Origin of the sequence: Pannonibacter phragmitetus, assembly GCF_050510895.1 — a bacterium.
Lineage (GTDB): Bacteria > Pseudomonadota > Alphaproteobacteria > Rhizobiales > Stappiaceae > Pannonibacter > Pannonibacter phragmitetus_B.
The window spans coordinates 846374-901996 of record NZ_JBNINT010000001.1 but is presented as its reverse complement, the minus strand read 5'-3'; the positions used below and the strand labels follow the sequence as shown (position 1 = coordinate 901996).

Here is a 55623-nt window from a genome sequence, read left to right as displayed (position 1 = left end):
GCAGCCTTGCGTTCCGGCGTGTCCAGATTGGCGGTGCTGATCTCGCGCTCCCAGACTGCCTCGAACAAGGGCTGCGCCTTGGCGGCCTCCTCATGGAACCCGGCAATTCCGCGTGCCTTGATCAGGTCGTCCGGGTCCTGCCCGTCCGGCAGGAAGCAGAACTGGAAGGAATGGCCGCTGCGCAGCACCGGCAAGATCCGGTCAATCGCCCGGTGCGCCGCGGAAATGCCCGCCGCATCACCGTCAAAGCAAACGACGGGCTCAGCCGCCAGCTTCCACAGCCGCAGCACCTGATCCTCGGTGAAAGCCGTGCCAAGGGTCGCCACCACATGGCGCAGGCCCGCCTGCCACAGGGCGATGGCATCGAGGTAGCCCTCCACGACAAAGGCCTGCCCGCTCTTGAACGCAGGCTCGCGCGCCCGGTGGGCGTTGAACAGCATGACGCCCTTGTGGAAGAGCGGCGTTTCCGGCGAGTTGAGATATTTCGGCTGGCCATCGGGGTCGAGAGTACGCCCGCCGAAAGCGACGACACGGCCACGCTCATCATGGATCGGGATCATCAGCCGCCCGCGGAAGCGGTCATAGGAGGGGCGGCCATCGTCCGGCTTGATCACCAGACCGGCCTCCACCATCACCGCCTCCTCGACACCCTTGTCCGTCAGATAGTGTTTCAGGCTGTCGCGGGTATCGGGCGCGAAGCCAAAGCGGAACTCGTTCAGGGTCTCGGCACTGAGCTGACGGCGCTGCACATAAGCGCGGGCCGTCTGACCGCGCGGGCCACAAAACTCCATCTGGAAAAACTGCGCCGCCATTTCGCAGACTTCCGCAAGACCGGCCTTCTTGCGCTCCTGCCGGGCAATCTTCGGATCAGCAACGGGAAGCGCAACGCCGGCCTGCTCCGCCAGCCGCTCCACCGCTTCGGGAAAACTCAGGCCCTCCGTATCCGTCAGAAAGCGGAAGTGATCGCCCGATGCGCCGCAGCCGAAGCACTTGTAGCGCCCGCGCCGGTCATCGACGTGAAAGCTGGGCGATTTTTCCTGATGAAAGGGGCAGCAAGCCCAGAAGTCTCCCCGCCCCGGCTGCGTCTTGCGCCGGTCCCAGCTCACACGCCGGCCCACGATGTCCGAAAGGCTCAGCCGTGCCTTGATTTCGTCCAGTAGCCGGTTGTCGAAACGCATGAAACCTGTCCGGAAGCCGGGAATGGCCCGCAGGGCCGGAGGCATCCGGCCATGGCGGCAAGTGGATTACATTAGCCTTGAGTGCCCCGTTGAGGGAAGCAGTGACTTAAAGCGCGAGGGCGCCACCTGCAAGGGCATCCCCGCAAACCGGGGTGAGCGGGCAGTCTTTAACAGCCTTGCCCGGTGCGCCTCAGCTGTCTCCGGGCCGGGTGCGCAGCAGATCCTTCACCAGGCAGGAGGCTTGCACGAAGTCCATCTGGCCCGGATAGCGCTCCTTGAGGGAGTTCATGCAGCGGCCAATGTCACGCAGCCCCTGCGCCTCAATATCCGAGATGGTTTCAGCGCAGATACGGCGCATTTCATCCTCGCCCATCTGGCGAGGCAGAAATTCGCGGATGATCTGGCTTTCTTCCTCTTCCTGAACGGCCAGGTCCACCTGTCCGGCCTCTTCATAGGCCTGACGGGATTCCTCGCGCTGCGCCAGCATCCGCTTGAGAAACTGATGCACCTCTTCATCAGTGATTCCGTCACGGCCGCTGTCACGTGCAGCGGCCTCACGATCCTTGATGGCAGTCAGGATGAGGCGGAGGGTGGCAGCGCGGCGTTTGTCGCCGGCCTCAAGCGCATCCTTCAAGGACGCACTGATGTCTTCGCGCATGTCTTGCCCCTAATAACCACGAATATGACCGCTGAAAGACGCCCTCTTACCCGGCCATTTGCCCACATGCAATGTACCAAGCGAACAAGCCCTTGATTCAAGGTCTTTTTATTCCCGAACACCAATGTTGACCTGCCGGGGCGCTTCCCCTACATTCCCGCGCTTGAAGCACGGGGCTAGCGCCTGGCTCGGGTTCGGCATATCCGGGCGTTCGGTGCCCATGATGTCACCAACAACACCGAGATTGCAAGACATGACGACCGCGACTGCAGACGCGTGGGCCATACCGCCTGCCACCGCACTTCTGGTGCTGTCCGATGGCACCGTGATCGAGGGCCAGGGCCTTGGGGCCGAAGGTGAGGCCGTTGCAGAAGTCTGCTTCAACACCGCCATCACCGGCTACCAGGAAATCCTGACCGACCCCTCCTACGCCGGCCAGATCGTAACCTTCACCTTCCCGCATGTGGGCAACGTGGGTGCGAACGAGGACGATATCGAGACGCTGAACATGGCGTCCGCCTCTGGCGTGCGTGGCACGGTGCTGAAGGCCGATGTCACCTCCCCGTCCAACTACCGCTCCGTCCGCCGCTTTGACGAGTGGCTGAAGGCACGCGGCATCATCGGGATCAGCGGTATCGACACCCGCGCCCTGACCGCCCGCATCCGCGACCTCGGTGTGCCGAATGCGGTCATTGCCTATCATCCCGATGGCAAGTTCGACATCGACGCGCTGAAAGCCAAGGCCGCTGCCTGGCCGGGCCTCGAAGGCATGGACCTTGCCAGGGACGTGACCAGTGGCCAGAGCCAGAGCTGGACCCAGACCCCCTGGGTCTGGGAAGAAGGCTACGGCGAGCAGCAGGACAAGGAATTCAATGTCGTCGCCATCGACTACGGCGTGAAGCGCAACATTCTGCGCCTTCTGGCCGATGCGGGCTGCAAGGTGACCGTTGTTCCGGCCGAGACTCCGGCAGACGAGATCCTCGCCATGAACCCGGACGGGGTGTTCCTGTCCAATGGCCCCGGCGATCCGGCGGCCACTGGCACCTATTCCGTCGCCACCATTCAGGCGCTGGTGAACAAGGGGCTGCCGGTCTTCGGCATCTGTCTCGGCCATCAGATGCTGGCGCTGGCGCTCGGCGGCAAGACCGTGAAGATGCATCAGGGCCATCACGGTGCGAACCATCCCGTCTTCGACCACACCACGGGCAAGGTGGAAATCACCTCCATGAACCATGGCTTTGCCGTGGACAAGGAAAGCCTGCCGGACACCGTGGAAGAGACCCATGTCTCCCTGTTTGACGGCACCAACTGCGGCATTCGCCTCAAGGGCAAGCCCGTGTTCTCGGTGCAGTATCACCCGGAAGCCTCTCCTGGCCCGCGTGACAGCCACTACCTGTTCCAGCGCTTCACCGAAGTGATGCGTGAGGCAAAGCAGGCAAGCGCCTGATACGCTGACAGCACACAGCTACGGCAAATAAACGCCCCGGCAAGCATTACGCTTCCGGGGCGTTTTGTCAGGTGCAGCGCAAGTCACGCTGTTGTCAGATGCAAACAGAACACAAAAGAAACGGAGCCCGGCCTGCCGTCCGGACTCCGGTCTTCAATATCTGCGATGCAGGACTCAGGATACGGCAATCAGCCGGTCGAGGGACTGCATTACGTGATCGACTTCCGCAACTTGCTCCTGCAGCAGCGCATGCTGTTCACGCAGCATGTCCTGCTGACCCGCACAGATGCCGCGCAGCTCTTCCAGCTGGCTGCGGCGGGGCGTGTTGCTTTCAACGAGCTTCAGAACGCGGCGAATTTCGGTCAGGGTCAGGCCAATCTTCTTGGCCTGAAGGATGACGCGCATCCGGCCCACATCACGGGCGGAATAGAAACGGCGCGCACCTTTACGCACCGGATTGATGAGGCCCTTTTCCTCGTAGAAACGCAGGGTCCGGAGCGTCACGCCGAAATTCTCCGACATTTCGGAGATCGCAAGGAGTTTCGGCTCGCCGCCTTCATCCACAACCGGACCTGCAATATCCGGAATGACGACCATATTGGGTGCTAAGCTGTTCATCGTTTTCTAGCCTGGTGGTTGAACAGGGCGTGACAAATGAATGCGCCAGAGCAGATCCCGGCCACCTCCCACCTTGGAGACCCGGATCTTTGGGAGCACTTTCCGCATTTCGCACTGCGCAACGAGACGCCCCTAAAAGGCACCGCAAACACAACGCTCATTTACGTCACGGGCACTAATATGCCACCCATTTCACGTATCCACCTTCTCATATGACGCCATTTTTCGATCACCCTGCACTTTAATTCTGCAAAGAAACGTCAGGGCCAACAATAAAAAATAGGAAAAATTGGAGAATTACGATCACAAATGAATAAACAACAAAGAATATATAAAATACAATTAATTGATAAATGAGATTTACGAATTATCAATATAGATATATAAAGACTACATAACAAAACAACAAGAAACTGAAGACGGAAACAGCCACAACAGACCGCGATATCATTGATATAAATATCTAATCCTTATGGACCAAAAGGCACTAAACCTTACTGAAAGTGTCCAGTTATTGCCCAATATCACACAACCAGAATGAGAGAGGATCCTGCAGCCTGGATGTGCAGAAAGTAGTTTTCAGCCCCCACGCAGCATTGAGTGGCCCGAAAAATAAAGCCGGATCGATTCGTTACTTGCCTAATCTTGAATGTTTGATGGAAGAGCAAACTGCGCGTGTATCTGCCTCTGAGGCATACACGCAGGTGCCGGAACATCCGGTTTTGCCGGGCCAGCCATGCATCTTCGCAGGGCGCTCAAACGCTGCGAGGCAATACCTGTCGCGCCTCGACTGAGAGACCGCGGCAGCCATTGACAATCTTTCAGCCAGTCAGCGGCGCGCTTCAGTCCTGCGCCACTCGCTCGGGGTCATGCCAAACCAGCGTTTGGCAGCGCGGGTAAAATTGCCCACGGCCGAGAAACCAAGACGGAACGAAACTTCTGAAATTGGCAAGCCGGTCGTGCGCAGAAGATCTGCTGCAATTCCACGGCGAACATCATCATGCAACTCGTGGAAGGTAACCCCCTGCTCGCTCAGCCTGCGCTGCAGCACACGGCCACTGACGCCAACAGCACGCGCAACACTTTCAAGAGAAAGGTCCTTCTCTCCGACACGGCGGGCAATTTCCTCACTGACCAGCGCGGTAATACCTGACAGCCGTCCACGATCCGCAAGCCGCCGCATAGCCAGCTCTACCAGGGACTCAAAGAGAATCGGATACGCCCCCGGCAGCGGTTTGTCAGCCAGCTCTACCGGCAGGCTGATCGCCGAGTGATTCTGGTCAAATTGCACATTTGGCCCGAAACACTGCCGGTGCAGCCGCGCATCCTCCGGCCTTTCCCGTTCCAGGCGCACCACAACATTCTTGAAGCAGTCTGGCCCAGCCGCCAAGGACAGGAACATGCACGTCAGCATGGCGATGCAATCATTCAGCTGATCGCGCAGCACAACCCGGGGAACATGGCGCCAGATCACCTCAAGCCGGCCGGAAACCTGCCGGACCTCACAAGCCTCAAGGTCAACAATCGATGCATGAGCCTCCTCAAACACCTCGAAGAGACGGCGCAATGTCGGCGCATAAGGCAAGGCAAGAACAAGCGCATGGGTCGGAACGACCGGCTCCATGACGGAAGACCTCAAGCCGATCAGCGGATCATCCAGCAGCTTACCCGCCTGTTGGAGAAGACAAGCGACGTCATTCATCGGAAGGTAGCGCTCGTAACGTCCTTCGGCAGGCGGCAGCATGACGCCAGCCTTGCGCGCCACCTCTTCTATCGAAAGGCCATTGCGCTCCAGGTGCCGCGCAAGCGGTTCAATGATCTGCCCGGCAACTTCTGCCACTCCGGATGAAGACCCCAACTTTTCCTCGCGCAGCATGTCTATACATTTCAGTAGTGTAACCCGAGCCAGATCCATGAATTTCCAGCAAGAATCTTTCCCGGAAGGGCCTCTGTATAATCACCAATGCGCCCGGACGAGAACCTTGAAAACAAGATATCACGCTAGGTCATATATTAACCTTACCAATTCGAAAGAAATTTCTTCATCATTTGTCTCAATTGTATTTTACCTTCTGCTAACCACCTCTGAAAAAGGTTAGACGCAGTTTTTACAGGTGCGTGAAAGAGAACTAACTCGCATAAGATGTGCACATGGCCCCCGAAGCCCCCTCCCACTCTGACCTGCGCTCCGGTGACAAGCGGAAATCTGCGAGGCAGACGCAATGGAAGGCTTTCTTGGGCGCACCAGGTGCGCTATCCGCCTGACAGACAGATGGCTTTCACAAGGTAGCAGCGATGAGCGGCAAGAAGACGGCAGGCATGACACCGGAGCAGTTCCGCAGCTGGCGGCGCGCGCTCGGCCTCAAGCAGAAGGATGCTGCGGAACGTCTGGGTCTGAAAAAGCGGATGATCCAGTATTATGAAAAGGGGCACCGCGACGGACGGCCAGTCGAAATCCCCAAATACGTCCGCCTCGCCTGCTATGCTCTGCAAGCCGGGATCGGCGATTTTGATGGCCAGAACACGCGCATGGCGCCGCCACTTCCCGTACCGGAAGAAGACGGAAACGCAAAAGCGCTCGATTGACGGCGATCCGGGGTTTCATCCTTCGCCTTTATTGCCTATAAGGCGCGCTCAGCCACCAGTGTCATTCCTCAAGGACGAGCCTAGGCGCACGCGCGAGAGAGCGCGGCGGCGGGCCGATGCGAGCCACGATGCCCAAACGCACAGACATTTCCTCCATCCTGATCATTGGCGCAGGTCCGATTGTTATCGGTCAGGCCTGTGAATTCGATTATTCGGGCACGCAAGCCTGCAAGGCCTTGCGCGAGGAAGGGTATCGAATCATCCTCGTGAACTCCAATCCGGCGACGATCATGACCGACCCGGATCTGGCAGACGCGACGTACATTGAGCCCATCACTCCGGAAGTCGTTGCCCGCATCATCGAAAAGGAGCGCCCCGACGCGCTGCTCCCGACCATGGGCGGCCAGACCGCGCTCAACTGCGCGCTGGACCTTGAGCGCGAAGGCGTGCTGGAAAAGTTCGGCGTGGAAATGATCGGCGCCCGTGCTGATGTGATCGAGAAGGCTGAAGACCGCGAGAAGTTCCGCGCTGCGATGGATGTCATCGGGCTTGAGAACCCGCGCGCCTCGATTGCCTCTTCCCCGGCCATCCGCGATGCCAACGGCAAGATCACCGGTTACGACCGCAACGCAGGCTTCATGGAAGCCATGAAGGCGCTGGACGAGATCGGCCTGCCGGCCATCATCCGCCCGGCCTTCACCCTTGGCGGCACCGGTGGCGGCGTGGCCTATAACCGCGAAGAATTCGAGACGATCGCCCGCTCCGGCATCGACGCCTCGCCGGTTGGCCAGATCCTCATCGACGAGAGCCTGCTGGGCTGGAAGGAGTACGAGATGGAAGTGGTCCGCGACAAGGCGGACAACTGCATCATCATCTGCTCCATCGAGAACATCGACCCGATGGGTGTGCACACGGGTGACTCGATCACCGTCGCGCCGGCGCTGACGCTGACCGACAAGGAATACCAGATCATGCGCGACGCCTCGATTGCGGTGCTGCGCGAGATCGGCGTGGAGACCGGCGGCTCCAACGTGCAGTTCGCCGTCAACCCTGAAAACGGCCGCCTTGTCGTCATCGAGATGAACCCGCGCGTGTCGCGCTCCTCGGCGCTGGCATCGAAGGCAACCGGCTTCCCGATTGCCAAGATCGCGGCCAAGCTGGCCGTCGGCTACACGCTGGACGAGCTGGAGAACGACATCACCGGCGGCGCCACCCCGGCCTCTTTCGAGCCGTCCATCGACTATATCGTCACCAAGATCCCGCGTTTTGCCTTCGAGAAGTTCCCGGGCTCCGATCCGGTGCTGACCACGGCCATGAAGTCCGTGGGTGAAGTGATGGCCATCGGCCGCACCTTCCCGGAAAGCCTGCAGAAGGCCCTGCGCGGCCTTGAGACCGGCCTGACCGGCCTTGATGAAGTCGAAATCCCCGGCCTTGGCCAGGGCGATGACAAGAACGCGATCCGTGCCGCCATCTCGACGCCGACGCCGACGCGCCTGCTCAACGTGGCGCAGGCTATCCGCCTCGGCACGCCGCTGGACCAGATCTACAGCATCTGCGGCATCGACCCCTGGTTCCTGGAGCAGTTCGCCGGCATCATCGCCATGGAAGAAAAGGTCCGCGCCAACGGCCTGCCGGACAATGCCGTGATGCTGCGCAAGCTGAAGGGCATGGGCTTCTCCGACGCCCGCCTTGCTTCGCTGACCGGCAAGGACGAAGCGGACGTGGCGAAGCTGCGTGCGGACCTTGATGTCCATCCGGTGTTCAAGCGCATCGACACCTGCGCGGCCGAATTCGCTTCGCCCACCGCCTACATGTATTCCACCTACGAGACGCCCTTTGCCGGTGAGCTGGCCAGCGAAGCCCGCCCCTCGGACAAGAAGAAGGTGGTCATCCTCGGTGGCGGCCCGAACCGTATCGGCCAGGGCATCGAGTTCGACTATTGCTGCTGCCATGCGGCCTTCGCGCTGCAGGAGGCGGGCTATGAGACCATCATGGTCAACTGCAACCCGGAGACCGTGTCCACCGACTACGACACCTCCGACCGGCTCTACTTCGAGCCGCTGACGGCAGAAGACGTGCTGGAGATCATCCGTACCGAGCAGGAAAATGGCACGCTGCACGGCGTCATCGTCCAGTTCGGCGGCCAGACCCCGCTGAAGCTGGCGCAGGCGCTCGTCAAGGCCAATGTGCCGATCCTCGGCACCTCGCCGGACATGATTGACCTGGCCGAAGACCGCGACCGCTTCCAGCGCCTGCTGACCAAGATCGGCCTGAAGCAGCCGCAGAACGGCATCGCCTATTCCGTCGAGCAGGGCCGCCTCATCGCCAGCCAGCTTGGCCTGCCGCTGGTGGTGCGCCCGTCCTACGTGCTGGGCGGCCGTGCGATGCAGATCATCCGCGATGAGGAATCGCTGAACTCCTACCTGCTCGGCACCCTGCCGGAGCTGGTGCCCGGTGAAATCCGCGCCAAGTACCCGAACGACAAGACCGGCCAGATCAACACCCTGCTCGGCACCAACCCGCTGCTGTTCGACCGCTATCTTGATGGCGCCATCGAAGTGGACGTGGATGCCCTGTCGGATGGCAAAGACGTGTTCGTCTGCGGCATCATGGAGCATATCGAGGAAGCCGGCATTCACTCCGGCGACAGCGCCTGCTCCCTGCCGCCCTACACGCTCTCGGCCGAAATGATCGAGGAGCTGAAGCGCCAGACCGTTGCCCTGGCCAAGTCGCTCGAAGTCGGCGGCCTGATGAACGTGCAGTACGCCATCCGCGACGGCCAGATCTATGTGCTCGAAGTCAACCCGCGCGCCTCGCGCACGGTGCCCTTCGTCGCCAAGACCATCGGTGTGCCGGTGGCCAAGATCGCCAGCCGCGTGATGGCCGGTGAGAGCCTTGCCTCGTTCAACCTCAGCGAAAAGCCGCTGAAGCACGTGGCCGTCAAGGAAGCCGTGTTCCCCTTCGCCCGCTTCCCGGGTGTCGACACCATCCTTGGCCCGGAAATGCGCTCCACAGGCGAAGTCATGGGCCTTGACGCCAACTTCGGCACTGCCTTCGCCAAGTCGCAGATCGGCGGCGGCACGGGCGTGCCGGTGGGCGGCACGGTGTTCGTCTCCGTGCGCGATCAGGACAAGGCAGGCGTGCTGGATGCGGTGAAGCGCCTTGCGGCCAACGGCTTCCGCATCATCGGCACCAGCGGCACCCAGCGTTACCTTGAGGAGCATGGCGTCACCTGCGCCAAGATCAACAAGGTTTCCGAAGGCCGCCCGCATATCGTGGACGTGATCAAGAACGGCGAGGTCCAGCTGGTGATCAACACCACGGACGGCATGCAGGCCATGTCGGACAGCCGCTCCATGCGCCGCGCAGCCCTCTTGCAGAAGGTGCCCTATTACACGACGCTGGCCGGTGCCGTGGCCGCTTCCAAGGGCATCGAAGCCTACAAGACCGGGGGCTTGAAGTCAGGCCCTTGCAGTCCTACTTCGCCTAGAGCATAGTCTCGTGCGGGCCGTCATGGCCCGCACGATCAGAATGCGCTTTTAGCATTACATCTGAAGCGGTTTTCTCTTGGCCGGATCATGAACCCGGGCGGAGGACGCTCCAGAACTGTATCATCCGCACTCCGGCCGGACGGTGAAACGTCCGGCTGGATTGTGTTTTTGACGTTTCGTCCGCGCAAGCGGACCACTTAACCAGAAGGTCTACGGCCAATGGAAAAGATCCCGATGACCGCCGCCGGCTACGCAATGCTGCAGGTGGAATTGAAGGAGCGGACGTCGGTCGAGCGGCCCCGGATCGTCGAGGCCATTTCCGAAGCGCGCGCCCACGGCGACCTGTCGGAAAACGCCGAGTACCACGCCGCCAAGGAAGCGCAGAGCCACAACGAGGGCCGCATCGCCGAGCTTGAAGACAAGCTCAGCCGCGCTGAAATCATCGACGTCTCCAAGCTCTCCGGCACCACCGTCAAGTTTGGTGCCACGGTCACCCTCATCGACGAGGACACCGAGGAAGAGAAGAAGTACATGATCGTCGGCGACGTGGAAGCAGACGTGAAGCAGGGGAAGATCTCGATCTCCTCCCCGATCGCCCGCGCCCTCATCGGCAAGACGATCGGCGACAGCGTCGAAGTCGCCGCCCCCGGCGGCGCCCGCTCCTACGAGATCGAGAACGTCCAGTTCCTCTGATCCGTCTCTGACCGGCTCTCCTGTTCAGCGCGCCTGATTAGGAGGGCTGTTCAGGAGGTTTGATCAAGAGAACGAACCTCCGGGCCCTCCCGCCCGGCAAGACCAGAATGCCCGCGCCAGCCGCGGGCATTTTTGTTTGGGGGTAAACCTGCCAACTCTCCTCCGTCATCCTCAGCCTTGTGCCGAGGACCTATACACATCAAAGGCTTGCAGATGGCTGGAATACGTCAGGCCATGACGAAAGAGAGGAATGCGTGCCATGCAAGCCATCTCAGGCCAACGCCTGCCGCAGGCGTTTTTTTGGGGGGGCGAAGACAAGCCTGCAAGACATCCTCAGAATGCCGAAGCGCCATCGCTCAGCTGCGCAGAGCCCCGATTTTACATCCCATCCGAAGACGGGTCAGTCTGGACGTGCCGTCGCGCCGCTTTCAGGATATCGGCCATGGACTGGCCGCTGACGCCGCTTTCCAGGCCCTCCGTTACCAGTATCTGCATATGGGCAATCTTGCCGCAACGCTCCTGATCACGCCGGATCAGGTCCCGCACATAATCGCTCGCATTGCTGTAGCGCCCTGACGCCGCCTGCGCTTCAACCCAATCCTTCATCGGATCCGGAAGCGATACATTCATCGTCGCCATCGTCCATGTCCTCCATTCAGCATCGGAGGTTTTGGTAAAATTCAAACATTCAATCTCAGGCAGAAATCATTTTCTCAAATCCAGAAACCTGCGCTTCCTTTTGTCTCTGATACCATACAGAGAAAAAGAACCGACAACTCGGTGAGGCTCAACTCGTCGCTTTTCTCGTTCCTCGTAGCCAATCGCAAACAGTAAATAGCACAGTGCGGATCTGGCAATCTGCATTACCCGGATCGCCTTTGCCTCCAACTCGTCACTTCCAATGGCAATGCCGAAGCCGCTGGCACTCGGCGTACCTATCATAAACGGCTCAGCCCACCCCTCGAAAACGCGCAGATAGGTATGTTCAAGAGCGTTACGAATCGCATGAAGCTCCTGCGCATCAGCAGAGGTTGTCTTTTTAAAATTCTCATCAAACAACTCCTTCGATAGCCAGTACAACCCCTGAAGCGGCAAGTTTTTAGAATTTTCGAACTGCGGAAGAATCTGTGATTTTCTCTCAATCATCCAAACATTCTTAAAGCTAATATGCTCAGGAATCTTACCAAGCTTCCAATAACGATCGACCAAGAAGGCAATCTTGTCTAAGAGGGAATAGGCAATACGGAATGCTGCCCTGATCCGCTCGCTTGCGAGTGAATAGAGCGGGTAATCGAGCGTGTCGGTAAGCGTAACGCATCGATCGGAGAAATGGACCCTTGTACTGCTTAGGCCTTCAAACAGCATGTAACGTGCTGAGACATACTCCTGCTTTATTTGATTAAAGAATCCAATGATAGGTGGTGGTGAATAGTCACCGGGGCGCTCGTCGCCCTGCTCCGTGATTCCTGGCAACGTTAGACTATCGACAGCTGCGGTAGTATGCGGGCCAAGGTCGTTTAATGGGCAGAGAAACAGTCGCTTATCGAGGCACCATTGCCGATAGGTATGCTCTACACTTGATCGGCCGAGCTTACCTTGATCAAGGCACTGCATTTCCCGCACCATATCGACGTTCAAACTCTTAGCGAGTGCGTCGGCACGGTTCTGAAATTCCGCAATAATCGGCGCAGGATTCGGAGAGTCGTAAACTGCATCTAGCGATATCGCCGCACAAAAGCTCTCATAGGCATGAAGCGCCAAAATGGCACGCTCATGTGAATCGTCTACTAGACTAGCATAAATTCGAAGCCCCGCACCGCGATTCCCGAGCGCCATCGCGAACTGCGGCATAATTCGGAGCGCATCGTCCCACTCAGCGATCGCATCGATCGATCGGCCAACTCTATTGAGCAGATTTGCGCGGTTGGTTAGGATCTGACAGCGTCGCAACTTATCAAGTTTAGAAAAACCTTGATGGTTGACCGCCTTTGCGAGCGCCAACATCTGTTCCTGAAGCTCTTTGATCTCCCATGACCACGAATGCGAAACATCATGGATGTCTGATAGAGCGGCCCAGGCGTTAGCTCTAAAGTACTGAGCCAGAGCAGCATCCTCTTCAGCTAAAGACCGCTTCTCAAGATCATCAAGCAAATACAGTGCACGGTTCGCACCACGCTCGAACTTCTCGTCATGCGAGATCGTCGATCAATCGCCCGATGTGCTCTAGAGCCTCAAAGTCGGTCATCTTGCTGATGCTTGGCTCGCATCTTCTATTTAGATCTTCAATTTTGCTTATATATTTCAATTTACTTCCTAATTTTCACGCGAACAATAATATCATATGATCACCTAGAGGCAGAGACATGTAACGAAGTTTTTAGCAACCCAGTCACAACGCATTGCGGTTCAGCGGAACTCCTTGGGCCTGTAAAACATCCGCTTGATGACCCGCCTTGCTTTAAAAGGGATAGCACGAAAAATTTCTCCGTTTGTGTGTTTGACGGGACAGGACGTTAGGCAGAGATCCTTGCGCCTCAATGAAGAGCATCGACAGCATCTCTTACCCATCTGGCTTCGTACAGAACTCCGACAGCATGGGCTTAGGCCCCTAAGTGAGGCGGACAGTAGCAGATGCAATCTACGATAGACGCAACTCATTTCAGCTCCACATAACACCACACCAACGCCACAAACGCCCCCCACTGAAAGCCCCCAGCCGTCCTGCCCTTGACGCCCTCCCCTGCTGCTGGGTACCCCTTTGCCTTACATTGAGGAGTGACGGACATGGACAACCGCAACCGGTAAACCGGATATTCGCCGAACCGTGGCCACTGGCTTGGCTTTCGACCAGAGCCTGGATACTGACGCATCACGCTTTGAAGCTGCTCAAGCGCAGCACGGGCTTTAGCCGCTCTTGATGAGAGAAGCTCATCGAGAGCTGGAATGACCAGCGGCCACACACCCTCACTTTGGAATCCAAGGAACTATCATGCCCAGACTTTCTGGAAAGCGCGCTCTCGTGACGGGGGCGGCGCGCGGTATTGGTGCGGCCATTGCCATGGCCTTTGCCGATGAAGGCGCGAGCGTCATTGTGACCGATATCAACGACGAAGGCGGTGAAGCCACAGCCGAGGCCATCGGCGGCACATACTGTCATCTGGACGTGGCCTCTGAAGCGGACTGGAGCCGGGCGGAGCGCCTGTTCCCCGAACTCGACATTCTCGTCAACAACGCAGGCGTCACCGGCTTTGAGGACATGGCCAATGGCGCGCCGCCAGCGCACGATCCTGAACATGCGCAGCTTGCCGACTGGAGAGCCGTGCATGCGGTCAACCTCGACGGCACGTTTCTAGGGTGCCGCTATGCCATTCGTGCCATGCGGGCGAAAGGCGCCGGGTCGATCATCAACATCTCCTCCCGCTCCGGTCTGGTCGGCATTCCGATGGCCGCCGCCTACGCCTCTTCAAAGGCGGCCATACGCAATCACACGAAGAGCGTGGCGCTCTATTGTGCCGGCCAGGGCCTGAAGATCCGCTGCAACTCGATCCATCCTGCCGCCGTCATGACTCCCATGTGGGAGCCAATGCTGGGCAACGGGCCGGACAGAGAAAAACGAGAGGCTGCCATGGTGGCCGATACGCCGCTGCGGCGCTTCGGCCAACCGGAGGAAGTTGCGGCGCTCGCCGTGTTCCTTGCGTCTGACGAGGCCCCCTACATGACAGGCACAGAGCTGACGATCGACGGCGGCATCCTTGCAGGATCAGCCGCAACACCCGGAAGCTAGAGACCAGCCCTATTCAGCAATAGGCCGCCTGCCCTCACCGCTCGATCGGCACCGTGGGCTCGTCCTTGGTGCGGCGGATAGTGAGGGCGGTGCGGACGCTGTCGACGTTGGGGGCGGCGGTCAGTTCGCGGATGATGAAGGTCTGGAAGGTCTGAAGGTCGGGGGCGACGCATTTCAGCAGGAAGTCCACCTCGCCCGAAAGCATGAAGCACTCGCGCACGATGGGCCAGCTGTTGACCCGCTCCTCGAAGCCGTTGAGGTCCGCTTCCGTCTGGCTGTGCAGGCCGACCATGGCAAAGGCCGTCACCTCGTAGCCGAGCTGCTTTTCGTCCAGCAGCGTGCGGTAGCCACGGATGAGCCCGGCCTCTTCCAGCGCGCGCACCCGGCGCAGGCACGGGGGCGCGGAGATGCCGACACGGCGGGCGAGTTCCACATTGGTCATCCGGCCATCCTGTTGCAGCTCGTCCAGAATGTGCCAGTCGATCGCGTCAAGCCGTGCTTTCAAGGAAATCTCCAGTCAGTGCGGGCGGGCGCCCGGCGGGCAAGGCAAAAAGGCCGCCTGCCCCAAAGTTCCGTTTCACAGGGCACGTCCCCGGCCTTGTTCCAGCCGGCCTTGTTCCAGCCGTCAGTCCGTGCTTGTGTGGCCGCAAGATCCGACACCCTGCGGCTTATGATTTTTTGCTCATTTCCGCAAGACTATAACAAAAGCACCCATGCTCAAGAAAGATCCAGAAACCGCAAAAGCTGAGGATGACCGGAGCATCTGGATTCTGTCCGACGGCAAGGCGGGCGACGAAATCCAGTGCATGGGCGTCGCAGAGGCTCTTGGCCTGCCTTATCAGATCCGCCGCGTTGCCCCGCGCAAGCCCTTCGTCTGGGCCATGCCTTGGGGGCCGATTGACCCGCGCGAAGCCGAAACGCGGCCCGGCAGCCCGCTGGCGCCGCCCTACCCGGACATCGCCATCGCCTCCGGCCGTCGCACGGTGCCCTATCTGCGCCGCCTGAAGAAGCTGAGCGGCGGGCGCACCTTCACCGTCTTTCTCAAGGATCCGCGAACGGGCACGAAGACTGCCGACCTGATCTGGGTGGGTGAGCATGACCGGCTGCGCGGCGCCAATGTTCTGGTGACGCCAACCGCGCCGCACCGCCATTCGGCTGAGAAACTGGCAGCAGCAAGGGCGCAACCGGACCCGCGCCTTGCCGGTCTGCCCTCCCCGCGCATTGCGGTGCTGGTGGGCGGCAACAGCCGGCACCACACCTTCACGGCCGAAGACATCGCAAGCTTCGCCGATGGGCTGGCGGATGCGGCAAGGGGCGGCGGCAGCCTGATGATCACCGCCTCACGCCGCACGCCCCTGTCCTCAACCACCGGCTGGAGCAACTCGCGGAAACAGGAAACCATTTCCTGTGGGACGGCAGCGGTGAAAACCCGTTGCTGGCAATGCTGGCGCTGGCCGATACCATCGTGGTCACGGGCGACAGCACAAACATGGTGGGTGAGGCGCTGGCGGCAGGGCGGCCTGTGCATGTGTTCATGCCGTCCGGCGGGCACCACCGGCTGGACCGTTTTTTGACTGGATTGCGCCAGATTGGGGCCATTCACCCCTTTCCGGGGCCTCTCAAAACCACTACCTGTGAGCCGCTGGACAGCACCCCGCAGATCGCTGCGGCCATTCGGGCGAAGCTGGCCTCGCGCAAGGCATGAGATTTAAGGAACTGGACATGGCGACGGAACACGTGAAGCTGCTCATCATTGGCTCGGGCCCGGCTGGCTACACCGCCGGCATCTATGCCGCACGCGCCATGCTGGAGCCGGTTCTCGTGGCAGGCATCCAGCCGGGCGGCCAGCTGACCATCACTACCGATGTGGAGAACTACCCCGGCTTTGCCGAGCCCATTCAGGGCCCCTGGCTGATGGAGCAGATGCAACTTCAGGCTGAGCATGTCGGCACGCGCATCGTGCATGACATCATCACCGAGGTGGACCTGTCGAAGCGCCCCTTCCGCGCCGTTGCCGATGGCGGCACCGAATTTCTGGCCGATGCCATCATCATCGCCACCGGCGCGCAGGCGCGCTGGCTGGGGCTGCCGTCGGAAGTTGATTTCATGGGTGCGGGCGTTTCGGCCTGCGCCACCTGCGACGGCTTCTTCTATCGCGGGAAGGAAGTGATCGTGGTCGGCGGCGGCAATACGGCTGTCGAGGAAGCGCTTTATCTGGCCAATCTGGCCTCCAAGGTGACGGTCGTGCACCGCCGCGACAGCTTCCGCTCCGAGCGCATCCTGCAGGAGCGGCTGTTCGCCAATCCGAAGATCAACGTGGTGTGGGACTGCGTGATTGACGAAATCCTGGGCGGCGGCATGCCCAAGGCCGTCACGGGCGCACGCCTGAAGAACGTGAAGACCGGCGAAACGCACGAACTCAGCGCTGACGGCGTCTTCATTGCCATCGGGCATGCGCCGTCAGTCGATCTGTTCCGGGGACAGCTGACGCTGAAGCCGAACGACTACATCTTCACCGAGGCCGACAGCACCCGCACCTCCGTGCCGGGTGTCTTTGCTGCCGGTGACGTGACCGACGACATCTACCGCCAGGCGGTCACCGCTGCCGGCATGGGCTGCATGGCAGCCCTTGAAGCGGAGAAGTTTCTGGCTGAACATGCCCTTGAGGCAGCTAAGGCTGATTGAGGCGGCCAGATTCGGCCTGACCCGCCACGGACGGGCGGCGGAAGAGGAGAAGCAGGCGCATGATGGACTGGGACAAGCTGCGCATTTTTCATGCCGCCGCACAGGCAGGCAGCTTCACGCATGCGGGCGACAGCCTGAACATGAGCCAGTCCGCCGTCAGCCGTCAGGTCAGCGCGCTCGAGCAGGATCTCGGCATCCCGCTGTTCCACCGCCACGCGCGCGGCCTGCTGCTCACAGAGCAGGGTGAACTCCTCTACCGCACGGCCCGCGAAGTGCTGATGAAGCTGGAGGCCGTGCAGACGCGCCTCACCGACAGCCGCGAAAAACCCTCCGGCGTGCTGCGCATCACCACCACGGTGGGCCTCGGCTCCACGTGGCTGACCTCGCGCATCAACGAGTTCATCGATCTCTACCCGGACATGGAACTGCGGCTGATCTTCGATGACGAGGAACTGGACCTTGGCATGCGCGAGGCAGATGTGGCCATCCGCCTGCGCCAGCCGACGCAGCCAGACCTAATCCAGCGCAAGCTCTTCACCGTGCACTTCCACATCTACGCTTCGCCGCAATATCTGAAGCGTTACGGCACGCCGAAGACAATCGAGGATCTGGACAATCACCGGATCATCACCTTCGGCGAGCACGCGCCTGCCTATCTGCGCGACATGAACTGGCTGGAGACGGCTCACCGCCCGCTGGGCGAGCCGCGCGGCATCGTGCTGCGCGTCAACAATGTGGTGGCGATCAAGCGCGCCGTGGATCAGGGCATCGGCGTCGCCATCCTGCCGGACTACATCGTTGAAAACGACACCAGCGTGACGCAAATCCTGACGCATCTGGAAGACCAGATCCCCAGCTTCGACACCTATTTCGTCTATCCGTCAGAGCTGAAGAACACGGCGCGTATCACCGCCTTCCGCGATTTCCTGCTGGCCAAGGCAGAGCGCTGGTCCTACTGACCAGCGCGGGCGGCGCAGGACAGAATGCCGCACCGCAAAAACATCCTTCCGAAGTCATATCCATCTGATTTCAAGACGTTTTTCGGGATGGCAAACTCCAGCCATGGCCTCAGCCAAGCCATGACCTCATGCATCAGAATGTATGCCAGGGTAATTTCGCCTAAAAATCGGGCATATTCTAAATCTGCGCAAAATCTGACCATCAGGTCAAAATTCACACAGAACATACATTAAGACGCTGAATTGAAACAAGAAATTTGATTCTTGCCGCTGAATTGTGACAAGAATGTGCAGGGCTGACATATTAGTCATTCCTTAAACGCATGGCTGACCTGCACAGGTGCCACTTGTTTAATCAGCTTGTGCACTGCATATAAGCATCACTGTTGGTTCTGCGGCGTCGCACTCTCCTCCCAGCGACGCCAATTCAGCCAGCTGTTCCCCTCTGGAAGGTGATTTTCCACGCTGTGGAAAATCAAAAATAACTGCCGGGTCTTTTGACCCGGCTTTTTTGCCTTGCCGGTCGAGGTGCAGAAGGACACGCAACCGCGCCACGCTCTCAGCGTCGCCCCGGCTCGCGCTCCACTTGGCCGGGGCGACGCAGGAAAGGCCTCAGCCGGAACGCAAAAGGCCCCGGAGATACCCCGGAGCCTTCCATATTGCATCTGTGAGACCAGACGGCCTCACATGAACAGTTTCTCGCCTTCCATACCCTTGTAAAGGCCAGCCACCTGCTCGACATAGCCGTTGTAGAGCAGGGTCGGAACGGTTTCGCCGGTGCCAAGCACGTCTTCCTGCGCCTGGCTCCAGCGCGGATGAGCGACATCCGGGTTGACGTTGGCCCAGAAGCCATACTCGGTGGGACCCAGCGCTTCCCACATGGTCTTCGGCCGCTCATCGGTGAAGGTGATGCGGACGATGCTCTTGATGGACTTGAAGCCATATTTCCACGGCAGGGCGAGGCGCAGCGGTGCGCCGTTCTGCTTCGGCAACGGCTTGCCATAGACACCGGTCACCAGGAAGGCCAGCTCGTTGGTGGCCTCAGCCATGGTCACGCCCTCCACATAGGGCCACGGATACCAGACCATGTTCTGGCCCGGCGCGATGCTCGCGTCCTGGAAGGTCTCGAAGCGCAGGTATTTGGCGCCCGCCTGGGGGCTCGCCAGCTTCACCAGTTCCGACAGGGCGAAACCGGACCAGGGCACGGCCATGGACCACGCTTCAACGCAGCGGAAGCGGTAGAGCCGCTCTTCCAGCGGCATGGCCTTCAGAAGGTCATCAATGCCGATCTGCTGCGGCTTGTCCACCATGCCGTCGATAGTCACCGTCCACGGACGGATGGGCAGGGCCTGCGCCGCACGGGCGATACTCTTGCTTGTGCCGAATTCATAGAAGTTGTTGAAGCTGGTAACGTGCTTTTCCTGGCTGAGAGCACGGTCCAGTGTATAGGCCTCGTTTCGCTTCACCGGATAGAGGCTGGCGCTCGGGTCTGCTGCGCCGTCCTGCGCCCTTGCTCCAGATGGCAATCCTGTGCCCAGCGCCAGCGCGCCCGCCCCTGCCATGCCCGCCAGAACCGCGCGGCGGTTCCAGAACAGGTGCTCCGGTGTAGCCATATGCTCGGGCAGAGCCCAGCCCGGCTTGCGGATAATGTGCATCTTGTCCTCCTGATCAGCGCCAACAGAAGACGCCTGAAACCCTGAAGATGCAAATAACGCTCTGGTGACATCCGGCGAGCCCTGACACACGCAGGATTGAGCTCTCTTTGGGCCAGCCGGGAAAAGATGAGGCCGGCACCCGTCCGTACCGGCCTCTCCCCTCCTGTTTCTGCAGCCACAAGTGCTGCCTGGAGAGTTCCTTTATGCCGCCTTCTGGCGCTCACGGGCAAGTATCTGGTCTGCGAGCTTGCCGGTTACCTCTGCCAGATGATCAAAGCGGCGGTGGAAGCTGCCCGCCCCCGCCGTGGCAGATCTCAGCTCCACGATCAGTCCGTCCAGTTCGGCCTGAGGCATCAGGCAGCGCACCTCGTCCCATCCGGCCCAGCCGGGCCTTGCATCAAAGCCGAGGATCTGGCCGCGCCGCGCAGGAATGATGGCGTTGATGCGTGCTGTCGCTTCGGACGGGCACACCACGACCACCTCATCCATAGGCTCCAGCAGCACCGGACTGCACTCCGGCAGCCCCTCCCGCATCGCCGTGATCGCCGCCATGCGGAAGGCCTGATCGGAACTGTCGACAGAATGATAGGAGCCGTCCGTCAGCACAACCGATATATCCACAAGCGGGAAGCCCAGCGCACCGTGACCGAGCGCCTCGCGCACGCCCTCCTCCACCGAAGCAATGTACTGGCGTGGCACCACGCCGCCGGTAATCTTCTCGGAGAAGACAAAGCCCTCGCCGCGCCCGAGCGGATGGATCTCCAGCACCACATCGCCAAACTGACCGTGTCCGCCTGACTGTTTCTTGTGCCGCCCGCGCACGCTTGTGCCCTTGCGGATCGTCTCGCGGTAGGCGATCTGCGGCGCGCGCGCCTCCACCATCAGGCCATATTTGCCCTTCAGCCGGGCAAGCGCGACGCGCAAGTGCATCTCCCCTGCCCTTCCAGCAAGGTCTCGCCGGTCGCCTCACTTAGCCGTGTATGCAGGGCTGGATCTTCTTCCGTCAGCTTGTGCAGGGCGGCGGAGAGCTTCACGTCGTCCTTGTGATCGGCTGTGGAGATGGCAAGGCCCATCACGGGCTCAGGCCGGCGGAAAGGCATCCACTGGCGGATCGGCTCCTTCAACCCCAGCAGCATGCCGGTCTGCGCCCCCTCGAGCTTCGCCAGCGCCACCGTCTCGCCCTCACCAGCCGCGCCCCGGCGGCTGGCCTGCTGGCCGAAGACCGAAAGCAGGCCAGACGGCTTCTCCGTTTCGCCATCCGGCAGATGCAGTCCATGCCCCTCGGTGACCGTGCCACCCAGCACCCGCGTCACCGACAGCTTGCCACCATGCAGCGTGTGCAGCGTCTTCACCACCACACCCGCCTCGACGGAAGCGCTCAGGCCCAGCCGCGCCCGGGTTGCCATAACATCCGGCCCTTCGTGACGCAGAGCCTTCATCAGGCGCTGGATGCCGTTACCGTGCTCTGCTGAGCCGATGAACACCGGGCATATCAGCCCCTGCCGCATTTCTTCGGCCAGATCTGTGAACACCCGTTCCCGGCCCGGCGCCATGTCCTCAAGCAGGGTCTCCATCAGCACATCGTCATGGTCGGCCAGCCGCTCCAACATGGAGAAGCGCGCTTCCACCTCGCGGGCAAGTTCATCGCCCGGCATGTCGATCACGAGACTTTCAGCATGTTCGCGGTAGACAAAGGCCCGCTCCAGGGCAAGATCAATGAAGCCTACGGCAATGCCATTCTTCCAGATCGGAATCTGCCGCAACACCAGTGGCACGCTGGAGGCGGGCTGCAGCAGCTGCAGCACATCGCGCACGCGCTGCGTGGCCTTGTCGATTTTGTTGAGGAACAGGAGCCGCGGCACACCGCGCTCTTCCAGCATCTTGAGGATCAATTGCAGCGCGGGAACTTTCTTCTCGTCCGCTTCTGCCACCACGATCGCCAGATCCGCCCCGCAAAGGGCGCCTTCCGTCTCCGTCAGAAACTCGACCGAGCCGGGACAGTCGAGAAGGGTATAGTGATCCCCCAGATACTCCGTCCCGGCGATATTCATCTCAATGCTCATGCCATGGGCACGTGCCTCTGGCGAAGCATCGCCCGTCATATTGCCGCCTGCCTGGCTGCCTTGTCTGGAAATTGCCCCCGTACGCGCCAATATGGCTTCCATCAGGGTTGTCTTGCCGCTTCCGAAGGGCCCGACAATCGCGATGCAGCGGGGGCCGGATCGTCTACCGCTGCTGGTGCTTTCCTGAATGCCGCTCATGCTGCCGTCTCCCGTTGGCTTGTGTTGCCAGCGCGAGGATCGCGGCAGGAGATGACGCCGCGTCTGCGCGCCGTCCACCCGCAGCAGGGACATGAGCCGTCTTGGCCGGATAATCCGGCGCCGGGCCTTGCCCTGCGGCGTTTGAGCATTGCAGCCCCGTCCGCGTTTGACGCCGCCACGGAGCCGGTCAAGGCATCGTCGCGCCGCACAGCCGCCATTTGCAAGCAAAAGATGTGCGGCACTGCAGCATCAAACGGCCTTGCCCCTGCCGCATCTGCACGCCACAACAAGGCCAGAGACAACCGGTAACGCAGCGAAAGGCCGGATTCAGAATGCAGATCCCTCAGCGTACCGGCCTTGTTGCAACCGCCCTGCTTCTGGCTGCAATACTGCTGCCATACGGCCCAGGCGGCGAGGCTCAGGCGCAAACCTCCGCCCTGCGCCGCTCCAGCGACAACGGCACCGCCGCCGCTCCTTCCATGCGCGGCCTGGCCGGGCGCATGCTTCTGGACAAGAGCCAGCAGCAGCAGACGCAAGGCCTCGACCGGCGCCAGCAGAGCGAAGCCGAACAGCGCCGCGAACGGGCGAAGGAACTGGCCGAGCCCTGCATCCAGCCCGGTTGCCCCACCAATCCGGAATACCGGGATGTGTATGGGAAACCAAAGGCGAAGTGAGCTCGCTCTCTGGCCCCTATTGTCCGCCGCCCGGACGGCGTGGTGGAGAGGACTTTGACAACAAAAAACCCGCCGGCTTTCACCGGCGGGTTCTTCACTCACTTGCACCGTCAGATACGGCTCAACGCAGGTTTCCGCAGAAACGCTGGATGCGCTGGCAGGCATCTTCCAGGGCTTCGGTTGCGGTGGCGTAGGAGATGCGGAAGTTCGGGCCAAGTCCGAAGGCCGAGCCCTGCACGACGGCCACGCCCTCGGCTTCCAGAAGCTCGGTCACGAAGTCCTCATCGGTCTCGATGACCTTGCCGGACGGCGTGGTCTTGCCGATGCAGCCTTCGCAGGACGGGAATACGTAGAACGCACCTTCCGGAACCGGGCAGACCAGACCCTTGGCCTGGTTCAGCATCGACACCACCAGATCACGGCGTGCCTTGAAGATCTCGTTGTTCTTCGGGATGAAGTCCTGCGGCCCGTTCAGCGCTTCCACGGCCGCATACTGGGCGATGGAGCTGGGGTTGGACGTGGACTGGGACTGCACCGTTGCCATCGCCTTGATCAGCTGCACGGGACCCGCCGCATAACCAATGCGCCAGCCGGTCATGGCATAGGCCTTGGAGACGCCGTTCACCGTCAGCGTGCGGTCGTAGAGCGATGGCTCGACCTGCGCCGGGGTGGTGAACTCGAAGTTGTCATAGACAAGGTGCTCATACATGTCGTCGCTCATCACCCACACATGCGGATGACGGACGAGCACATCGGTGAGCGCCTTCAGCTCGGCACGCGTATAGGCAGCACCCGAGGGGTTGGACGGCGAGTTGAAAATGAACCACTTGGTCTTCGGCGTGATCGCGGCTTCCAGAGCCTCGGCGGTGATCTTGAAGGTCTTCTTGTCGGCCTCAACGATCACCGGCGTGCCGCCAGCCAGCTCCACCATGTCCGGGTAGCTCACCCAGTACGGCGTCGGGATCAGAACCTCATCACCGGGGTTCACGGTGGCGATCAGGGCGTTGTAGAGCACCTGCTTGCCGCCGGTGCCGACCGTCACTTGCGCCGGGGTATAGGCGAGGCCGTTCTCGCGCTTGAACTTGGCGCAGATCGCCTCCTTCAGCTCGGGAATGCCGTCCACGGCAGTGTATTTGGTCTTGCCCTCATTGATGGCCTTGATCGCCGCAGCCTTGATGTTTTCCGGGGTATCAAAGTCCGGTTCGCCAGCGCCAAGACCGATAACGTCCCGGCCGGCGGCTTTCAGCTCACGCGCCTTGTTGGTGACCGCAATCGTTGCGGACGGTTTCACACGCGAGAGAGCATCGGCAATAAAGCCCATGAGGGTCCTCCATAGGAGACATGGTGATTTCGAGCGCGCGGACCCTAAGCCGACAACAGAGCAGCCGCAAGGCCCAAGCACCGCAGATCTGCGGCTTGCGTCCACTTTTTTGTAGATCAGGCCAGAAGGATATACGCGGCAGAAATGACAAGGCCCCACCAGTACAGCTGCGCGCGCACCTGAAACAATTACCAGTAATCACCAAAATAACGATCAATATCAGCACTTTAATTTTTCCATTTTGGAAAAAGCGCCGCAGAGTGAGCTTAAACCTCAGGTAATGAGTACGTGGAAAAACGTATGCATACACCAAACGGAGTGCCCACAGATGGCCAGCCTGTTCTCCATTGGCAGCATGCAGCGCAGCATCAACCGGGATGCCCTTCAGGCATTGGACGATCTGCCTGTTGCCGTCATGACCTGTGATCTTTCGAGCTTCTGCATCGACTACGCCAACAAGGCTTCGATCGGCCTGGTGGACAAGCTGAAACATATCCTGAATCTCGATCCGTCGAAGATCGTCGGCACTTGCATCGACGTGTTCCACAAGCACCCGGAACATCAGCGCCGGATCATTGGCGACCCCGGAAAACTGCCGCACAAGGCCCGCATCAGGCTGGGCGAAGAGGTCATCGACCTGCACATTTCGGCGATTTATGACGCTGCAGGCCGTTACACCAAGGCTTCCCTGGTCTGGAGCATCGTCACCGAACAGTACAAGGCAGACAGAGAAACCAAACGCCTGTTGCAGATGATCGACAAGATGCCGATCAATGTGATGACCTGCGACCCGAAAACATTCGAGATCAACTACGTCAACCAGACCAGTCTCAAGACCCTGGAGGCCGTCGAAAAGTACCTCCCCGTCAAGGTGAAGGATCTGCTCGGCAGCTCCATCGACGTGTTCCACAAACACCCCGGCCATCAGCGCAAGATCCTCTCAGATCCCTCCAATCTGCCTTGGCGTGCCAACATCAAGGTTGGCCCCGAGACATTGCGTCTGGATGTATCGGCGATTCAGGACACGGACGGCAGCTATCTGGGACCGATGCTGAGCTGGTCGATCATCACCGACCAGAGCCACGTGACGGAGCAGATCAGCGGCGTGGTCACGACCATGAACGAGATCGGCAGCGAGCTGGACAGCACTGCTGCCAGCATGCTGCATACGGCTGAAGCTGCCGGGAGCCAGGCCACATCCGTATCCTCTGCGGCCGAGGAAATGGCGGCTTCGTTCTCCGAAATTGCTTACCGGATGACGACGGCGGCACAGAAGTCACGGGCAGCAACGGAACAGGCGGATTCAACCGCCGGTCAGATCGAAGCACTGAAGAGTGCGTCGGAATCCATCGGCACCATCATGGGCACCATCCAGTCCATCGCCGATCAGACAAAGCTGCTTGCTCTGAACGCCACCATCGAAGCGGCGCGCGCCGGTGAGCTAGGCCGGGGCTTTGCCGTCGTGGCAGCAGAAGTGAAGGGTCTGTCCGAGCAGACAAGCCGCGAAACGGAACAGATCCGTGCGCAGATCGAAGCCATGCAGAGCCAAACCACGGGCGCCATGACAGCCATCCGCTCGATCATCGACATGATCCGCGAGCTGGACGCCCTGTCCTCCGCCGTTGCTGCGGCGATGACCCAGCAGCAGGCCGCCTCGCAGGAGGTGACGCGCGCCATCTCCAGCGTCTCCGACGCCAGCAACAAAACCCGGCTGTCGGCACAGACCGTCATGGGCATGGTGGACAAGGTGAAGGGCGTGCAAAAGGCCAACAGCGAGATTGAGGCCTTCCTGAAATCGCGGTGACGCAGACAAGCCCGGAAAAGCCGGACCTCGACCCTCAGGCCCGGCTTTCCAAAATCAGATGCGGCGGATCTTCGTCGTTATCGATGAAGATCGCACGCATGCGTTTGTTTCGGGACGAGCCATCAAGGCTGTTCACCACGACCGCGATGGGAATGTTGCTGGCCTTCTTGGCGGCCTCGAGCAACAACCCGTAACTCTTTGGATGCAGAAGCGTTTCGGTTATGGGATGCTCATCCATCGACTGCTGGGTCAGCCGAAAGGCCTTGCGCGCCGCCTTGTTGGCGGCCAGCATCTTGCGTGTCTTCGTGTCCACGACGATCACTGGCGACGTCATCACGTCGAAAATCCGGGAAAAATCTGCTTCGCTGTGGCCATCCGGCTCTGCCGTGAAGACAACACCGCCAGCGGTGTCCGAAAGACGGAAGAACAGGGCCGAATAATGCATCACCATGGTGTCGCCATTCGGCATCTTGAAGCGCCCCTTGCCAGAGGCGCTGGACGTGCGCGCGAGGACCGTCTGGATCAGCGCCGTAAGCGTCTTGCCGACGCGCTTCGGGATATGGGCAATGTTGCGCCCGATGCAAAGCGCAGGATCGTCAATGCCGAAAGCGTGAAAAAGCCCGGGCTTGCGTAGCGGACATAGCCGAAGTTATCGGCCGTCATGACGATCTTGCCTGAATTCTCGACGAAGTGCTTCAGGATCGGCGCAAGGCCGCGCACCACATGCCCGCCCTCCCCGCCGGCCGCCACCGTCGACGGATGGCAAATGACAAACTGGCGCCCATCGCCTGCGTCATAGCGCCAGCCGGTCAGGCTGATACCGGCTATCCCGCTTTCCGCGTCCGTGCCCACATCAATCGGGCCGCACTTGCCTTTGCGGATAACCGTGTTGAACAGATTGAGAAGATTTTTCTGCGTCTGCGGTGCCAGCGCAGAAAGCGCCTCAGTCAGGGCAGCCTGCTTCAGTCCGGCGACCTTGCCATCAATCTGGGCTGTGCCGGTTTCGAGCCACATCAACCGCTTGGCGGATGGATCTGCAATCAGAAACCACAGACCGGTGAGACTGAGATGCGGCCCGGCATGGTCATCCGGCACCGCGGAAGCCGCAGCCTGCAAAAGCTTCTGGTCCGGCGTGGGCATCACTGCCGCCGCCGCCTCGCTTGATCCGCTCATGCCTTTTGCCCGTCCCCGGCGGCGGGCCCATCCCCGCACCGAAACTCCAGTACGTTCCGGTATCGCCTGCAAGGGCAAAAATCCAGTGAAGATGATCGTTACAAACCGAAACTTTCCCGCCACGAAATGGCCATGAAAAATGCTGTAACCCGCCCGCTTCCGGGCCGCAGGCCGTCGCATTTTCAGGCCAGTTTCTGCCTGTCTGGGCGCTGATGAAAGGGCCTTGGAATGAGAAACAGGACGATGCCCCACACGCAGATTCCCCGCAGGCCGGCCTGCCCGTTGCAGCTTGCCTGGCTGTCCGGTGGCCTTGGCCTTGCGGCTGTTGCCATCTGCGGAATGACCGGCAGTTCAACCGGGCTGAGCCTGATGGCCATTCTGGCCGCAGCCTTTGCCGGCATGGCGTCGCTGACGCTATGTCTCGGCGCCACCCTGCTGCAGGACATGGAGGCCCGGCCGGACAGTCCGCCGCTTCGCTCATCCAGACGCCCACATGATGACTGGAGCTGACAGCATGACCGGAGACACGACGCAGCCGGATGGCAGCAACGCAACGACCACGCGCATGGATACACCGCCCATGGCGACAATCCAGACGCCGCACAAGACGCGGCCTGAGGACGAAGCGAGCCTGCGGCCGCTGGGAATGGCCATCGCCTTTGGCGTCATACTGGCTGTGGCGGTTGCCTTCCTTGGCCCGTCCCCCTCAGCGCGCGAGCACTATGGAGACAACACCGCACAAGGTGAGCTCCAGCATCCCGCACAGGCCGGCAAGACCACGCCACCTGCCCGGACCTTTCGGACGGGATGACACATCAAACACCGCCTCTCAGGATCAGAACGTGAAGATCTGATTTGCAAAAGCCCCGCGAGACCCGTTCTCCGGGGCTTTTGCATACATGGCGCAGGGAGATTTGCGGCAGCCTCATTTCCAGTGCGGGGAACCATTGCGCGTCTCAACCATTGGGCAGACACCTGAACACGCTATCAACTGCGATTGCCCGCTGAACGGAGCTGCACATGCTCGCGCCCCGCTGGAAAGTACTGATCTTCTCTCTCGTCCTGTATCAGGGACTTCTGACCTGGTGCATGTTTGAGCTGGTCAACATCTCGGCCTATTTCTCCAGTTCAGAATGCGGCGAGTGGTGCTACCGCCGTCCTTTCGGTTTCATCCTGAGAAATCAGGGAGCTTATGACGCCGCCATGGCGTTGGCGGGCTTCAGCCTTCTTCTCATCCTGGTCAATGCCGCAGTCTGGATCAGCTCCATCTGGAACCGCCGGCACAGCAAGTGCTGACCCGTTGCTTCCCAGCCCATCCAGTGACTTAATGATGCCTGCGAAAGACACATGGAGTTCCGCCATGGCCGTTGAACTGACCCTGTCGCCTGAAACCATCCGCATGCTGGTGCAGAAGGCCCGCGCCGCAACTGCCGCCTTGAACGACGCCTTCGAGGAAGACCGCGGCAATGGCATCGACTTCGACGAGGACCATCTCTCGGACCTCCACATGCACGATGGCCTCGCGGAGGAGGAAACAATCGACCTGAGCGAAGAGGAACTGCGGGAGCTGATCTCGGACCTGAACGTGGATGAGTCGGCCGAACTGGTCGCCATTGCCTGGGTCGGCCGCGGTGACTTTGATGCCAGTGACTTCGACCAGGCTGTCGATGAGGCCCGGAGCAGAGGCATGAAGAGCACCGCAAGCTATCTGATCGGCTTGCCCCTGCTGGCCGACTATCTGGAGAACGGTCTGGAAACACTCGGCTTTTAGTAACTTTTCCACAGCCGCAGCAAAAACAGGCAGGACAGCGGCACCGGGAAGCCAAATAAGGCTTTAACCAGACGTTAACCATATGCAACGTTCCTAGGAGCGTCACATATGGACCATACCCAACCGGGAGGAGCCCTGAGATGAGCATTCAGGATCGTTATGATACCGATAGTCTCGTCAGCAGTCCGCGTTCACCCTGGCCCTATGTAGCGGGCTTTATCGCAGTTTCAGCCTTTGCCAGCGTTCTGGCGTCCGCCTTCCTTGGCTAGGCACACCATCAGGCATTTGCACGGCTCCGTCCGGCAGCCTGCGAGAATTGCCGGGCGCGGCAGGTGGAGTTTCAACGGATCTCCGCAATGACCACCAGCCCGGCATCCAGTTCAACAAGTACCAGTATGTCCACGTTGCGCCTCCACGGGCTGGACCTTGCCCGTGGCGCCGCACTGCTGGCGATGGTGTCGTATCACCTGTCTTGGGATCTATCCTGGTTCGGGATCGTGGACTGGCCCGTCAACGAGGATGGTGGCTGGCAGGCCTATGCCCGGCTGATTGCAGGCACCTTTCTGTTTCTGGCGGGCATGAGCCTGACGCTCGCCCATGGCAGCGGCATCCGCTGGTGCGCCTTCTGGCGCCGCGAAGGCATCATCCTGATGGCTGCTGCCGCCGTCAGCGCCGGCACATGGTATGCGCTCGAAGCCAGCATGGTGCGTTTCGGCATCCTCCACTGCATTGCCGCCGCAAGCCTGATCGCCCTGCCCTTCGTGCGCCTTCCGGCCGTCGTGTCCTTCATGGCTGCGCTGCTGGTCTTCTCCCTGCCCTTATGGGCCGCTGGCCCTGCCTTCGACGGGCCGCTGTGGCTTTGGACAGGACTTGGCAATCCGGGTTTTTCCAGCGTGGACTGGGTGCCGCTCGTGCCATGGGCGGGCGCAACCCTGCTCGGCGTTGCTGCCGGGCACTTGCTGCGACGTCCAGGCATCCGGGAAACGGTTGCCCGCTGGCAGCCACGCTCCGCGTTCAGCCGCCTGCTTTGCCAGGGCGGGCGCCATTCGCTGGCCGTCTACCTGATCCATCAGCCAGTTCTGTTCGGCAGCCTCTGGCTGGTGGCAGCCAGCGGCGTCATTGAGGACAGGACCTCCCGTGACTTTCAGGAAAACTGCACTTTGACCTGCACGGCGGGCGGTGTGGAACAGCCTGCCTGCGCGCGCATCTGTTCTTGCACCCTCAGCACGATGAAGTCGGACGGTCTGTGGAACAAGCTCCTGGCAAACCCGGAAGATTCCGGCCTGTTGAGCCAGATGAACACCAGCCATGCCGCGTGCGTGCAGCAGGAGTTCGACGCCAATCCACGGCAATAACTTCAGAACTCAGGCGCCAATGCACCGCCGTGCCCGCGCCAGCCGTTCTGCCGCAAAAGCCCTGAAATCCGCCGCATCATTACCCCGCGCCGCCTGTCCCAACGCCCACAGCGCCGAAATGCCGTCGCAGACGGGCTTCATCGCAGCAACCCGGAGGCGCATCAGCTCCGGATCATGGCCATGAACAAGGCCCGCGGCATGGGCGGCCAGAAGCGCAGCCTCGGCCTCCTGGTCCAGCCCGCATTCCAGCACCGCATAGGCCAGATCCCAGGCCGGATCGGACCAGCCCGCATATTCCCAGTCGATCAGCCACAGGCGCGTGCCATCACCAAGGATATTTCCCGGCACCAGATCGCAATGGCAAGGGGCGGTCAGAACCTGAGGCACTGCTGCAAGGCCCGCAGCGGCCTGCCGCAGAAAGGCAAGATCCTCTTGCGCCGCACCGTCTGCCTCTGCCGCAAGGAGCATCTCCTCAAGCCGCTGCGAGGGCACGAAGACTGGCGGGCGCACCAATCCGTCAAATGCGGCAGCCGCCCCATGCAACCGCGCCAGCAGCTTGCCCAGAAGCTCTGCCCCGGAAACATCCATAGCTGCAAGCGGATGCGCATCCGGCACCGCTTCGATCAGCATCAAGCCTTGCTCCGGCACTGCCAGAACCACGCGGGGCCCCAGCCCAAGCCTTTCCGCCATACGAGAAAATTCAGCCTCGGTCTTGCGGTCGACAAGCCCCCGGTTTCCAGGCCGCTCCACCCTCAGGACAAAGCTGCCCGCTTCCCCGTCAACCGGTAAACGTGATTGCTGAGGCCGGAGATTGCCGTCACCTGCAACCGGTCTCCCGCCTCCCGGCGCAGCACCCCGGCCAGCGGCGGGCAAGCCGCAAGCGCAGCCGCAAGAGGCTCAGGTAATGGCTGGGGCAGAAGAACTGGCATGAATAAGACCACATGACAGGGGCGGAGGGCTAAGTGCTTCCCTTCTGCTCCATCCTTGGCCTTGCGGCAAGCGGCCTGCCGGAAGTGCAATTTCCCGCCCCCTCTTTCCGGGACACCGGACTCACTGCATAGTCACGCCATGACCGAAAAGCCCGCCATCACCATCACCTATTGCCGCCAGTGCAACTGGATGCTCCGCTCCGCCTGGCTGGCACAGGAGCTGCTTTCCACATTCTCCGAGGAAATAGGCTCGGTGACCCTCATCCCGGGTACCGGCGGCGTGTTCCTCATAACCTGCGACGGCACGCAGATCTGGGAACGCAAGCAGGACGGCGGCTTTCCCGAAGCCAAGGTGCTGAAACAGCGCCTGCGCAATCTCGTCTGGCCAGAGCGGGATCTCGGCCATTCGGACGGGCATAAAAGTGGCGGCTAACCGCTGATTTCCGCCAGCCCGTCGCGCAGAACCTGCGGATCAGCGCTCATCCCAGCTTCAAGCGCGCCATGCACCTCATCCCAGATGGGCACCGCAGCCGCGAGCGTCAGCGCCCCGGCCTGCGTCAGATGCAGCCGCTTGCCGCGCCTGTCCTTCGGGTCCGGCTGAACTTCTACCCAGCCCTTGCGCGCCAGCGGCTTCAGCGCCGCCGTCAGCGTTGTCCGGTCCATGCCCAGAAGCCCGGCCACCTGCCCCAGCGCCGGAGCCTCCGGCCGGTTCAGCGCCATCATCAGGGAAAATTGCTGGTTCGTCAGCCCTGTGGGCTTCAACGCCATATCAAAGCGGCGTGCAAGTGTACGGGCGGCGCGCTGGGCGAAAAGGCACAGGCAGGTATCCTTCACCTGAAGGGTCTTCGCGTAGGGGACTAGCGGGGTATTTGACATGGCCTATTTATGTTGATATCAACTCATATCGTCAATTGGCAGTTTTCGGGGATAGAGCGCCCTGAACCGGCGCGCAAGCGCGCTCATGCCGGATGGCACCAATCAGCAACCGGAAGAGGAGGCCGGCCATGCAGCCTTCAACCGCAACAGAGCATCACAGGATCCTGCGCAGGCTGACGGGCGAATGGCGGATGGTCTCGTCCACTGGCCATCCGGATTATGATCCGGAGGATCCGGCGAAACGCTGGACCGAAACCGGCCGCATGCTTGGAGATCTCTGGGCGATCATCGAAACACGCGGCCCAATGCCCGACGGGAAACCGGCAGAAATGCTCATGACCATCGGCTACGATCCCGCCCTTGGCCGCTACACCGGCACATGGACCGGCTCCATGATGGATTATCTCTGGATCTATCGCGGGTGGGTGGAAGACGAAGGACAGACGCTGGTTCTGGAAGCCGACGGACCGGATTTCGACACGCATGGCAAAAGCGCCGTTTACCGCGACGTGATCCGCTTCCGCCCGGACGGAACCCGCAGCTTCACCGGCAGCGTGCAGCAGCCGGACGGCACCTTCCGAGAATTCATGACCCACATTCTGGCTCCAGCCTGACGCCCCCTTTTTTGACACGAGGAGACTTCCATGATCGGGAAATTCATCTGGTACGAGCTGATGACCACGGATCCGAAAGCAGCAGCGGCATTTTACTCGGACGTGGTGGGTTGGCAGGCCTCGGATTCGGGAATGCCGGGTTTCGATTACACGATTCTGACCATTCCCGGCCAGCCGATGCCCAGCGCAGGCCTGATGGCCCTGCCGGACGAACTGGCGGGATCAGGCGTGCCGCCCCATTGGATCGGCTACGTGGGCGTTGCCGATGTGGATGCCAAGGCAGAGGAATTTGCGGCCAGCGGCGGCAGGATAGTGCGCCCAGCCGAAGACGTTCCGCAGGTCGGCCGCTTTGCCGTCGTGGCTGACCCGCACGGCGCGGTGCTGAGCCTGTTCAAGCCGGACATGCCGGATGGGCCTTTGCCGCCGGAACCGGCCATGGGACTTCCCGGCACCTTCGGCTGGAGCGAGCTTTATGCCGGAGATGGCGTGGAAGCTTTCGCCTTCTACAACAAGATGTTCGGCTGGGAAAAGGACATGGCCGTCGATATGGGGCCAATGGGTACCTACCAGTGCTTTGCCCTGAACGGCCAGGGCATCGGCGGCATCATGACCAAAATGCCGGACATGCAGCAGCCTTTCTGGTCCTACTATATCAACGTCGAAGCCCTCGACGCTGCCATCGCCCGCGTCACCAAAGCCGGCGGCAAGGTCATCCACGGCCCGCAGGAAGTCCCTGGCGGCGCCTGGATCATCAACGCCCTCGACCCGCAGGGCGCAATGTTCTCGCTGGTGTCGATGAAACGGTAATCAGGGGCAGAGGAAGGCCTTCCTATCTGGCTTTGAAACGGTAGGAAGGCCCCTGTATCTATTCCTTCCGTCTGAGACAAAGGAAGGCAGGTTGCGGCCGCAAACTGAAATCCAAAGAGGATACACACACAACCTATTGTACCAACTGCAACTTTCTCCTACTCATTGAGTTGGGAGACCGCCATGACACAAGCCGTCCTGTATCATAAAGTCGACAGCATCTACGACGACATAACCGGGAAGCAGTATCACTTCCCGAAACAATACCTTAAACGGATGGAACAAACCGTCGGAGACTGGATCGTCTATTATGGCCCCATGCCGCGGTCCAAGGGGAGTTTTTATTTTGGCGTCGCACGTGTCAAAAACATAACTGCTGACTCCAAGATCGAAAATCACTTCTACGCCCATCTGACCGACTATATCGACTTCGACAGATGGGTTCACTACATGGAGAACGGCGGTTACGAGCAGCGCATGGTTCTGCCTGATGGACGGCCAAACGGCGGTTTGACGGTCAACGCGGTTCGCCTTCTGGAGCCATCTGAGTTCCAGGCCATCGTGACGGCAGGCCTTGCAAACCCCGATGAATGGCCGGATCGCGTCGATGCTCCGCAGGATACAGATCATGTGCCCGCTGAGCCCGGCTTTGGCGAAACGCCGCAGGCACCATTCTTTGGACCTGAGGTCAACAGGCCCATCATCCCTCAATTGCTGAATCGGCGCTTCCGGGACGCAAAATTCAAACAGAATATTCGCCGCGTCTACGATCGCACATGTGCATTCACAGGCTTGCGACTGATCAACGGCGGCGGACGACCCGAGGTGGAGGCTGCACATATCGTGCCTGTGGAGCATGGTGGTTCGGATTCAATCCAGAACGGCATTGCTCTCTCGGGCACGGTTCACTGGATGTTCGACAGGGGTCTTCTGTGCATGCAGGATGACTACACGATTACTCCATCACGTCACTTGAACTACGATGTCTCGCATCTCTTGCATAAGGATATGAAGGCACGTGTGCCTGAGGTTGCTCACCAGCGGCCGCATCCAGATTGCCTCAAGTGGCATCGAGAGCGAATTTTCAAACAGTGATTAGCCAGAACAAAGCCGCAACACCCCTTTCCCCCGCGGCGGTTTCGGCCCATATTGCAGGGCATGAGCAAGAAGCCTGTCTCCCCCGCCACGCCCGAAACCTCCAGCCAGCCGGAAGGCTTTGGCGAAGCGCCGCAGGCGGCGTTTGAGGGAGCGCCTCTGCCAACCGTCAGCCTGTCCGGGTCGATTGCCGACTGGGCAGAAGAGATTGCGGGGCGGCGGAGAAGCTTCCCGCAGAACCACCGGCACCGGCGGCGGATGCGGCGTCACGCAAGACCGCACGCAGCAAGGGCAAGACGGAAAGCGGCAGCCGTTCGTCGCGAGGCACGTCCATCGGCAAGGCGGAAAGCGCGAGAGAACGGGCGGCTGGCGGGCTGAACCCGGTTGCAGGGCTCGATATTTCGCTGGAAGACGCGGAGAAGCTCGAACAGCATCTCAAGGAAAACAAAAAGAAGAAGGGCCGTAACGCCTTGCCGGAGCTGTCCGGCAATCAGGGGGCCACGGCCACCGTTGCCGCGCTTTCGGCGCTGATTGAAAGCGGCAATCCGCTGCACAAGAACGGCGAGCTCTGGGTGCCGCACCGGCCCCAACGGCCGGAGAAGTCCGAAGGCGGTGTGCCGATCGTGCTGAAATCCGCCTATGAGCCGCGCGGCGACCAGCCCACGGCCATTGCGGAGCTGGTTTCCGGCCTTGAAAGCGGCGAGCAGACGCAGGTTCTTCTGGGCGTCACCGGCTCGGGCAAGACCTACACCATGGCGCAGGTCATCGCCCGCACCCAGCGCCCGGCGCTGATCCTGGCGCCCAACAAGACGCTGGCGGCGCAGCTTTATGGTGAGTTCAAAAGCTTCTTCCCGGACAATGCCGTCGAATATTTCGTCTCCTACTACGACTATTACCAGCCCGAGGCCTACGTGCCGCGGACGGACACCTACATCGAAAAGGAATCCTCGATCAACGAGCAGATCGACCGGATGCGCCACGCGGCCACCCGCGCCCTGATCGAACGTGACGATGTGATCATCGTCGCCTCCGTCTCCTGCATCTACGGTATCGGCTCGGTCGAGACCTATACGGCCATGACCTTCGCGCTGGAGGTGGGCGAGCGCATCGACCAGCGCCAGCTGCTGGCCGATCTGGTGGCTTTGCAATACAAGCGCAACGACGCGGCCTTCCAGCGCGGTACCTTCCGGGTGCGCGGCGACACGGTGGAACTGTTCCCGGCCCACCTTGAGGACCGGGCCTGGCGCATTTCGCTGTTTGGCGACGAGGTGGAGTCGATCACCGAATTCGACCCGCTCACCGGCAAAAAGTCCGGCGAGATGAAAAGCGTCAAGATCTACGCCAACTCGCACTATGTGACGCCCAAGCCCACGCTGCAGCAGGCGACCCGCTCCATCAAGACCGAGCTGAAGCAGCGGCTGGAAGAGCTGAACGCCCATGGCCGCCTGCTGGAAGCGCAGCGGCTGGAACAGCGCACCATGTATGATCTGGAGATGCTGGAAGCCACGGGCTCCTGCGCCGGCATCGAGAACTATTCACGCTATCTGACAGGCCGCAAGCCGGGCGAGCCGCCCCCGACCCTGTTTGAATACCTGCCGGACAACGCACTGGTGTTCCTCGACGAAAGCCATGTCACCGTGCCGCAGATCGGCGCCATGTACAGGGGCGACTTCCGGCGCAAGGCGACGCTGGCCGAATATGGCTTCCGCCTGCCCTCCTGCATGGACAACCGGCCGCTGCGCTTCGAGGAATGGAACGCGATGCGGCCCCAGTCCATCGCCGTCTCCGCCACCCCCGGCAAGTGGGAGCTGGATGAATCCGGCGGTGTCTTCGCCGAGCAGGTGATCCGCCCCACCGGCCTCATCGACCCGCCGGTTCTGGTGCGTCCCGCCTCGTCGCAGGTGGACGACTTGCTGGGCGAGGTGCGCGAGACATCCGCCAAGGGCTACCGCACGCTGGTCACCACCCTGACCAAGCGCATGGCCGAGGACCTGACCGAGTATCTCCACGAAAACGGCGTGCGGGTGCGCTACATGCACTCGGACATCGACACGCTGGAGCGCATCGAGATCATCCGCGACCTGCGCCTTGGCGCCTTTGATGTGCTGGTGGGCATCAACCTGCTGCGCGAAGGCCTCGACATTCCAGAATGCGCCCTTGTCGCCATTCTGGATGCGGACAAGGAAGGCTTCCTGCGCTCGGAAACGTCATTGGTGCAGACCATCGGCCGTGCCGCGCGTAACGTGGATGGCAAGGTCATCCTCTATGCGGACAACATCACCGGCTCCATGGAGCGGGCGATGGCGGAAACCACCCGCCGCCGCGAGAAGCAGATCGCCTACAACACCGAACATGGCATCACCCCGGAAAGCGTGAAGCGCTCCATCGGCGACATTCTGGAAAGCGTCTACGAGCAGGACCACGTCACCGTGGATGCTGGCTTTGCCGAGGACGGCAATCTGGTCGGGCACAATTTCAAGGCCCATCTGGAAAGCCTCGAAAAGCAGATGCGCGAAGCTGCAGCCGATCTCGACTTCGAAACCGCCGCCCGGCTGCGCGACGAAATCCGCCGCCTGCAGGCAACCGAACTTGCCCTCAGCAGCGATCCCCTGGCCCGCCAGTCCGCTGTGGAAGAGCAAGGCGGCAGCTATCAAGGCGAACGCCTCTATGGCGCAGGCGGCTCCAAGGAAGGCGCCAGCGGCAAGAAGAAGGAAACGGCAGCAGACCGCGCCCGCGCGGCCAAGTCCTCAAGCATGCCAGCGCCCAGTTCAAAGGTGCGCAAGAACTCGCTGGACGAAATGACCGTCGGCCGTACAGAGGTTCCCGCCCATGCAGGGCCGCTGCCGAAAAAGCCCATCATCCAGGCAGAGGACGCCCCGCATCTCACTCCGCGTGGCAAGACCGGCATCGGCTCCTACGAGGACCCGGCAGACGAAAAACGCCGCAAAGGCCGCTCCCGCAAGACCGGAAGGCCGGGGCAGTGAAGTCGTCCCCTCTCCTCCTCGCCGCAGCCCTCGCCCTGCCGTCCTTCGCTGCCCTGCCGGTTCTGGCAGCGGGGGCGGAACTGCCGGCATGTGCGGTGACGGGTGCGCGGTCGGTCTTCATCAACGGACGGCCTGCGCTGCGGCTTGCGGATGTGGCGGGTTGTCCGGCGGGCATGTTCGAGACAGTGCCGGGGCTTTTCATCGAGGGGCAGCCTGCCGTACGGCTTGCGGCACCACAGAAAAGCTGTATCGCTGCGGGCTCCTCGAATGTCATTGCAGGAGGTTCCATGGCACCAAGAGCCGGGGACGTTGTCTGCCCGCCCCCACCACAAGACTAGTCGAACGAATTCCGTATTTCTTAAGCACTGACAGCTTAGATTGTGGATCTTATTCTTGCTAATGAGTGCCTGCTGGCAAAGTTCTTCGAGAACCAGGCTCTCCAGTGCGGCACTCAATAGATTTTGCAGATCTTTATTCCAAAATCAGCTTCTCCACCTCGTATCCGAACAAGAAGAATTTATCTTCCATTGAGAAACGTAGGATAGACTGCAAGAAACTGGCACCTGCAGGAGGAGGATGTGGTGAGGTGTCTGACCAGACGAGCAGTGAAATTTTTCAGCTGCGCCGCGCTGCTCTCCGCATTGCTGCCGCCATTCGCCCCGGCAAGTGCCAGCCCGGAGACCTACTCCGTCTTGCGTCTGACAACACTGGAATGGCCGCCGCATATCTTCGCAGATGGATCCGGCCCCCTTGCAGAAGTTGTCCGGAAAGCCTTCAGGCAGGTGGGCTCGGATGTCGTCATAGAGGTGCATCCATGGCACCGCGCGGTCTCGCTTGCGGCTGAAAACCAGGACTATGCAGGCGTGTTTCCCGAGTATTACTCCGTTGAGGCTGACGCAGAAGCGGATGGCAACCGCTGCCTTTTCTCGCAACCGTTTGCAAGAAGCCCGCTCGGCCTCGCCGAACATCGCCGCAAGCCCCTGACATGGACCGAGATCGGGGATCTTGCAGATCTGCGGATTGGTACAGTTCGCGGATACAAAAATGGCGATATGTTTGACCTCATGGCCGCAACCCGCAGAATTCACGCTGTGGAAACAACAAGCGACGAAAAAACCTGCGCAATCTCGTAGAAGGAAAGATCGAAGCTGCGGTGATCGACCTCAAGGTCTTCGAGCACCTTGTAGGCAGCTCGCAGGACTTGAAGGAGGCAGCTGCAGATCTGCAGTTCAACAGCAGACTTCTTGGCGTTCCGGAATTCCACATCTGCTTCCAGAACTCGCCTGCAGGCCACCGGGCGCGGGAGGCCTTTGAGAAGGGCCTCTAGTCAAGCCCGATCGGCATTTGAGCCTCTTCGAAGTGTGCCCTCAGGCAGAGCCGCCAGCACGCTCCCGTGCAGCTCCGCCTGACCTCGTCTCCGGACCGGGAACAATCCAGCACGCATTGCATTGCGTAAAGGTCAGGAATGGAAGGCAGACAGGAGGATGAGTTTATGTCCATCACCCCGCCGCAAGAGCAGCACGGCGCCATCCGCGCAGCACGTGCGCGAAGCATGTCCCACGCCATCGCAGGCGGCTTCACCGGAACCCAGTCGCGCCGCATCGTCATCGCTTTTGTCATGGGCCTTCTGCTGGCATTGGCCGTAACAGCCATGCCCCGCATGGCCGCAGCAGACGCGGGGCCAGCCGCCCGGCTTGTCCCGTCTGCCGAACTCGTCGGTCAGGGCCGCATGACCTATTTCGGTTTCCGCGTTTTCGACGCTGAGCTCTACGCCCCGCAGGGCCGCTATTCGCCATCAAAGCCCTTTGCCCTGAAGCTGACCTACCTGCGTAATTTCAAAGGCGCGGACATTGCGAAGCGCTCCGTCGACGAAATGCGCCGTCAGGGCATGCAGGACGAGGCCAAGCTGAAGCAATGGGGCGACAAGATGCGTGCCATTTTCCCGGATGTCACCCAGGGCGCCTCCATCACCGGCGTTCGCGATGCCTCCGGCAAAGCCATTTTCTACAAGGACGGCCAGCAGATCGGCACAATCAATGATGCCGACTTTTCCCGCCGCTTCTTTGCCATCTGGCTGGGTGACAACACGGCAAACCCGAGCCTGCAGGCCAGCCTGACCGGATCTGCCCGCTGATGAGCGCCCCCTTGCCTGCGGCACCGTCACCGGACCTGCACAAAGGCAGGGGGCTCTCCTGGCCTACGGCTTCATGGCGCTGCCGCTCGCCTTTGCCGGGCTGCCCGTCTATCTGCATGCACCGGATTTCTATGCCGCAACGCTGGGCGTTCCTCTCGCCAGTCTCGGTGGGGTGCTTCTGTTGCTGCGGCTGGTGGATGCCGTCCAGGATCCGCTGATCGGCAGCCTCAGCGACCGCTTTTCCCACCTGCGCTGGCTGGTGCTGATGCTGGGCAGCCTGCTGCTGGGCGGCGGCTTCTTCATGGTGTTCACACCGCCCGCCGGGGAGGGAGCACTCGGCTGGTTCGCCCTGTCCATCCTGCTCTGCACCACCGGTTATTCCATTGTCGCCATCAACCTGCAGGCCCTCGGCGGGTTGTGGATCGCCGCAGAACACGAGCGCACCCGGATCGCCGGATGGCGCGAGGCGCTGGGGCTGATCGGCCTGCTGCTGGCCTCCATTGCCCCAACGGTGCTGGATCAGGGGGCCGGCAAGGAAGTTGCGTTCTCCCGCCTCGCCTGGCTCTATCTGCCCCTTCTGGCGGTTGCTCTGGTGCTGCTGCTGCGGTGGCTGCGCCGGGCGCCGCTGGCGCAGGAGGCAGACGGAACAAGCCCTGCGTTCCGCTGGCAGGATGTGACGGGTGACCGGTGGCGGCGGAGCTTCTTCGCCATCTATCTGGCCAACACGTTCGCCAGCGCCATTCCGGCGGTTCTGGTCATCTTCTTCATCCGCGACCGTCTGGGCGCGGAAGATCTGACAGGCCTCTTCCTGCTGGCCTATTTCCTGTCCGGCGCCGCCTCCATGCTGCTGTGGCAGCTGCTGTCCCGGCGGATGGGCAAGCTGCAGGCCTGGGCTGCCTCCATGGGGCTGAGCGTCTTCACCTTCGTCTGGGCCATCTTCATCGGTGAGGGCGATATCGCAGCCTATACGGCGATCTGCCTGCTCTCGGGTCTGGCGCTCGGGGCGGATCTGGCGCTGCCTGCCTCGATCCTCGCCGACCACATCGCCCGCAGCCGCAGCGAAGGCGCCGCAAGCCGTCTTTATGCCGTGATGGCGCTGTTCACCAAGGGCGCATTGGCGCTGGCAACGGGCCTCACCCTGCCCGCACTCGGTCTGGCCGGCTACCAGCCGGGAGAACCGCTGACAGCACAGACCGCCGTGGCGCTGAGCATCGCCTATGCCGCAGTTCCCTGCCTGCTGAAACTGGCTACAATGGTATGGCTCTGGCGCAAGTCGGCCCTGCTGGCCCACGGCGAAACAGCAGGTCACGCCCCTGCCCGGGCATAGAGAATGAACCTGCCGGGAGACAGGCAGCGATGAGCGTACGCCCGCCCAGCCAGTACAGAATGGAAGACAAGGACCCGCTCGCCGCTGCCCTTGCTCAGGACGTGATGGCGGAGAAAGCCGGAACACTCGCCCGCCTGACCCGCAAGCTGGACGAAGCCCTGGCCCGGCTCGAGGGGGCCGGAAGGCGTCTGGCCGCAGCGCCAGAAGACGAAAGGCTTCGATCGCGTCAGCAGGAGCGGCTGGAGGAAGCAGCCGAAGCACTCTGGCATGTGGTGATCCAGCGTGAGCTTTGCGGCCTGCGTCAGCACCGGGAGTTTCTGGACCTGCTGCAGGTGCCGTCACCCGTCCGCCTGCGTATGGGACCAAGGCAGACGCGCCGGTAACCGCCGTCTCCGCCATCCATTCCCCTGCAGTATCATGCAGGCCTTGACAGGGCTTACACCACGGCTCAAGGAGACGTGATATAAAACCGCCACACCTGCCGGAAACCTTGCCGCCAAAGCTCTGGATGATGCGGTATAAGCGCCCGTGGACATTGATTCGGGCGCTGGCCTCGCGTATGGGTTCGCATGCCTGAGAGCACCGTATTGTGGACTGGAAACAACACTCTTCCAGTTACGCGTGTGCTCCGGTGAGTTTCCTTGTTTTGGACTTGTATCTTGCGGAGAGCCCCGTCTATTCCTCCCGGCGGGGGCCTGGAGTCAGGCATGAGCATGTTTAATGGATTGCGTCTGGCGGGACGCAGCGTGAAATTCGCCGCGCGTCAGCTCGCAGCGGCTGGCCTTTCGGCGTCGGTTCTCCTCGGTGCATTTGCAGAGGCGTCTGCTGCGCCGCGCAGCGTGCCTCCGGGCAACCGCAATGCGGAACAGCCCGCGATACCCTTTGCCTCGGCACGGCGCACGGCGGCCATGCGCTCGACCTATGACGCCAAGTTCGAGCGCGTTCTGGGCGTGCTGCGCCGCGACACCGCCCTGATCTCCGACATCAAGCGTGTTGCCGCCCGGTATGACATTGATCCGGTCCACATGATCGGCGCTATCGTCGGCGAACACACCTATAATTATGACAGCCTCGACAGCGCCCAGAGCTATTACGTCAAGGCCCTGTCCTATGCCGGTGTCAGCCTGAATTTCGCCCATGGCGGCGTCAACGTGACGGATTTCGTCCAGAAGCCGCAGTTCAGCGCCTGCAACACCGAGGCCTACCAGAACGACAGCCACAAGCTGTGGACCTGTTACGAGCGGGTTTGGGACAGCGACTTCCGCGGCAAGAGTGTGGACGGCACACGCTACCCCCGCACGAACTTCAACGAGACCTTCTTCCAGCCGCTCTTCTCGGGCCAGAGCTTTGGCCTCGGCCAGCTCAGCCCGCTCACGGTGCTGAAGATGACGGACCGGGTCGCCCGCCAGAGCCGCCTGCAGCGCCTGACCGCCGACAATGCCCGCGACGTCTACCAGGCGACGATGGATCCGAACATCTCGCTGCATTACATGGCAGCGATCATACAGGACGCCATCGAGGCTTACCGGATCGTCGGTGATGTGGACATTTCCAACAATCCCGGAATCACGGCAACGCTGTACAATCTCGGGGACCCGTGGGGCCGCGCGGCCCAGTTCCGCCGCAGCGGCAACACCTGGCCCCAGGAAAACTACTACGGCTGGCTCGTGAACGAGAAGCTCGAGAAGCTCAAATCGCTTCTGTGAACATGACGAAGGGGCCGAAAGGCCCCTTCTTTCATATCTGGCTGATGTCAGCGCAGGAACGGATTGGTCAGGCGCTCGTGACCGAAGGTCGACGGGTCGCCGTGTCCGGGCAGGAACGTAACGTCATCGCCCAGCGGCAGCAGCTTTTCGCGGATGGAACGGATCAGGGTGGCATGATCACCGCCTGGCAGATCGGTGCGGCCGACGGAACCGGCAAACAGCACATCCCCGGACACCGCAAACTTCAGATCGGCATTGTAGAACACCACATGACCGGGCGCATGGCCGGGGCAATGCAGCACCTGAAACACCAGCCCGCCGATATCCACCGTGTCCCCCTCATCCAGCCAGCGGGCCGGCTCGATCTTCCGGAACGGCGGCATGTTGAACTGCTGCGCCTGACCTTCCGAACGGTCGATCAGCATCTGATCCGCCAGATGCGGACCCTCGATCGAAACCTTGAGCGCATCGGCAAGATCCGCAGCGCCGGCGATGTGATCGATATGGCCATGCGTGATGAGGATGCGTTCCACCTCGACCTTGTAAGCGGCAACAGTCTCCAGAATGACCTCGACGTCGCCACCCGGATCCACCACCACGCCCTTCATGCTGCGCGGGTTCCAGATGAGGGAGCAATTCTGGCGGAAGGGCGTCACCGGGATCACGGCAATCTGCACGGGCGGCAGGCCATCCTGCATCGCTTCACCGTCGGCTGAAGTCATTTCGGGCTCCTGAAAGCTGGCATCTGCTGTGTCAGTAGCCTGCAGCCCCCGGCCCCGCAAGCCGCAGATCAGATGGAAGGCCGGAAGGCGCACCTCCGGATTGGCAGAAGGCAGCCTGAAATGCCTGATTGTAAGGCAGAAGCCAGCCGTTTACCGGCGAGATCTGACAGCAAGAGCCCTGACACTCAAATCACGTTGCGGCATTTGTGACCTTTAGACCATCGTCCGGTAAGGATTCGCTTGCCGGGAGCCGTTTTTCATAGCTATGATAATTCTGCGGCGGATTGGATCGGGTTGCGGCAGCGTTGTTTCTTCCCAATACCATGTTGTTGGCAGTGGCAAGTCCGTTGGCCTTGCGGGGTCAGCAGGCTGCATGGAACGTCCGCACTTCGGTGCGGGAGAGATAGGAATGGGTCGGAGCCGTGAAGACGGCACGCAAATAGGGTGTTTCAGCAATGCACGATGGCGATTCGGACCGGCGCTCGCGCGGACGGCGCGGCGGCAAGCGTGAGTTCGGCGGTCCGCAGGACTTCGGCAGCGATTTCGGCGGCGGCGGCAGTGAATTCGGCGGTGGTGACTATAGCGCCCCCGCCGTAGTGGCGGATTTGGCGGCGGTTACGGCGGTGGCGAGGAATACGCTTCTGCCGGCGGCGGCCGTGATGGCGGTGGCGGCTACGGCGGTGGACGCAGCGGTGGCGGTTACGGCGGCGGCCGTGATGGCGGCGGTGGCGGCTACGGCGGCGGCCGTGAAGGCGGCGGCGGCTACGGCGGTGGACGCAGCGGCGGCGGCGGTTACGGCGGCGGCCGTGATGGCGGCGGCGGCTACGGCGGCGGACGCAGCGGCGGCGGCGGTTACGGCGGCGGCCGTGATGGCGGCGGCGGCTACGGCGGCGGACGCAGCGGTGGCGGCGGTTATGGCGGCGGCGGCGGTGGCCGTGGTGGCTTCGGCGGCGGTGGTGACGGTGATGGCGGCCCGCGCCGTCCGCGTCCCGAGTTCGACGGTCCGGTCGAGCGCGGCCCGCGCCAGATGGGCACTGTGAAGTTCTTCAAGGCCGACAAGGGCTTTGGCTTCATCACCCCGGACAACGGCGACGCCGATGTCTTCGTCCACATCTCGGCTGTGGAGCGTTCGGGCTTCCAGGCTCTGGACAGCGGTCAGCGCGTCTCCTTCGAGACCGAGCCGGATCGCCGTGGCAAGGGCCCGAAGGCTGTGAACCTGCAGGCTCTGGAAGGTGAAGCCACCTCCAGCGATCAGGACGGCCAGGACGACGACGCAGGCTACGACGACTGATCTGGCCTGATGCCGGACCCATGGTCCGGTGAGATTGCGGTGGCCTTCCCCGGAGGGCCACCGTTTTCTTTTCAGCGGCAGCCCCTTGCTGTGCTGACAGCCGCTCCGGCACGGGCGGGTGAGACGAGCCGGAGACGCCAAGCCGCCAGCAGCGCTCTGCCTTGTGCCCCTGTCCGGGTCCTGGGCCGCGAGGCTCCCCTTGCCAGGCACGCCTCTTCCCCATAAAGCCCATCCGAGCACCGCTTCTTTCGACATGAGGACCACCACATGAATTACCGGCACGCCTATCACGCCGGCAACATCGGCGATGTCCTCAAACATCTCGTGCTTGCCCGCTGCATTTCCTACATGCAGCGCAAGGATGCCGCGTTCCGCATCATCGACACCCATGCGGGCATTGGCGGTTATGATCTGCGCGCCGAGGAGACGCAGAAGACCGGCGAATGGCTGCAAGGCATCGCCAGGGTTCTGGCGGCGGATGTTCCGGCCAAGGCAGCGCCCGTGCTGGCAGACTGGCTCGATGTGGTGAAGGGACTCAACCCGGGCACCGAACTCACCCAGTACCCCGGCTCCCCTGCCCTTGCCCGTGCCCTTATGCGCCCGCAGGACCGGCTGACGCTGACAGAGCTGCATCCCGCCGACTTCGAGACGCTCGCCGCCCGGTTTGAAGGCGACTGGCAGGTAAAGACCATCCATCTGGACGGCTGGCTGGCGCTTGGCAGTTTCGTACCGCCCAAGGAGAAGCGCGGCCTTGTGCTGATTGATCCGGCCTTCGAAGTCACCAATGAGTTCGAACTCATGGCGGACGGGCTGATCAAGGCCTGGAAGCGCTGGCGCAGCGGCATGTATCTGGCGTGGTATCCGCTCAAGGACCGCAAGAGCGTGGAACGCTTTCACCGGACGCTGGAAGAGGCGGAGCTGCGCGACGTGCTGGTTCTGGAACTCAACGCCGGTTACAGCGCACCCGACCGTCCGATGAAGGGGTCAGGCATGACCATCATCAATCCGCCCTTCACACTGGCGGATGAAATGCGCAACACCCTGCCCTGGCTGGCAGAGGTTCTGGCGCAAGGCCCGGGAGCATCTGCCCGGATCTTCCAGCTTCTGGACGAATGACATCGAGACGCCACCGGCCGATGCAGGCTGAGTTGAGCTGCTCCGGTTCCGTATCAGCTTGACCAGCGCCCGGAGCAACCGGCTCAGCAAGGACGGCGAGGAGAGACACCGCTTGACGGCGGCGCAGGCTTCCCGCAAGGTTTCGCGGATTTTCTAAGCATGTTTTGCAAGGGAAGGTTCAGCGAAATGCGCGCATGTCTGAAGTCAGGCTCCATCATACTGGCAGCCGCAGGTCTTGTTGCAGCACTGGGCGTATCTTCCCCTGCGCTCTCTGCCCCTGCGCCCGAACGCCTCCCGGCCTGTGAGACGCCATCCGTCCTCCGCGCTGCCATGGCCCGCATCGCCACAGCAGACAAGGACTACAGGAACGGCATCACCATTCACGCCATCGGCGGCGTTTCTCAGACCGCTTACCGCGAACCGCTTGGCAGCCCCTACGCCCAGCGCTATTGCTCCGGTCTGGCGACTTTGTCCAATGGCAGGCAGCAGACGGTCTACTTCCGCGTCGCGGAAGGCCGTGGCTTTCTCGGCCAGACATGGGGCGTGCAGGCCTGCCTGCCCGGCCTGGACAAGTGGCATGTGTATGATGGCAAGTGCAAGGCAATCCGGCCCTGACGGCCGGTCATGAGAAATTTCTGGAAGGGGCCAGCGCATTGATACGGCTGACATGCCTTGTTTTGGCCCTGTTACCCCAGCTGTTGCTGCCGCCCCTGGCTGCCGCGCAGGACAGAAGTACGCCAGAGCCCTTTGATTTCTATGTCCTCGCCCTGTCATGGTCACCCGCCTATTGCGCCCTGAACCGGCAGCGGGCGAACCCGCAACAATGCGGCAGCGACAAAAGTTATCGCTTCATCGTCCACGGACTTTGGCCGCAGCGCGAGCGGGGATGGTCTGATTACTGTGTGCTACCGCGTGACCTTCCGCCTTCGGCTGGTGACATCCGGTCGATGCTGGACATCATGCCAAGCCAGGGGCTCGTCCAGCATCAGTGGCGCAAGCATGGCACGTGCTCCGGGCTGGCACCGTCGGATTATTTTTCAAAGACCCGTCAGGCCTTTGAGAAGATCCGCATTCCCGGCACCTTCTCACGCATGACCCGCCGCAGCAGGATCAGTCCCGACGGCGCCGAGGCAGCCTTTGTTGCGGCAAACCCGGGCCTCACCCGCGAAGGCATGGCCGTATCCTGCAACCGGGGCGTCCTGACTGAGGTCCGCATCTGCCTGACGAAAGGCCTTGAATTCCGGACCTGCCCCTCAGTTGACCGCAGCGGCTGCCGTGCCTCCAGCCTCGACGTTCCGGCTCCCTGACAGGTGAACCTGCTGCTGAGCGTGGCAAACGAAAGGCCTGCATAGTGGCCTTGCGCCAGCGCGAAGGGCATGCACAACTGATGTCTCCACAAAGGAGATTTCAGCCCGATGCTCATTCTGCGCTCTTCGCCTGCCTCCCCTTTGGCCGCAAGTGCAAGATTGCCGCCAGCGTTCTCGGTATCCTCGACAAGATCGAGATCCAGGCCACCGATACGACGAATCCGGCGGACACGATTCGCCTGCAGAATCCGCTGGGCAAGATCCCGGCCCTCATTCTGGAAGACGGCACGGTGCTCTACGACAGCCGCGTGATCGTCGAATATCTGGATTTCGTGGCTGGCGGCGGCTGCATCATTCCGGCAGGCGAAGGCCGCTTCGAGGTGCTGCGCCTGCAGGCGCTGGCCGACGGCATGCAGGATGCCAGCATTCTGCAGGTCTATGAAACGCGCTTCCGTCCGGAGGAGAAGCGCTCCGGCGAATGGATCAGCTATCAGGCGGAGAAGGTCTCCCGCGCCCTGTCCTCTCTGGAAGCAGCGCCTCCCGCGCCGGTCAAGGTCACCAACGGCGTGGATGCCGGTCAGATCGCCCTTGCCTGCGCTCTCGGCTATCTGGATCTGCGCTTTGAAGGCGCCTGGCGCAAGCAGGCCCCTCATCTGGTCACATGGCTGGATGGTTTCGAGGCGCATGTGCCGATGTTTGACAAAACGCGGGTTCAGCCGGCCTGACAGGACGGCACACTGAAATGAAGAAGGCCCGGCGGAATGTCCGCCGGGCCCTTGTCTTGATCGTCCGGAAGGACCGGGATCAGAACTTGTAGCTCAGACCAACGCGGGTAACGTTGTCCTGCAGCTTCACGCGCTGGTTCACGCCGCCGACGCTGAAGTTGTCACGGCCGTAGTCGGAGTGCAGATACTCGACACGGGCAGTGATGTTGTTAGTCAGAGCACCTTCGACACCAGCGCCGAGGACCCAACCGGTCTTCGTTTCATCGCGCTTGGTGCCAGCGACATTGGTCTCGATATTGGCGATTGCCAGACCACCGGTGCTGTAGACCATCAGACGGTCAAACACGACACCCGCACGGGCGCGCAGCGAGCCGTTCCAGTTGGACGAGTTCTTGATCGAAACGCCGTTTCCGGAGCTGCTCTTGTCAAGATCACGGTACTGGAAGTCAGCTTCAGCACCTGCCAGGAAGTTCGGCGTGATCTGGTAGTTGTAACCACCATGGATACCAATGGCCGGGCCATTGACGTTGCTCTTGACGTTACCCGTCAGAGCGGACGAATTCTTGAACTCGCCCCAAGCCCAGCCTGCGTTCGCACCGAAGTAGAAGCCGGACCAGTCAAAGCGAGCATCCGGGATCGGAGCCTGATCATAGGTGACCGGTGCGGCCGGCGCAGGGAGGTCGGCAGCGAATGCCGGAGCCGCTGCGGCGAACGCAAACAGGGACACACCAGCAACTGCGAGACTCTTCATGTTTTTGCTCCACGCAATACAGGTTCAAAGTTGAGGAACATACCTCATGGGCAAGACAGCCGAGTATCATCGCGGCCATCCCCATCCTCACCCGCTGTGAGGTATGATCCCCGTTTGTGTCGGAAAATTTGGCAGACTATGGAGATATCGTGGCAAGCCAAAGGTTCTTTCGGGATGGTAAGCACCCGGTAAACCCTGGCGGCAGAAGCTGCCCACCGTTGCAAAGTGCAAGAAATCCAATGCAATGAGCGGCTCTGGTATGTTGATCCGCGTTGAGCATTCCGCCGTATTCAAAGCACCAGATTGACCGAGAGACAAGCACGAATGACACAGGCGGCCGGAACGGCACTCATCACCGGCGGATCCAGCCGCATCGGCGGAGCAATTGCCCGCGATCTGGCGGCGCATGGCTGGACCGTGCTCCTCCATGCCCACCACGGTCTGGAGCGGGCAAAAGCCCTGAAGCAGTCGATCCTGTCAGATGGTGGAAAGGCACATGTCCTGGAGGCTGATCTGACGCAAGCGGAAGATCTGGCTGGCCTCATTCCCGCTGCCATAAAGGCTGGCGGACGGGTGGACCTCCTCATCAACAATGCTTCCATCTTCCAGCCCGACGAAGCTGGCGCGCTCGACCCGGCCCTTTTCGATGCGCATTTTGCCATTCACGTGAAAGCCCCTCTTTTCCTCACGGATGCTTTCGCCAGCGCCTTGCCTGCACAGTCCGAGGGGCTGGTGGTGAACATCATTGACCAGCGCGTCTGGAAGACAACGCCGCGATTTGTCAGCTATTCACTTTCCAAGGCGGCGCTGTGGGAGCAAACCCGGATGATGGCGCAGGCGCTGGCCCCGCGCATTCGCGTCAACGCCATCGGCCCCGGCCCCAGCTTCCGCAATGAGCGCCAGACGGAAGAGGACTTCGCCCGCCAGCAGCAGGCGGTCTTGCTGCATCGCGGGCCGGCACCGGAAGAGTTTGGCGCGACCGTCCGCCACTTCTGGGCCATGCGCTCGGTTACCGGACAGATGCTGGCTCTGGATGGCGGACAGCACCTTGCCTGGGAAACAGCGGATGTGGTGGGCGTTGGCGAGTAATTCACCCGCATTTTCCCGGCGCCTTACGCCCCCATATTAGCGTCACGTCACAAGCCGTCTAGAATGGCGCCACGTTGGTGAAGATTCGCCGGGCTTGCAGGCCCGGCCGAGGTATATTGAAATCATGACATCCCGCCCCTCAGCCATGGACCGCCCGGAAGAGGCCGAAGAGACCGTCGAGGCCCCTGTTGCGCCTGAGGTGTCTTTCACCTCTGCACAGGACGAGAACACCAGCGGCAAGAAGGGCGTCGAAGTGATTGCCGATGTCGTGCGCCGCCTGCCCATGGGGCCGGGCGTCTACCGCATGCTGGATGAGAATGGCGACGTGCTATACGTCGGCAAGGCCCGAAGCCTGAAGAAGCGCGTCACCAGCTACACCCGCCTGCAGGGGCAATCGAACCGCATCATGCGGATGATCATGGCCACCGCTGCCATGGAATTCGTGCTCACCCGCACGGAGACGGAAGCCCTGCTTCTGGAAGCAAACCTGATCAAGCGCCTGCGTCCGCGCTTCAACGTGCTGCTGCGCGACGACAAGTCCTTCCCCTATATCCTGCTGACCGGCGACCATACGGCGCCCGCCATCGTCAAACATCGCGGCGCACGGCGTCGCAAGGGCGACTATTTCGGCCCCTTTGCTTCAGCAGGTGCGGTCAACCGCACGATCAATGCGCTGCAGAAGGCCTTCCTCATCCGCAACTGCACGGACAGCTATTTCGAGAACCGCTCCCGCCCCTGCCTGCTGTTCCAGATCAAGCGCTGCGCAGGCCCCTGCACGGGCGAGACCTCGAACGAGGACTACGCCCGGCTCGTCGCCGAGGCGCGCGGCTTTCTCTCCGGCCGCAGCCAGGCGGTGAAGAAGGAGCTGGCCACCCAGATGGAGGCCGCCTCCCAGAGGCTCGACTTCGAGCATGCCGCTGTCTACCGGGACCGGCTGGCGGCGCTCTCCCATGTGCAGTCACATCAGGGTATCAACCCGCAGACCGTCGATGAGGCGGATGTGGTCGCCATCCATCAGGAAGGCGGGCAGACCTGCGTGCAGGTGTTCTTCTTCCGCACAGGCCAGAACTGGGGCAACCGCGCCTACTTCCCCAAGGCTGACAAATCAATCGAGGAAGCCGCCATTCTGGAAAGCTTCCTTGCCCAGTTCTACGATGACAAACCCGCCCCGCGCCTGATCCTGCTGTCGCATGAAATCGAGGAAATGGACCTGCTGTCTCAGGCTCTGTCCGAGCGGGCCGATCGCAAGGTGGAGATTGCCGTTCCCAAGCGCGGCGAGAAGAAGGAACTGGTGGACCACGCCCTGACCAACGCCCGCGAGGCGCTTGGCCGCCGGCTGGCGGAAACCTCCAGCCAGGGGCGCCTGCTGCAGGGCGTTGCGGAAGTCTTCGGCCTGCCCGCCGCCCCGCGCCGTATCGAGGTCTACGACAACTCGCATATCATGGGCACCAATGCAGTCGGCGGCATGATCGTTGCCGGGCCGGAGGGCTTCGCCAAGGGCCAGTACCGCAAGTTCAACATCAAGTCCCAGGACATCACCCCAGGTGACGATTACGGCATGATGCGCGAGGTGCTGACGCGCCGCTTCTCCCGGCTGCTGAAGGAACATGCGCGCACGCCTCTGGCCGCAGCCGATGATCCGGTACCGGAGAGTGCCGAAGAAACCGGCCTTGAGGATGACGAGGAAGACGATGGCATTCAGGCCAGCAATGCCGACATGCCCGCCTGGCCGGATCTAGTCTTCATTGACGGCGGTCAGGGCCAGCTGAATGCCGTGCGGGAGATGCTGACGGAACTGGGCGTCACCGATGTGCCGCTGGTCGGCATCGCCAAGGGTCCTGACCGGGATGCGGGGCGGGAGAAGTTTTTCATGGAAGGACGCCCATCCTTCATGCTTCCGGAGCGTGATCCCGTGCTCTACTTCGTGCAGCGCCTGCGCGACGAGGCGCACCGCTTTGCCATCGGCACCCACCGGGCCAAGCGCAAGAAGGACATCGCCCGCAATCCGCTGGATGACATTTCCGGCGTCGGCCCTGCCCGCAAGCGCGCCTTGCTGCGCCACTTCGGCACGGCAAAGGCCGTTTCCAAGGCTGGCATTGATGACCTGATGGCCGTGCCCGGCATTTCGGAATCGGTCGCAAAGCTGGTCTACGATCATTTCCACGAATGAGGCCTCGTGCTAGGAGTGGCCAGCCAGCATTGCGGTGCAACAGGAGACGGCAGGCCAGATGACAGACCAAACCGGCGGCAGGATTTCGCTTTTCGCCCGGCTCCTGCGCCTTGCTGCCGTGATGGGCCTGCTTGTTGCGCTGATGTTTGGCCTGCTTGCCTTCGGTCCCTTTGTTGCGCCGGAGGTCTGGTTTGCCGACAACATGAGCTTCTTCCTGCCGCAGCTGATTGGCGGCGGTTTTGCAGCCGTGTTTCTCGCCGCCATCTGCATCCGTCTCGCCGGACGCCCGCGTCCAGGCAAGACAGTGCGGCGGCTGTTTCTGCTGACAGGCCTTGTGCTGTCCGTGGCGCTCGGTCTCGCGCTTTATCATACCTACAGGATCGTTGCTCCCGGACTGGCTGAAGCTCGCGTGCCGGGCACGAAAAACCTGCGCATCGTCTCCATCAATCTGGAGACACGTTATCTTGGCGATCCCGACTTCATGGCCTATCTGGAAAGCCTCAAGCCGGACGTTCTGGTGTTTCAGGAAGCAGAGTGGCCCTATCAGATGCGCTACCGGCAGCGTCAGGGTGATGACACGCCGCTGATTGGCCTCGGCCCCTACTTCAGCAATTTCCTGATCGGGGATCTGGGGGCGTTGTCGCCTTTTCCCGTTATCCCATACGCGCCAGCACGATCACGCCTGTGGCAGGAGAATGCGGCCCTGAGCGTTACGGCAAGCGCGAGGTGCTGACGGCCGCGCTGGATGTGGATGGCTCACCGTTCAATCTTGTTGCCGTGCACCCGGACAGCCCCCGTACGCCCTGCCGCTGGCAGTCACGGCAGGATTATTATGCAGCACTTGCCGGCGTCATTGCCGGGCTGCCGGCATCGGAGCCGGCGGTTATCATCGGCGACTGGAACACCTCCCCCTTTCCAGCCACTTCGGTAATCTGCTTTCACACGCGGGTTTCCGGGTGCGGTTCCCTGCTGTCGTGCCGGTGATTACCCGCTTCTTCTATGATTACCGGCTGCGGTGGGTTCTGGGCTCTGCAGTGGATCACGCCGCCGTCTCGGACGAGGTGACAATCCGGAACGTCACCATCGGCGGCGACGTAGGGTCTGACCATGTGCCGCTGATCGTGGACATCGCCATTCCCTGATGACGCATGCCGGCGGCGCCTTCCACAGTTTATGCCTGCCGCCAGTTCCCATCCGTTTGTGTCTGCCCCGCCGGATGGCAAGAGTGTGACAGACAGCGGGACCGATTCCCGCCGATGCGAACTGACCGGCGCGGAACCTATGGCCAAGCTCTATTTCAACTACTCTTCCATGAATGCCGGCAAGTCGACGGTGCTGCTGCAGGCCTCCTACAACTATGTGGAACGGGGCATGCGCACTCTGCTGCTGACGGCTGCCGTGGATGACCGGGCCGGCGTCGGCCGCATTTCCTCGCGCATCGGCCTCACTGCAGAAGCTGACATCTTCCGTGCTGGCGATGACCTGCTCGACCATATCCGCAAGGCGCACGAAGCGAACCCCATTGATGCCGTCTTTGTCGATGAGGCGCAGTTCCTCACGGAGGAGCAGGTGTGGCAGCTGGCCCATGCCTCTGACCGTCTCGGCATGCCGGTGATGTGCTTCGGCCTGCGTACGGATTTTCAGGGCAAGCTGTTCCCCGGCAGCAAGGCACTGCTGGCGCTGGCCGACAGCCTGAAGGAAATCAAGACGATCTGCTGGTGCGGGCGCAAGGCAACCATGGTTGCGCGGCTTGACGGCAGCGGCCGGATCGTCGAGGAAGGCGAACAGGTGGTGATTGGCGGCGAAGAGTCCTATGTTTCGCTCTGCCGCCGCCACTGGGTCGACCGTGATCTCGGGCCGCGCTGCGACTGAGCAATGTCAAGGCGTGATGCGTCAGCATCAAGAGCCGTGGCATGACGGAACGCAGATCACTTCAAACCGCGAGGACGGGACAGGCAGATGCTGGGAAAACTGTTCGGATCACTGTTCAAGGGCGGATCTTCCGCCGATGCAGCCCCGGCCCCCGTGGCCACCGAGGACTACAAGAATTGCCGCATCATCGCCGAGCCGCGCCAGGCTGGCAGCCAGTGGCAGATCGCAGGCCGTATCCTGAAGGAAATTGACGGCGAGGACCGCGAGCATCGTTTCATCCGCGCCGACCAGCTGCCCACCCGCGACGAAGCCGCCGAATTCACCATCCGCAAGGCCAAGCTCCTGATTGACCAGCAGGGCGATCTGATCTTCAAGAGCTGAAGGGAGAGGGACAGCCACTCTCTAGCGCCCCACGCTCTCCGCGCCGTCCCGGACGAGAGCGGAGCAAAGATCCGGGACCTGTCAGGGGCGCAAGGCCGCTGAACTCTACCCGCCGCGACACGGAACAGGCCCCGGCACAAGGCCGGGGCTGCGCGGAGTTTGGGTCTGCTCCGCCCCTTCAGTCCCCCCGGCACTCGGCCAGACTGCGCTTTTGCCGCCCATCTTCATCAAAATTATGCGGCGAGAGCCAGGCCTCGAAACCGGCCTTCAGGCGCGGCCATTCCTTATCGAGGATGGAGAACCAAGCCGTGTCGCGGTTGCGGCCCTTGTAGACGGTGGCCTGCCGGAAGATGCCCTCGAAGGTGAAGCCCAGCCGTGCGGCAGCGGCACGCGAAGGGGCGTTGAGATCGTCGCACTTCCACTCATAGCGCCGGAACCCCAGCTCCTCGAAGGCATTGCGCATCATCAGATACATGGCCTCTGTCGCCAGTGGCGTGCGCTGAAGGGCCGGGGCAAAGTTCAGATGCCCAACCTCGATGCAGCCTGTTGCAGGCTCCACCCGCAGATAGCTGCCAACCCCCATGGCCTTGCCGCTGGCCTCATCAACGATGGCGAACATCATCGGGTCCGCCTTGCCTTCCATCGTTTTCAGAAAGGCAATGCAGTCTGCCTCTTCGGCAAACGGACCATAGGCCAGATAGGTCCAGACACGGTTTTCTGCGTCAGCGGACCACGCGGCATGAAGCTCCGCGCCGTGGCGGGCGGCACTCAGCGGCTCCAGCCTGCACCAGCGCCCCTGCAGCACCTGCGCGGCCGGCGCCCGGGCCCCACGCCACCCTTCCACGGGTTCTCCGATGGGCTGTCCCAGTTCGTTGAGGCGCATGCGCAGGCTCCTTCTGCCTTTTGTGATCACAAAACCTAAGCTGCCCCGCCGCCCGGATCAAGCTCGCTTGCCGGCCCATGCCGGAAGTGGCCTCAGGGAATTCGCATTGTCAAAGTCACTCATCTACCAGATGCGTTGACACCTGCCCGCCCTCATGCTTGTGTCCGGCTGACCCGCCGCCCGAGACGCGAAGCAGATACTGCACATGGCCAGACACGTCGCCCTGACCCTGCCCAACCTTTTGACCTATGCGCGCATCCTGGCGGTGCCTGCCGTGGTGGGATGTTTCTATTTTGAGGGCAACACGGCGCGCTGGATTGCCCTGGCCATCTTCATCGCCGCGGCTGTGACCGACTTCTTCGATGGCTATCTGGCACGTGCCTGGCAGCAGCAGTCCGCGCTGGGACGGATGCTGGACCCGATTGCCGACAAGCTGCTTGTGTCCGTCTGTCTGCTGCTGCTGGTCGCAAAGGGTGACATCGGCGGGTGGTCGCTGATCGCCGCCATCATCATCCTGTGCCGCGAAATTCTGGTCTCCGGCTTGCGCGAGTTTCTGGCCGAGCTGCGTGTTAGCGTGCCGGTCACTAAACTGGCCAAATGGAAGACCACCGTTCAGCTCGTAGCCCTTGCCCTGCTTCTGGCCGGCCCCGCCGGTGAAGAGGTGCTGCCGGGAACCGAACTGTCCGGCCTTGTCGCCCTCTGGGTTGCGGCTGTTCTGACGCTCTACACTG

56 protein-coding genes and 4 pseudogenes (2 of these 60 only partly in view) are annotated in these 55623 nt (G+C 61.5%); 43 read left to right on the top strand and 17 right to left on the bottom strand.

Annotated elements, in window-relative coordinates:
• Together dnaG and ACQB61_RS04260 are read right to left on the bottom strand one after the other, a co-directional pair.
• Positions 1–1178, bottom strand: partial view of a DNA primase gene (gene dnaG, locus ACQB61_RS04265; protein ID WP_430511629.1) — the 5' portion only. It extends 217 nt beyond the left edge of the window; 1178 of the gene's 1395 nt are visible here — the first part of the coding sequence; its start codon is at positions 1176–1178; its stop codon lies beyond the left edge, outside the window.
• 190 nt (positions 1179–1368) lie between these two features.
• Positions 1369–1836, bottom strand: a complete 468-nt coding sequence (locus ACQB61_RS04260; RefSeq protein ID WP_430511628.1) for a GatB/YqeY domain-containing protein — start codon at positions 1834–1836, stop codon at positions 1369–1371.
• Between the two features lie 253 nt (positions 1837–2089).
• Here ACQB61_RS04260 and carA point away from each other — a divergent pair, with 253 nt between their 5' ends.
• A complete protein-coding gene (carA, locus tag ACQB61_RS04255; protein ID WP_430511627.1) occupies positions 2090–3283 on the top strand; it encodes a glutamine-hydrolyzing carbamoyl-phosphate synthase small subunit in 1194 nt (397 codons plus the stop codon).
• Between the two features lie 174 nt (positions 3284–3457).
• Here the strand turns inward: carA and ACQB61_RS04250 are convergent, their stop codons facing one another.
• Together ACQB61_RS04250 and ACQB61_RS04245 are read right to left on the bottom strand one after the other, a co-directional pair.
• A complete protein-coding gene (locus ACQB61_RS04250; RefSeq protein ID WP_430511626.1) occupies positions 3458–3901 on the bottom strand; it encodes a MerR family transcriptional regulator in 444 nt (147 codons plus the stop codon).
• 829 nt (positions 3902–4730) lie between these two features.
• The gene (locus tag ACQB61_RS04245; RefSeq protein WP_430511625.1) at positions 4731–5777 is read right to left on the bottom strand and encodes a helix-turn-helix domain-containing protein; all 1047 of its coding nucleotides are present in this window, start codon (positions 5775–5777) and stop codon (positions 4731–4733) included.
• 419 nt (positions 5778–6196) lie between these two features.
• Between ACQB61_RS04245 and ACQB61_RS04240 the strand changes: the two genes are divergently transcribed.
• From ACQB61_RS04240 to greA, 3 genes and pseudogenes are all read left to right on the top strand, one after another.
• Positions 6197–6487 carry a helix-turn-helix domain-containing protein gene (locus ACQB61_RS04240; RefSeq protein WP_430511624.1) on the top strand — a complete coding sequence of 97 codons (291 nt, stop codon included), beginning with the start codon at positions 6197–6199 and terminating at the stop codon, positions 6485–6487.
• A gap of 128 nt (positions 6488–6615) precedes the next feature.
• Positions 6616–9977, top strand: a pseudogene (gene carB / locus ACQB61_RS04235) (carbamoyl-phosphate synthase large subunit).
• 220 nt (positions 9978–10197) lie between these two features.
• Entirely contained in the window at positions 10198–10671 is a 474-nt protein-coding gene (gene greA, locus ACQB61_RS04230) for a transcription elongation factor GreA (RefSeq protein WP_055454032.1), read from the top strand.
• Between the two features lie 378 nt (positions 10672–11049).
• Here the strand turns inward: greA and ACQB61_RS04225 are convergent, their stop codons facing one another.
• Both ACQB61_RS04225 and ACQB61_RS04220 read right to left on the bottom strand, forming a co-directional pair.
• Positions 11050–11310, bottom strand: a complete 261-nt coding sequence (locus ACQB61_RS04225; protein WP_430511623.1) for a type II toxin-antitoxin system ParD family antitoxin — start codon at positions 11308–11310, stop codon at positions 11050–11052.
• Between the two features lie 66 nt (positions 11311–11376).
• Positions 11377–12822, bottom strand: coding sequence for an LA2681 family HEPN domain-containing protein (locus tag ACQB61_RS04220; protein ID WP_430511622.1), 1446 nt, complete (start codon positions 12820–12822; stop codon positions 11377–11379).
• 838 nt (positions 12823–13660) lie between these two features.
• On the opposite strand from ACQB61_RS04220, the gene ACQB61_RS04215 reads away from it, so the two are divergent.
• Positions 13661–14455: an SDR family oxidoreductase gene (locus ACQB61_RS04215; RefSeq protein ID WP_430511621.1), complete on the top strand. Its 795-nt coding sequence runs from the start codon at positions 13661–13663 to the stop codon at positions 14453–14455.
• A gap of 34 nt (positions 14456–14489) precedes the next feature.
• Here the strand turns inward: ACQB61_RS04215 and ACQB61_RS04210 are convergent, their stop codons facing one another.
• Positions 14490–14960, bottom strand: a complete 471-nt coding sequence (locus ACQB61_RS04210) for an Lrp/AsnC family transcriptional regulator (protein WP_019964018.1) — start codon at positions 14958–14960, stop codon at positions 14490–14492.
• Positions 14961–15168: 208 nt separating this feature from the next.
• On the opposite strand from ACQB61_RS04210, the pseudogene ACQB61_RS04205 reads away from it, so the two are divergent.
• The 3 genes and pseudogenes from ACQB61_RS04205 to ACQB61_RS04195 all read left to right on the top strand — a co-directional run bounded on the left by ACQB61_RS04205 (position 15169) and on the right by ACQB61_RS04195 (position 18099).
• Positions 15169–16160 (top strand): annotated as a pseudogene (locus tag ACQB61_RS04205) (mitochondrial fission ELM1 family protein).
• Positions 16161–16177: 17 nt separating this feature from the next.
• A complete protein-coding gene (gene trxB, locus ACQB61_RS04200) occupies positions 16178–17140 on the top strand; it encodes a thioredoxin-disulfide reductase (protein WP_430511620.1) in 963 nt (320 codons plus the stop codon).
• A gap of 62 nt (positions 17141–17202) precedes the next feature.
• The gene (locus ACQB61_RS04195; protein WP_430514286.1) at positions 17203–18099 is read left to right on the top strand and encodes a LysR family transcriptional regulator; all 897 of its coding nucleotides are present in this window, start codon (positions 17203–17205) and stop codon (positions 18097–18099) included.
• Positions 18100–18782: 683 nt separating this feature from the next.
• Here ACQB61_RS04195 and msrP read toward each other — a convergent pair.
• The gene (msrP, locus tag ACQB61_RS04190; RefSeq protein WP_430511619.1) at positions 18783–19754 is read right to left on the bottom strand and encodes a protein-methionine-sulfoxide reductase catalytic subunit MsrP; all 972 of its coding nucleotides are present in this window, start codon (positions 19752–19754) and stop codon (positions 18783–18785) included.
• Positions 19755–19955: 201 nt separating this feature from the next.
• Positions 19956–22015, bottom strand: a pseudogene (locus ACQB61_RS04185) (elongation factor G).
• A 332-nt stretch (positions 22016–22347) separates the two neighbouring features.
• On the opposite strand from ACQB61_RS04185, the gene ACQB61_RS04180 reads away from it, so the two are divergent.
• Positions 22348–22689: a hypothetical protein gene (locus ACQB61_RS04180; protein WP_430511618.1), complete on the top strand. Its 342-nt coding sequence runs from the start codon at positions 22348–22350 to the stop codon at positions 22687–22689.
• A gap of 121 nt (positions 22690–22810) precedes the next feature.
• Here the strand turns inward: ACQB61_RS04180 and ACQB61_RS04175 are convergent, their stop codons facing one another.
• Positions 22811–24010, bottom strand: coding sequence for a pyridoxal phosphate-dependent aminotransferase (locus ACQB61_RS04175; protein ID WP_430511617.1), 1200 nt, complete (start codon positions 24008–24010; stop codon positions 22811–22813).
• A gap of 328 nt (positions 24011–24338) precedes the next feature.
• Between ACQB61_RS04175 and ACQB61_RS04170 the strand changes: the two genes are divergently transcribed.
• Positions 24339–25814, top strand: coding sequence for a methyl-accepting chemotaxis protein (locus ACQB61_RS04170; protein WP_430511616.1), 1476 nt, complete (start codon positions 24339–24341; stop codon positions 25812–25814).
• 34 nt (positions 25815–25848) lie between these two features.
• On the opposite strand, the gene ACQB61_RS04165 is transcribed toward ACQB61_RS04170, so the two are convergent.
• Both ACQB61_RS04165 and ACQB61_RS04160 read right to left on the bottom strand, forming a co-directional pair.
• Positions 25849–26283 carry a hypothetical protein gene (locus ACQB61_RS04165; RefSeq protein WP_430511615.1) on the bottom strand — a complete coding sequence of 145 codons (435 nt, stop codon included), beginning with the start codon at positions 26281–26283 and terminating at the stop codon, positions 25849–25851.
• 53 nt (positions 26284–26336) lie between these two features.
• Complete coding sequence (locus tag ACQB61_RS04160; RefSeq protein ID WP_430511614.1) at positions 26337–26987, bottom strand: hypothetical protein; 651 nt, start codon at positions 26985–26987, stop codon at positions 26337–26339.
• 243 nt (positions 26988–27230) lie between these two features.
• On the opposite strand from ACQB61_RS04160, the gene ACQB61_RS04155 reads away from it, so the two are divergent.
• From ACQB61_RS04155 to ACQB61_RS04130, 6 genes are all read left to right on the top strand, one after another.
• Entirely contained in the window at positions 27231–27497 is a 267-nt protein-coding gene (locus tag ACQB61_RS04155; RefSeq protein ID WP_430511613.1) for a hypothetical protein, read from the top strand.
• Between the two features lie 4 nt (positions 27498–27501).
• The gene (locus tag ACQB61_RS04150; protein WP_430511612.1) at positions 27502–27798 is read left to right on the top strand and encodes a hypothetical protein; all 297 of its coding nucleotides are present in this window, start codon (positions 27502–27504) and stop codon (positions 27796–27798) included.
• Between the two features lie 209 nt (positions 27799–28007).
• Positions 28008–28283 (top strand): hypothetical protein, encoded by a 276-nt coding sequence (locus ACQB61_RS04145; RefSeq protein ID WP_430511611.1) that lies wholly within the window; start codon positions 28008–28010, stop codon positions 28281–28283.
• 64 nt (positions 28284–28347) lie between these two features.
• Positions 28348–28758, top strand: a complete 411-nt coding sequence (locus ACQB61_RS04140) for a DUF3775 domain-containing protein (protein WP_430511610.1) — start codon at positions 28348–28350, stop codon at positions 28756–28758.
• Positions 28759–28898: 140 nt separating this feature from the next.
• Positions 28899–29027, top strand: a complete 129-nt coding sequence (locus ACQB61_RS04135; RefSeq protein ID WP_430511609.1) for a hypothetical protein — start codon at positions 28899–28901, stop codon at positions 29025–29027.
• 87 nt (positions 29028–29114) lie between these two features.
• Positions 29115–30113 (top strand): DUF1624 domain-containing protein, encoded by a 999-nt coding sequence (locus ACQB61_RS04130; protein ID WP_430511608.1) that lies wholly within the window; start codon positions 29115–29117, stop codon positions 30111–30113.
• 9 nt (positions 30114–30122) lie between these two features.
• On the opposite strand, the gene ACQB61_RS04125 is transcribed toward ACQB61_RS04130, so the two are convergent.
• Positions 30123–30986, bottom strand: coding sequence for a phosphotransferase (locus ACQB61_RS04125; protein ID WP_430511607.1), 864 nt, complete (start codon positions 30984–30986; stop codon positions 30123–30125).
• A gap of 195 nt (positions 30987–31181) precedes the next feature.
• Here ACQB61_RS04125 and ACQB61_RS04120 point away from each other — a divergent pair, with 195 nt between their 5' ends.
• A complete protein-coding gene (locus ACQB61_RS04120) occupies positions 31182–31475 on the top strand; it encodes a SelT/SelW/SelH family protein (protein ID WP_430511606.1) in 294 nt (97 codons plus the stop codon).
• Here ACQB61_RS04120 and ACQB61_RS04115 read toward each other — a convergent pair.
• Complete coding sequence (locus ACQB61_RS04115) at positions 31472–31918, bottom strand: MarR family winged helix-turn-helix transcriptional regulator (RefSeq protein ID WP_430511605.1); 447 nt, start codon at positions 31916–31918, stop codon at positions 31472–31474. The genes ACQB61_RS04120 and ACQB61_RS04115 overlap by 4 nt on opposite strands.
• Positions 31919–32046: 128 nt before the next feature.
• On the opposite strand from ACQB61_RS04115, the gene ACQB61_RS04110 reads away from it, so the two are divergent.
• The 12 genes and pseudogenes from ACQB61_RS04110 (at position 32047) to ACQB61_RS04055 (ending at position 42585) form a co-directional block, all read left to right on the top strand.
• Complete coding sequence (locus ACQB61_RS04110) at positions 32047–32532, top strand: DUF1579 domain-containing protein (RefSeq protein WP_430511604.1); 486 nt, start codon at positions 32047–32049, stop codon at positions 32530–32532.
• 30 nt (positions 32533–32562) lie between these two features.
• A complete protein-coding gene (locus ACQB61_RS04105) occupies positions 32563–33339 on the top strand; it encodes a VOC family protein (RefSeq protein ID WP_430511603.1) in 777 nt (258 codons plus the stop codon).
• A 183-nt stretch (positions 33340–33522) separates the two neighbouring features.
• A complete protein-coding gene (locus ACQB61_RS04100; protein WP_430511602.1) occupies positions 33523–34434 on the top strand; it encodes an HNH endonuclease in 912 nt (303 codons plus the stop codon).
• A 117-nt stretch (positions 34435–34551) separates the two neighbouring features.
• Positions 34552–34860 (top strand): annotated as a pseudogene (locus ACQB61_RS04095) (excinuclease ABC subunit UvrB); the annotation flags it as partial.
• Between the two features lie 44 nt (positions 34861–34904).
• Positions 34905–37418 carry an excinuclease ABC subunit UvrB gene (uvrB, locus tag ACQB61_RS04090; protein WP_430514285.1) on the top strand — a complete coding sequence of 838 codons (2514 nt, stop codon included), beginning with the start codon at positions 34905–34907 and terminating at the stop codon, positions 37416–37418.
• Positions 37415–37756 (top strand): hypothetical protein, encoded by a 342-nt coding sequence (locus tag ACQB61_RS04085; RefSeq protein ID WP_430511601.1) that lies wholly within the window; start codon positions 37415–37417, stop codon positions 37754–37756. Before uvrB ends, ACQB61_RS04085 begins: the two co-directional genes overlap by 4 nt.
• A 444-nt stretch (positions 37757–38200) precedes the next feature.
• A complete protein-coding gene (locus ACQB61_RS04080) occupies positions 38201–38551 on the top strand; it encodes a hypothetical protein (RefSeq protein ID WP_430511600.1) in 351 nt (116 codons plus the stop codon).
• Between the two features lie 20 nt (positions 38552–38571).
• Entirely contained in the window at positions 38572–38745 is a 174-nt protein-coding gene (locus ACQB61_RS04075; RefSeq protein ID WP_430511599.1) for a hypothetical protein, read from the top strand.
• 165 nt (positions 38746–38910) lie between these two features.
• Positions 38911–39552 carry a chalcone isomerase family protein gene (locus ACQB61_RS04070; protein WP_430511598.1) on the top strand — a complete coding sequence of 214 codons (642 nt, stop codon included), beginning with the start codon at positions 38911–38913 and terminating at the stop codon, positions 39550–39552.
• A 73-nt stretch (positions 39553–39625) separates the two neighbouring features.
• Positions 39626–40879, top strand: coding sequence for an MFS transporter (locus ACQB61_RS04065; protein WP_430511597.1), 1254 nt, complete (start codon positions 39626–39628; stop codon positions 40877–40879).
• Between the two features lie 29 nt (positions 40880–40908).
• On the top strand, positions 40909–41262 hold the full coding sequence (locus ACQB61_RS04060) for a DUF6665 family protein (RefSeq protein WP_430511596.1): 354 nt from the start codon (positions 40909–40911) through the stop codon (positions 41260–41262).
• Between the two features lie 324 nt (positions 41263–41586).
• Positions 41587–42585 (top strand): DUF1402 family protein, encoded by a 999-nt coding sequence (locus tag ACQB61_RS04055; RefSeq protein WP_430511595.1) that lies wholly within the window; start codon positions 41587–41589, stop codon positions 42583–42585.
• A 47-nt stretch (positions 42586–42632) separates the two neighbouring features.
• On the opposite strand, the gene ACQB61_RS04050 is transcribed toward ACQB61_RS04055, so the two are convergent.
• On the bottom strand, positions 42633–43307 hold the full coding sequence (locus ACQB61_RS04050) for an MBL fold metallo-hydrolase (RefSeq protein WP_430511594.1): 675 nt from the start codon (positions 43305–43307) through the stop codon (positions 42633–42635).
• A gap of 455 nt (positions 43308–43762) precedes the next feature.
• Here ACQB61_RS04050 and ACQB61_RS04045 point away from each other — a divergent pair, with 455 nt between their 5' ends.
• The 6 genes from ACQB61_RS04045 to ACQB61_RS04020 all read left to right on the top strand — a co-directional run bounded on the left by ACQB61_RS04045 (position 43763) and on the right by ACQB61_RS04020 (position 47746).
• A complete protein-coding gene (locus ACQB61_RS04045; RefSeq protein WP_430511593.1) occupies positions 43763–44347 on the top strand; it encodes a hypothetical protein in 585 nt (194 codons plus the stop codon).
• Positions 44335–44598 (top strand): cold-shock protein, encoded by a 264-nt coding sequence (locus tag ACQB61_RS04040; RefSeq protein ID WP_430511592.1) that lies wholly within the window; start codon positions 44335–44337, stop codon positions 44596–44598. Before ACQB61_RS04045 ends, ACQB61_RS04040 begins: the two co-directional genes overlap by 13 nt.
• A 267-nt stretch (positions 44599–44865) precedes the next feature.
• Positions 44866–45714 carry a 23S rRNA (adenine(2030)-N(6))-methyltransferase RlmJ gene (locus ACQB61_RS04035; RefSeq protein ID WP_430511591.1) on the top strand — a complete coding sequence of 283 codons (849 nt, stop codon included), beginning with the start codon at positions 44866–44868 and terminating at the stop codon, positions 45712–45714.
• A 186-nt stretch (positions 45715–45900) separates the two neighbouring features.
• Positions 45901–46329 (top strand): cytoplasmic protein, encoded by a 429-nt coding sequence (locus ACQB61_RS04030; protein WP_430511590.1) that lies wholly within the window; start codon positions 45901–45903, stop codon positions 46327–46329.
• Between the two features lie 83 nt (positions 46330–46412).
• Positions 46413–47021 carry a ribonuclease T2 family protein gene (locus ACQB61_RS04025; protein WP_430511589.1) on the top strand — a complete coding sequence of 203 codons (609 nt, stop codon included), beginning with the start codon at positions 46413–46415 and terminating at the stop codon, positions 47019–47021.
• Positions 47022–47101: 80 nt separating this feature from the next.
• On the top strand, positions 47102–47746 hold the full coding sequence (locus tag ACQB61_RS04020) for a glutathione S-transferase family protein (RefSeq protein ID WP_430511588.1): 645 nt from the start codon (positions 47102–47104) through the stop codon (positions 47744–47746).
• Between the two features lie 79 nt (positions 47747–47825).
• Here the strand turns inward: ACQB61_RS04020 and ACQB61_RS04015 are convergent, their stop codons facing one another.
• A complete protein-coding gene (locus tag ACQB61_RS04015; RefSeq protein ID WP_430511587.1) occupies positions 47826–48497 on the bottom strand; it encodes an outer membrane protein in 672 nt (223 codons plus the stop codon).
• A gap of 324 nt (positions 48498–48821) precedes the next feature.
• Here ACQB61_RS04015 and ACQB61_RS04010 point away from each other — a divergent pair, with 324 nt between their 5' ends.
• The 7 genes from ACQB61_RS04010 (at position 48822) to ACQB61_RS03980 (ending at position 54009) form a co-directional block, all read left to right on the top strand.
• Positions 48822–49586, top strand: a complete 765-nt coding sequence (locus ACQB61_RS04010) for an SDR family oxidoreductase (protein WP_430511586.1) — start codon at positions 48822–48824, stop codon at positions 49584–49586.
• Between the two features lie 124 nt (positions 49587–49710).
• Positions 49711–51756 (top strand): excinuclease ABC subunit UvrC, encoded by a 2046-nt coding sequence (gene uvrC / locus ACQB61_RS04005; RefSeq protein WP_430511585.1) that lies wholly within the window; start codon positions 49711–49713, stop codon positions 51754–51756.
• 58 nt (positions 51757–51814) lie between these two features.
• Positions 51815–52489, top strand: coding sequence for a hypothetical protein (locus tag ACQB61_RS04000; protein ID WP_430511584.1), 675 nt, complete (start codon positions 51815–51817; stop codon positions 52487–52489).
• Positions 52417–52740 (top strand): endonuclease/exonuclease/phosphatase family protein, encoded by a 324-nt coding sequence (locus ACQB61_RS03995; RefSeq protein WP_430514284.1) that lies wholly within the window; start codon positions 52417–52419, stop codon positions 52738–52740. Before ACQB61_RS04000 ends, ACQB61_RS03995 begins: the two co-directional genes overlap by 73 nt.
• The gene (locus tag ACQB61_RS03990) at positions 52713–52898 is read left to right on the top strand and encodes a hypothetical protein (RefSeq protein WP_430511583.1); all 186 of its coding nucleotides are present in this window, start codon (positions 52713–52715) and stop codon (positions 52896–52898) included. The genes ACQB61_RS03995 and ACQB61_RS03990 overlap by 28 nt, the downstream gene beginning before the upstream one ends.
• A gap of 139 nt (positions 52899–53037) precedes the next feature.
• Positions 53038–53628, top strand: a complete 591-nt coding sequence (locus ACQB61_RS03985; protein ID WP_430514283.1) for a thymidine kinase — start codon at positions 53038–53040, stop codon at positions 53626–53628.
• 87 nt (positions 53629–53715) lie between these two features.
• On the top strand, positions 53716–54009 hold the full coding sequence (locus ACQB61_RS03980; protein ID WP_430511582.1) for an HlyU family transcriptional regulator: 294 nt from the start codon (positions 53716–53718) through the stop codon (positions 54007–54009).
• Positions 54010–54187: 178 nt separating this feature from the next.
• Here ACQB61_RS03980 and ACQB61_RS03975 read toward each other — a convergent pair whose 3' ends face one another.
• Complete coding sequence (locus ACQB61_RS03975) at positions 54188–54892, bottom strand: GNAT family N-acetyltransferase (protein ID WP_430511581.1); 705 nt, start codon at positions 54890–54892, stop codon at positions 54188–54190.
• Between the two features lie 205 nt (positions 54893–55097).
• On the opposite strand from ACQB61_RS03975, the gene pgsA reads away from it, so the two are divergent.
• Positions 55098–55623, top strand: partial view of a CDP-diacylglycerol--glycerol-3-phosphate 3-phosphatidyltransferase gene (gene pgsA, locus ACQB61_RS03970; protein WP_430511580.1) — the 5' portion only. It continues 47 nt past the right edge of the window; the window shows 526 of its 573 coding nt (coding positions 1–526); the start codon lies at positions 55098–55100; the stop codon falls past the right edge of the window.

Bases quoted from the DNA above. Each gene is read 5' to 3' on its own strand.
- ACQB61_RS04260 (WP_430511628.1), bottom strand. From the start codon at position 1,836: ATGCGCGAAGACATCAGTGCGTCCTTGAAGGATGCGCTTGAGGCCGGC.
- carA (WP_430511627.1), top strand. From the start codon at position 2,090: ATGACGACCGCGACTGCAGACGCGTGGGCCATACCGCCTGCCACCGCA.
- ACQB61_RS04250 (WP_430511626.1), bottom strand. From the start codon at position 3,901: ATGAACAGCTTAGCACCCAATATGGTCGTCATTCCGGATATTGCAGGT.
- ACQB61_RS04245 (WP_430511625.1), bottom strand. From the start codon at position 5,777: ATGCTGCGCGAGGAAAAGTTGGGGTCTTCATCCGGAGTGGCAGAAGTT.
- ACQB61_RS04240 (WP_430511624.1), top strand. From the start codon at position 6,197: ATGAGCGGCAAGAAGACGGCAGGCATGACACCGGAGCAGTTCCGCAGC.
- greA (WP_055454032.1), top strand. From the start codon at position 10,198: ATGGAAAAGATCCCGATGACCGCCGCCGGCTACGCAATGCTGCAGGTG.
- ACQB61_RS04225 (WP_430511623.1), bottom strand. From the start codon at position 11,310: ATGGCGACGATGAATGTATCGCTTCCGGATCCGATGAAGGATTGGGTT.
- ACQB61_RS04215 (WP_430511621.1), top strand. From the start codon at position 13,661: ATGCCCAGACTTTCTGGAAAGCGCGCTCTCGTGACGGGGGCGGCGCGC.
- trxB (WP_430511620.1), top strand. From the start codon at position 16,178: ATGGCGACGGAACACGTGAAGCTGCTCATCATTGGCTCGGGCCCGGCT.
- ACQB61_RS04195 (WP_430514286.1), top strand. From the start codon at position 17,203: ATGGACTGGGACAAGCTGCGCATTTTTCATGCCGCCGCACAGGCAGGC.
- msrP (WP_430511619.1), bottom strand. From the start codon at position 19,754: ATGCACATTATCCGCAAGCCGGGCTGGGCTCTGCCCGAGCATATGGCT.
- ACQB61_RS04180 (WP_430511618.1), top strand. From the start codon at position 22,348: ATGCAGATCCCTCAGCGTACCGGCCTTGTTGCAACCGCCCTGCTTCTG.
- ACQB61_RS04175 (WP_430511617.1), bottom strand. From the start codon at position 24,010: ATGGGCTTTATTGCCGATGCTCTCTCGCGTGTGAAACCGTCCGCAACG.
- ACQB61_RS04170 (WP_430511616.1), top strand. From the start codon at position 24,339: ATGGCCAGCCTGTTCTCCATTGGCAGCATGCAGCGCAGCATCAACCGG.
- ACQB61_RS04165 (WP_430511615.1), bottom strand. From the start codon at position 26,283: ATGCCGAATGGCGACACCATGGTGATGCATTATTCGGCCCTGTTCTTC.
- ACQB61_RS04160 (WP_430511614.1), bottom strand. From the start codon at position 26,987: ATGAGCGGATCAAGCGAGGCGGCGGCGGCAGTGATGCCCACGCCGGAC.
- ACQB61_RS04155 (WP_430511613.1), top strand. From the start codon at position 27,231: ATGCCCCACACGCAGATTCCCCGCAGGCCGGCCTGCCCGTTGCAGCTT.
- ACQB61_RS04150 (WP_430511612.1), top strand. From the start codon at position 27,502: ATGACCGGAGACACGACGCAGCCGGATGGCAGCAACGCAACGACCACG.
- ACQB61_RS04145 (WP_430511611.1), top strand. From the start codon at position 28,008: ATGCTCGCGCCCCGCTGGAAAGTACTGATCTTCTCTCTCGTCCTGTAT.
- ACQB61_RS04140 (WP_430511610.1), top strand. From the start codon at position 28,348: ATGGCCGTTGAACTGACCCTGTCGCCTGAAACCATCCGCATGCTGGTG.
- ACQB61_RS04135 (WP_430511609.1), top strand. From the start codon at position 28,899: ATGAGCATTCAGGATCGTTATGATACCGATAGTCTCGTCAGCAGTCCG.
- ACQB61_RS04130 (WP_430511608.1), top strand. From the start codon at position 29,115: ATGACCACCAGCCCGGCATCCAGTTCAACAAGTACCAGTATGTCCACG.
- ACQB61_RS04120 (WP_430511606.1), top strand. From the start codon at position 31,182: ATGACCGAAAAGCCCGCCATCACCATCACCTATTGCCGCCAGTGCAAC.
- ACQB61_RS04115 (WP_430511605.1), bottom strand. From the start codon at position 31,918: ATGTCAAATACCCCGCTAGTCCCCTACGCGAAGACCCTTCAGGTGAAG.
- ACQB61_RS04110 (WP_430511604.1), top strand. From the start codon at position 32,047: ATGCAGCCTTCAACCGCAACAGAGCATCACAGGATCCTGCGCAGGCTG.
- ACQB61_RS04105 (WP_430511603.1), top strand. From the start codon at position 32,563: ATGATCGGGAAATTCATCTGGTACGAGCTGATGACCACGGATCCGAAA.
- ACQB61_RS04100 (WP_430511602.1), top strand. From the start codon at position 33,523: ATGACACAAGCCGTCCTGTATCATAAAGTCGACAGCATCTACGACGAC.
- ACQB61_RS04070 (WP_430511598.1), top strand. From the start codon at position 38,911: ATGTCCATCACCCCGCCGCAAGAGCAGCACGGCGCCATCCGCGCAGCA.
- ACQB61_RS04065 (WP_430511597.1), top strand. From the start codon at position 39,626: ATGGCGCTGCCGCTCGCCTTTGCCGGGCTGCCCGTCTATCTGCATGCA.
- ACQB61_RS04060 (WP_430511596.1), top strand. From the start codon at position 40,909: ATGAGCGTACGCCCGCCCAGCCAGTACAGAATGGAAGACAAGGACCCG.
- ACQB61_RS04055 (WP_430511595.1), top strand. From the start codon at position 41,587: ATGAGCATGTTTAATGGATTGCGTCTGGCGGGACGCAGCGTGAAATTC.
- ACQB61_RS04050 (WP_430511594.1), bottom strand. From the start codon at position 43,307: ATGACTTCAGCCGACGGTGAAGCGATGCAGGATGGCCTGCCGCCCGTG.
- ACQB61_RS04045 (WP_430511593.1), top strand. From the start codon at position 43,763: ATGCACGATGGCGATTCGGACCGGCGCTCGCGCGGACGGCGCGGCGGC.
- ACQB61_RS04040 (WP_430511592.1), top strand. From the start codon at position 44,335: ATGGGCACTGTGAAGTTCTTCAAGGCCGACAAGGGCTTTGGCTTCATC.
- ACQB61_RS04035 (WP_430511591.1), top strand. From the start codon at position 44,866: ATGAATTACCGGCACGCCTATCACGCCGGCAACATCGGCGATGTCCTC.
- ACQB61_RS04030 (WP_430511590.1), top strand. From the start codon at position 45,901: ATGCGCGCATGTCTGAAGTCAGGCTCCATCATACTGGCAGCCGCAGGT.
- ACQB61_RS04020 (WP_430511588.1), top strand. From the start codon at position 47,102: ATGTCTCCACAAAGGAGATTTCAGCCCGATGCTCATTCTGCGCTCTTC.
- ACQB61_RS04015 (WP_430511587.1), bottom strand. From the start codon at position 48,497: ATGAAGAGTCTCGCAGTTGCTGGTGTGTCCCTGTTTGCGTTCGCCGCA.
- ACQB61_RS04010 (WP_430511586.1), top strand. From the start codon at position 48,822: ATGACACAGGCGGCCGGAACGGCACTCATCACCGGCGGATCCAGCCGC.
- uvrC (WP_430511585.1), top strand. From the start codon at position 49,711: ATGACATCCCGCCCCTCAGCCATGGACCGCCCGGAAGAGGCCGAAGAG.
- ACQB61_RS04000 (WP_430511584.1), top strand. From the start codon at position 51,815: ATGACAGACCAAACCGGCGGCAGGATTTCGCTTTTCGCCCGGCTCCTG.
- ACQB61_RS03985 (WP_430514283.1), top strand. From the start codon at position 53,038: ATGGCCAAGCTCTATTTCAACTACTCTTCCATGAATGCCGGCAAGTCG.
- ACQB61_RS03980 (WP_430511582.1), top strand. From the start codon at position 53,716: ATGCTGGGAAAACTGTTCGGATCACTGTTCAAGGGCGGATCTTCCGCC.
- ACQB61_RS03975 (WP_430511581.1), bottom strand. From the start codon at position 54,892: ATGCGCCTCAACGAACTGGGACAGCCCATCGGAGAACCCGTGGAAGGG.